We start from the raw sequence: 40,537 nt of genomic DNA, 5'->3' as shown, positions 1-40,537 counted from the left end.
GGCCGGATCAGCCTCGCGGACGACCTGGTGCTGTACCTGTTCGGGACGCCGGGCCAGCACCGGTTCTGGTTCATGTGGGACGACCTGATCCGCGGCGCCATCGGGGCGATCGTGCTGATCGACACCCGGCGCCTCGACGAGTCCTTCGCGGCCGTCGACTTCTTCGAGGCCCGCAATCTTCCGTTCCTGATTGCGGTGAACGAGTTCGACGACGCGCCGCGCTACGCGACGGAGGACATCCGGCAGGCGCTGGCGGTGTCCCCGGACGTGCCGATCGTCTCCCTCGACGCCCGGGACCGGGAGTCGGCGAAGTCGGGGCTGGTCGCGGTCACCGAGTACGCGTTGAGCCGGGTCGACGCGCTGCTCCGCTGACACTCACCCTGAGCCGTCTCGGGTTTGATGTCGCTTCCACTCTTGCGAAGGATGCAGAACCAAGCAGCGTGAGTGAGCTGTGGCGACGGTCCTGGACCACCTCGACGAGTACCGATCCCTCCACGCTGCCTGCCGGGCATCGCACCCAATGCTCGGCATCGGACCCGAGCGCCGGGCGGTGGGTTCGCCGCCGCGGCGGCGGTCGTGCCGAGGGTCGGTATCAGGGTGGCTGCGGACGCAATGGTTCCGGCGACGAGTAGGCCATGAATCGCGGTACGGCGCATGGCGTGCCCTCGAACGTGGGATCCGCCCCGACCCTGCTGTAGTGCCAGCGTAGGCGCCGAGTGCCGGCTGATCTGCCGAATACGGGAGGCGTCGGCGTTGCAATGCTCCATCAAATCCACCGCAGCTGAACATGGCCGCCCACCCCTGCCCGGGGTGGGCGGCCGCTCACGTCGACAGCGGCTGGTCGTCCGGACCCGACGCCTCGACCTCGTCGAGCCGTCGCCGCAGGTGCGCACGCTCCGGCGCGGTGCCGACCAGGTCGAGTGCCTGCCGGTAGGCCGCCGCGGCCTCCGGGAACCGGCCGAGCCGGCGCAGCAGGTCGGCGCGAGCGGCCGGGTACGGGTGATGCCCGCGCAGCCGCGGTTCGCCGGCCAGGTCGTCGAGCAGGGTCAGGCCGGCCTGCGGGCCGTCGCGCATCGCCACCGCCACGGCCCGGTTCAGCGCGACCACCGGGGACGGCGTCAGCGCGAGCAGCACGTCGTAGAGCGCCACCACCTGCGGCCAGTCGGTGCCCGCGACGCCGGCGGCCTCGTCGTGCAGCGCGGCGATCGCGGCCTGCGCCCCGTACGGGCCCGGCGGGCCGCCGGTCAGCGCGACCAGCACCAGGGCGGAGCCCTCGTCGATCATCGCGCGGTCCCAGCGATCCCGGTCCTGGTCGTCGAGCAGCACCAGCTCGCCCGCGGGGTCCGTCCGGGCGTCGCGCCTGGCGTGAACCAGCAGCATCAACGCGAGCAGACCGGCGACCTCCCGCTCGGTGGGCAGCAGCCGGCGCAGGATCCGCGCCAGCCGGATCGCCTCCTCTGCCAGGTCGAGCCGCTGCAGGTCCGGCCCCGAACTGGCCGCGTAGCCCTCGGTGAACACGGAGTAGACGACCTGGAGCACCCCCGGCAGTCGTCCGGGCAGCTCGTCCGCACCCGGCACCCGGAAGGGGATGCGGGCCTCGCGAATCTTCTTCTTGGCCCGGACGATCCGCTGGGCCATCGTCGCGGTCGGGACCAGGAACGCCCGCGCGACCTCCGGTGTGGTCAGGCCCGCCAGGCAGCGCAGGGTCAGCGCGACGCGGTCGTCGGGGGCGAGGGCGGGATGCGCACACGTGAAGAACAGTTGCAGTCGCTCGTCGGTGAGGTCGTTGTCCACGCCCGCCGCGGTGGCGGGTTCGGCGCGTTCGAGTTCCACCTGCAGTACGGCGAGCCGGGCCGCGTAGGTCTGGTCGCGCCGCAACCGGTCGACGGCCTTGCGGCGTGCCGTGGTCAGCAGCCAGGCCCCGGGCCTGGTCGGCACGCCGTGGACGGGCCAGTGCACCAGCGCCGCCTCGACTGCCTCGGAGGTGACCTCCTCGGCCAGGTCGAGGTCGCCGTACCGGTGGACGAGGGCCGCGAGGAGCCGCCCGCGTTCCTCGCGGAAGACCGACTCCACCGCGGCGTCCACCGGTCCGTCGGCGCCCTGCCCGTCCATCGAGGTCACACCCCGAAGTCGGCGATCGGTCGCACCACCACGGATCCGCCGCCGCGTGCGCCTGGGCAGCGGGCCGCCCAGTCCAGCGCGACGTCGAGGTTCGGCACGTCGATGACGTAGAAGCCGCCGAGCACCTCACGGGTCTCGGCGAACGGACCGTCGGTGACGGTCCGGGTGCCGTCCGCGTCGACCCGGACCGCGGTCGCGGTGGTCAGGTCCGCCAACGACTCGCCGCTGACGAAGATGCCGGCGTCCTGGACCGACTTGTCGTAGACCATCCAGTCCTCGACGGTGCACTGGTCGCCGGCGTCGGCGGACTCGGCGTTGATCAGCATCATGTACTTCATTTTGGACTCCTCGTGTGGTGGGTGTCTCGCGCGGCCGGGTTGCCGTACAGCATGACGACGAACGGGGCGCGGCCGAATCGACACGCCCCGGGCAGAATCTTCTGACCTCTGGTGTTCACCGCTGCGCCGGCGCGACCTCAGAGGTCGAATCCGGCTTCGAGGTAGGCCAGCGACCTGTCGACGAGGGCGAGCAGGTCGGCGGAGGGGTCGTCGGTCAGGGCGAAGGCAGTCGCCATCATGGCGCCGACCACGGCCCCGGCGAGGGTGCGCACGGCCAGGTCGCCGGGATCGCGCCCGGTACGAGCGGCGATCGCCTCGGTCAGCAGGTGCATGGCGTCCGCGAACTGGTCCAGCATGGCCGCACGCAGGTCGGGCACTGAGAAGACCAGGTGCATGCGCTCGCGCATCGCGAACACCTCCGGTTCCGACAGCCGCGCGAAGGCGGTCCGGAACGAGACCCGCAGGGCCTGGATCGAATTGAGTTCCGACGGCTGCGCGAGGAAGGCCTCGACGATCAGGGGGTCGAAGTCGTCCGAGAGCGCCACGTCGGCCTTGGTGGGGAAGTACCGGAAGAAGGTGCTCTCGGACACCTCGGCCTCGTCGATGATCTGCTGCACCGTGGTGGCGTCGTAGCCCTGCTCCTGGAACAGCCGGAAGGCGTGCGCCGCGATGGTCGCCCTGGTCCGCGCCTTCTTTCGCTCCCGCAGCCCGAGGGCGCGGTGGATCGACGGTTTCTCCTGCAGGTCAACGGGTTTCGACATGCTGACCCTCCTGTTCCTGGTCGCTCGGCGCGGCCACCCGGGGGAGGAAGAGGACGGTGAGCACCAGGCCGACCACCGCGATGCCCGCCGACACCAGCATCGAGCTGTCCATGCCGTGCACGAACGCCGCCCGCACGGAGTCGAGCAGGGCCGCGGATCCGGTCTCGTGCGCCACCGCCACGCCGCCGAAGATGCTCTGGCGCACGGCCGTCGCCGCCGGTTCCGGCAGTCCGGTCAGGTCGAGGCGGGACAGGTAGCCGGCCGTGAGCACGCTTCCGAGGATCGCCGTGCCGAACGGCCCGCCCACCTTGTTCACCGCCTGCAGCACGGCGGAGCCGACGCCGCTGCGATCCGGCGTCAGCTCGGCGAGCGCGGCGGCGGACGCGGTGGCCATGGCCAGGCCCAACCCCATCCCGACCACCGCCATCCAGGCCGCCACGAAGGCGCCGCTCGACGTCACGTCCGTCCTCGAGCCGAGCAGGAATCCGGTTGCGAGCAGCGCGAATCCGGCCGCGACGGTGACCTTCGCGCCCAGCAGGGCGGCGACCCGATCCGCGGGCAGGGCGCCGACCACCAGGCCGCCGATCAGCGGCAGCAGGCGAACACCCGAGCCCATAGCGTCGGTGCCGAGCACGCCCTGGAAGTACTGCGGCATGGTGAACAGTCCGCCGATCATCGCCATCACCGCGACCGCGGCCAGCACCACACCCCAGGTGAACGACGCGGACCGGAACAGCGTCAGGTCGAGCAGTGGCTGACCGTTCGGGCGCCGGGTCAGGCGGCGTTCCCAGCCGACGAACCCGACCAGGATCGCGACGCCGACGATCTGCGCGAGCAGCGCGCGGGTGTCGGTCCACCCCGCCTGGCCGGCCGTGATCAGGCCGTACGTCACGGCCACCAGCCCGGCGGACGACGCGGCGACCCCGACCGGGTCCAGGCCCGGAGCCTGAGCCGCCCGGGACTCCGGCACCAGGGCGGCGACGGCGACGCAGCCGACCGCGACCACCGGCAGGTTGAGCAGGAACACCCAGCCCCACCAGTAGTGGGTGAGCAGCCAGCCGCCGAGGATCGGCCCGAGTGGGAGGGCGAGGAAGTTGGCGGCCGCCCACACCCCCACCGCCTTGGGGCGCTCGGCCGGGGCGAAGAGCACGGTGAGCGCGGAGATCGCCATCACGATCACCCCGGCGCCGGCCAGGCCCAGCAGCACGCGGGAAGCGAGGAACTGCGGCACCGTCGTCGAGTACGCGGAGGCGACAGAGCCAACCCCGAACAGCGCCAGGGAGGTGAGCAGCACCCTCTTGTGGCCGTAGCGGTCGCCGAGCAGGCCGGCGGGCAGCATCGAGGCGGCGAGGACCAGGAAGTAGGCCGACGAGAACCACTGCAGGTCCGACTCCGAGGCGTGCAGGGCCCCTGCGAGGGTCGGGATCGCCACGGAGAGCACCGTGCCGTCGAGGCCGACCGCCAGTACCGCGAGGCTGACCGCGCCGAGGGCCCACCACCGCCGCGTCCCGAGATCCGTCATGACCGGGTCATTCATGACTGTCTCCTTCAACTGAAGGTAACTGTCTTATCAGCGTAACTCTCGGAATCGATGGCGGGAAGGGGGTGGAACCCGCGGGGATTCGGCCGCGTCAAACCTCGGTGAGAGCACGATTCGCCCACGGAGGGGAGTCCCACGATGACCGGGTGCACGGCGGCGCAGGGGTGGCGTCAGGGGATCGGCCGCAGCGGTGGGCGGCGACAGCCGGGGCCTCGGGGTGCCGGGTGCCGCGATGCGGGAGGTGTTCGCGGAAACCCGTGCGCCAACGGACATCCGGCGACCCGGTCGACAGTGGCGGACGACGAACAGACCGACGGCCCGACGCGGGAGTGAGTCACACGTCGGGCCGTCGGCCGGCTTTCGCGGTTCGCCGCGTCGGTTGCTACCTGTCCGCGGGCAGGTCGGCCGCTGCGGCCCGGTCCAGCATCCACACCGTGGACTCGGAACCCAGCGCGCCGGCGGCGGGGATGTCGGCGGGCTTCGCCCCGCCGATCGCGGCGGCCACCGCCTCGGCCTTGTCCGCGCCCGCGACCAGCAGCCACACCCGGCGGGCCCGACGGATCGCGGGCAGCGTCAGGGTGACCCGCTCGGCGGGCGGTTTGGGGGAGTCGGTGACGGCCACCACGTGGCGGGTCTTCTCCCGGACGGCGTCGGTGTCGGGGAACAGCGAGTTGACGTGTCCCTCGCCGCCCATGCCCAGCAGGTGCACGTCGAACTCGGGGGTCGGTCCGCCGTTCGCGTGCGCGGCGAGCACGTGCTCGTACGCCACCGCCGCGGCGTCCGGGTCGCCCGCGTACTGGCCGTCGCCGTAGGGCATCGGATGCAGTCGGGCCGGCGGCACCGGCACGTGGTCGAGCAGTGCCTCGTGCGCCTGGACCTCGTTGCGGTCGGGGTCGCCCGCGGGCAGGAACCGCTCGTCACCCCAGAACACGTCGACGGCGGACCAGTCGATCTTGCCCGGGTTCGCGCGGACCCTGCGCAACAGTCCGATTCCGTTGCCGCCGCCGGTGAGGACGATGGAGGCGGACCCGCGTTCGGCCTGCGCCGCCTCGATCACCGCGACCAGTTGGGCCGCGGCTGCTGTGGTCAATTCCTCGGCATCGTCGTACGTCTGAACTGCGATGTCAGTCATGAGCACCCATCACTCGTAGATGACCTTGGCCAGTCCGGCCAGGGCTGCGTGGTAGATCTCGTCGGGGTCGAGTCGGCGCAGGTCCTCGGCCAGGCAGTCCCGCGTCTCCCGGCGGGCCAGCGAGACCAGGGAGTCCGGCGCACCGGTGCGGCTGAGGGTTGCGGTCTTGCCGGTCTGCGGCCGGCTGAGCGACAGTGTGCTGGTCTCCCGGTGCAGGTCCGCCCGCAGCAGGCCGGTGCGCCGGTGGACCGGGCCCTCGATCCGGCTGGCCAGCCACCCGGCGATGAGGTCGACGGCGGGCTCCTCCGCGAGACCGGAGACCGTCGCCGAGAGGATCTGCTCGTGGGGCGGCTGGTCGAGCGCCGAGGTGAGCAGCGCGCGCCACGGCGTGATCCGCGCCCACGCGAGGTCGGTGTCGCCGTCGGTGTACGACGCCAGCCGCGAGATGATCGTGGCCCGCGGGTCCGGCGCGCCGGTGGCATCGGTGATCCGGCGGACTGCCAAGCGGCCCAAGGGGTCCTGGGCCGGGACCGGGGGTGACTTGTCGGGCCACCAGGCGACCACCGGGGTGTCCGGCAGCAGGAACGGGGTGACCACGGACGACTCGTGGCCGGCCAGCTCTCCGTACAGCCGCAGCACCACCACCTCGGACGCGCCCGCGTCGCCGCCCACCCGGATCTGGGCGTCGAGCCGGGACTCGACGGACCGGTTGCCGCGGGTGACCACGATGACCCGGCAGGGGTGCTCGCGGCTGGCCTCGTTGGCCGCGTCGATGACGGCCTCGGAGTGTTCGCTGTCGTCGGTGCTGACCACCAGTGTCAGCACCCGGCCCAGGGTCACGGCGCCGCCGGTCTCCCGGAGCTCGACGAGCTTCTTGTTGACGGTCCCGGTGGTGGTGGCGGGTAGGTCGATGATCACCGGCGGGTCCCCTCGGGCGTCGGTCCTGCGTGGAATGCGCTCACGGCCTTCTCCATTCGCGTCCGGTGCGGCGCAGCATGTCCTGTGCGGACTGCGGGCCCCAGGTGCCGGCCTCGTAGGGCTCGGGGGTGCCCTCGGCGGCCCAGCGCTCGAGCACCGGATCGAGGATCTTCCACGACAACTCCACCTCGGCGTTGACCGGGAACAGCGACGGCTCGCCCAGCAGCATGTCGAGGATCAGCCGCTCGTAGGCCTCGGGGGAGGACTCGGTGAACGCCTGGCCGTAGCTGAAGTCCATGTTGACGTCGCGGACCTCCATGGAGGACCCGGGCACCTTGGAGCCGAACCGCATGGTGACGCCCTCGTCCGGCTGGACGCGGATCACCAGGGCGTTCTGCCCCAGTTCCTCGGTCATGGTGGCGTCGAACGGCAGGTGCGGGGCGCGCTTGAACACCACCGCGATCTCGGTGACCCTGCGGCCCAGGCGCTTTCCGGTGCGGAGGTAGAACGGCACGCCCGCCCAGCGGCGGGTGTCCACCTCGAGGGTGATGGCCGCGTAGGTCTCGGTGACCGAGTCCTCGGAGAAGCCCTCCTCGTCGAGCAGGCCGACCACCTGCTGGCCGCCCTGCCACCCGGCCGCGTACTGGCCGCGGGCCGTCGTCTCGTCCAGCGGTTCGGCGAGCCGGGTCGCGGAGAGCACCTTGATCTTCTCCGCCTGCAGTTCCGACGGCTCGAAGCTGACCGGCTCCTCCATCGCGGTGAACGCCAGCAGTTGCAGCAGGTGGTTCTGGATGACGTCGCGGGCGGCGCCGATCCCGTCGTAGTAGCCGGCGCGACCGCCGAGACCGATGTCCTCGGCCATGGTGATCTGCACGTGGTCCACGTAGTGCGCGTTCCAGATCGGGTCGAACAGCTGGTTCGCGAAGCGCAACGCCAGGATGTTCTGCACAGTCTCCTTGCCGAGGTAGTGGTCGATGCGGAACACCGAGTCCTCGGGGAAGACGGTGTTGACCACCGCGTTGAGTTCCTTGGCGCTGTCGAGGTCGTGACCGAACGGCTTCTCGATCACCACTCGGCGCCACTGTTCCTCGGTCTGCTTCGCCAGCCCGGAGCGGGAGAGCTGCTCGCACACGGTGGGGAAGGCTGCCGGCGGGATGGCCAGGTAGAAGGCGTGGTTGCCGCCGGTGCCGCGTTCCTGGTCGAGCGACTCGAGCGTGCTGCTCAGCTCGGCGAAGGCCGCGGCGTCGTCGAAACTGCCCTGCACGAACCGGATTCCCTCGGCGAGACGCTCCCACACCTCCTCACGGAAGGGGGTGCGGGAATGCTGCTTGACCGCGTCGTGGACGACCTGGCCGAAGTCCTCGTCCGCCCAGTCCCGCCGCGCGAAGCCCACCAGGGCGAAGCCCGGCGGCAGCAGCCCGCGGTTGGCCAGGTCGTACACCGCCGGCATCAGCTTCTTGCGCGCCAGGTCGCCGGTGACCCCGAAGATCACCAGCGAGCACGGGCCCGCGATACGGGGCAGCCTCTTGTCCCGCTCGTCCCGCAGCGGATTGACCCACTGCGGCGCGGCGCCCGTGCTCGGCATCGATCAGCCCTTGTCGGCCGCGGCGGCGAGCTGGCCGGAGATGGCCTCGAGCAGCTCGTTCCAGGACGCCTCGAACTTCTCCACACCCTCGGACTCGAGCGTGTCGAAGACCTCGGGCAGCGCCACACCGACGCCGGTCAGCTGGTCGAAGACCTGCTGGGAGGCGGCCGCGGTGCCGGAGATGGTGTCCCCGGAGACGGTGCCGTGGTCGGCGACCGCGTCCATCGTCTTCTCCGGCATGGTGTTGACGGTGTCGGGCGCGACCAGTTCCGTGACGTAGAGCGTGTCCGGGTAGGCCGGGTTCTTCACACCCGTCGACGCCCACAGCGGACGCTGCAGCCGGGCGCCGGACTTGGCGAGTGCGGCGAACCGCTCACCCTGCTCGAACACCTCCTGGTAGGCGGCGTAGGCCAGGCGCGCGTTGGCGAGTCCGGCCTTGCCGCGCAGGGCGAGCGCGTCGTCCGTGCCCAGCGCGTCCAGGCGGGCGTCGATCTCCGAGTCCACGCGGGAGACGAAGAAGGAGGCGACCGAGTGGATCTTCGACAGGTCGTGCCCGGCGGCCTGAGCGGCCTCGAGGCCGGCCAGGTAGGCGTCGATGACGGCCTTGTGCCGCTCGACCGAGAAGATCAGCGTGACGTTGACGCTGATGCCCTCGGCGATGACCCGGGTGATCGCGGGCAGGCCCGCGAGGGTGGCCGGGATCTTGATCAGCAGGTTGGGCCGGTCGACGATCTTCCACAGCTCGACGGCCTGCGCGACCGTGGCGTCGGTCTCGTGCGCGAGACGCGGGTCGACCTCGATCGAGACCCGGCCGTCGACGCCGGCGGTGGCCTCGTACTGCGGGGCGAGCAGGTCGCAGGCGGCCCGGACGTCGTCGGTGGTCAGCGCGCGGACCGTGTCGTCGACGTTCGCGCCGTGGCCGGCGAGCTCGTGCAGCTGCGTCCGGTACTCGGGGCCCTTGAGCGCCGCCTGGAAGATCGACGGGTTCGTGGTGACACCGACGACGGACTTCTCCGCGACGAGCTGGGCGAGGTTGCCCGACTCGAGTCGTGCGCGGGAGAGGTCGTCGAGCCACACCGACACACCGGCGGCCGACAGGTCGGCGAGATTCTTGTTCTGTGGCATGGCGATCAGCCCTTCACTCGGTCCAGGGTGCGGCGAGCCGCGGCGGTCACGTTCTCGGCCGTGAAGCCGAACTCGCGGAACAACGTCTTGTGGTCGGCGGACGCGCCGAAGTGCTCGATGGAGACGGCCTCACCGGCGTCGCCGAGGATGCGCCACCACGGCATCGCGATGCCGGCCTCGACCGAGACACGGGCACGCACCGCGGGCGGCAGCACCTCGTCGCGGTAGGCCTGGTCCTGCTCCTCGAACCAGTCGAGGCAGGGGACCGAGACCACCCGGGTGCCGATGCCCTCGGCCTCGAGGGTCTCGCGGGCCTCGACGGCCAGGTACAGCTCCGAGCCGGAGGCCAGCAGGATCACCTGCGGGGTCCCGGTGGACGCCTCGGCCAGCACGTACGCGCCGCGGGCGACGCCGTCGACGGCCTTGTCCTTGGTGCCCTCGAGCACCGGGATGTCCTGACGGGTCAGGGCCAGGGCGGACGGGCCGGTCTTGTTCTCCAGGGCCGTCTTCCACGCGTGCGCGGTCTCGTTGGCGTCACCGGGACGGATCACGGCGACGTTCGGGATGGCGCGCAGTGCGGCGAGGTGCTCGATCGGCTGGTGGGTCGGGCCGTCCTCGCCGAGGCCGATGGAGTCGTGCGTCCACACGTAGATCGCCGGCGTCTTCATCAGCGCGGCGAGCCGCACGGCCGGGCGCATGTAGTCGCTGAACACCAGGAAGGTGCCGCCGTAGGGGCGGGTCGGCCCGTGCAGCGCGATGCCGTTGAGGATCGAGCCCATCGCGTGCTCGCGGATGCCGAAGTGCAGGGTGCGGCCGTACGGCTGCGCGGTCCAGTCCTTCGTCGAGATCGACGCGGGACCGAACGAGTCGGAGCCGTCGATCGTGGTGTTGTTGCTGCCGGCCAGGTCGGCGGAGCCGCCCCACAGCTCGGGCAGGATCGGGCCGAGCGCGTTGAGCACCTTCGCCGAGGCCTTGCGGGTGGCGGCGCCCTTGGCGTCGGCCTCCCACGTCGGCAGGGTGTCGGTCCAGCCGGCCGGGAACTCGCCGGACTCCAGGCGGTCGAAGAGCGCCTTGCGCTCCGGCTCGCGGGCGGCCCAGGCGTCGAACTCGCCCTGCCACTGCTGGTGCGCCGCCGCGCCGCGGGCGACGACCTCGCGGGCGTGCGCCAGGGCGGCCGCGTCGACGTCGAAGCTCTTGTCGGGGTCGAAGCCGAGCGTCTTCTTCACGCCGGCGACCTCGTCCGCGCCGAGCGCCGCGCCGTGCACGTCGCCGGTGTTCATCTTGGTCGGCGCCGGGTACCCGATGATGGTGCGCAGCACGATGATCGACGGCTTGTCGGTGACGGCCTTCGCGGCGGCGACGGCGTCGAGAATCGCGGAGACGTTCTCGCCGCCCTCGACGCGCTGCACGTGCCAGCCGTACGCCTCGTAACGCTTGCCGACGTCCTCGCCGAACGCGATCGCGGTGTCGTGCTCGATGGAGATCTCGTTGTCGTCGTAGAAGACGATCAGGTTGCCCAGCTGCTGCACACCGGCCAGCGACGACGCCTCGGAGGTGACGCCCTCCTGCAGGTCGCCGTCGGAGGCGATCACGTAGATGTGGTGGTCGAACGGGCTGGTGCCCTCGGTGGCGTCCGGGTCGAACAGTCCACGCTCGCGTCGGGCGGCCATCGCCATGCCGACCGCGGAGGACAGGCCCTGCCCGAGCGGGCCGGTGGTCATCTCGACGCCGACGGTGTGGCCGAACTCGGGGTGGCCCGGGGTCAGCGAACCCCAGGTGCGCAGCGCCTCCAGGTCGGCGAGCTCGAGGCCGTAGCCCGACAGGTACAGCTGCGTGTACAGGGTGAGGCTGCTGTGGCCGCAGGACAGCACGAAGCGGTCGCGGCCCACCCACCCGGCGTCGGCCGGATCGTGGCGCAGGACACGCTGGAACAGCGTGTAGGCCAGCGGGGCGAGGCTCATCGCGGTGCCGGGATGGCCGTTGCCGACCTTCTGCACGGCGTCGGCGGCCAGCACCCGGGCGGTGTCGACGGCCTTGGTGTCCAGCTCCGTCCAATCGGCGGGGTGGACCGGCTGGGTGAGGACACGGATCTCGTCAGTGATCGACACGAGCAGAAGTCTCCTGAGATAGATGTGAGCGCAACGCGGGTAGGACCCAGCGTAGTTCTCCACTTCTGGTACGCAGGGTTCGGACACAACAGTAGTGGTCGGGCGCGTCGAGGTCGATTTGGAGACGCCAACCGGTGACCTGCGGTTCGGTCCTGAAGCGGTGGCCGTCTACCATCGGTTGTAGTAGTGGCTGGGTCCGCGCCGAGTGGTGTGTCCGGGATCCGCCGTCGAATGTGTGTCGCAAGGAGAAATGGTGCGGATAGTGGAGCGTGGCGGACATGGTCTCGCTGGTGGCTCCGCCGCCACCCCGGCAGGGGGATCCGACACCCTCTGGGGCGCGGTCAGCGGCAAGGTGCTCGCCTACGTGGCGTTGACGAAGCCGCGGGTGATCGAGCTACTCCTGGTGGCGACAATCCCCGCGATGCTGCTGGCGTCGCGCGGCACCGTCGACTTCCCGCTGATCCTGAGCACGCTGTTCGGCGGCTGGCTCGGCGCGGCGAGCGCGAACACCCTCAACTGCGTGGTCGACGCGGACATCGACAAGGTGATGAAGCGCACCGCCCGGCGCCCGCTGGCGCGGATGGCGGTGCCCACGTCGCACGCGCTGGTCTTCGGCCTGGCCCTGGGTATCGCGTCGTTCGTGTGGCTGTGGTGGGCGACGTACCCGCTGGCCGCCATCCTGATCGCGTTGACCATTGCGTTCTACGTGCTGGTCTACACCATGGTGCTCAAGCGGCGGACCTGGCAGAACGTCATCTGGGGCGGCGCCGCCGGCTGCATGCCGGTGATGGTCGGCTGGGCCGCGGTCACGGGCAGCCTCAGCTGGGAACCGGTCGTGCTGTTCCTGGTCATCTTCTTCTGGACGCCGCCGCACACCTGGGCGATGGCCATGCGGTACAAGGAGGACTACAAAGCCGCGGGCGTGCCGATGCTGCCGGTGATCGCCAGCGAGGAGCGCGTCACCAAGCAGATCCTCGTCTACACCTGGCTGACCGTCCTGACCACACTGGTCCTGGTGCCCGCCGCGGGCGTCGTCTACGCCGCGGTCGCGCTGGTCGCCGGCGCCTGGTTCCTGCTGATGGCGCACCAGCTCTACGCCGGCGTGCGCCGCGGTGAGCCGGTCAAGCCGCTGCGGTTGTTCCTGCAGTCGAACAACTACCTCGCCGTCGTCTGCCTGGGCCTGGCGATCGACTCGGTGTTCATCACCAACACCATCGGGTCCTACTTCAGCTGACCCGTCACACGTAGAAAGGCTCGCCCCGGTCGCACAATGCGACCGCGGCGAGCCTTTCGTGGTTTCCGGGCCGGTGCGCGACTCCTCCCAATCTTTGAGAGGGTTCGTTGACAATGGGATTCGCGTGGCCGAATGTTTGCGCGGTAGTTGTTGCGCAGAACACACTCGGGAGGAAATGTGACGAACGCCAAGCCGCCGGACGACATGAGGATTCAGCGAACGAGCCGGGACATGAGCGTCGTTCCGGCTGCATTGGCCGGATGGCTCGCGACGAAGCTCCCCGCGGGCGCGGAGCCCACCGTCACCCTTCACTCCGGGATCGACGCCAACGGGATGTCCTCCGAGACCCTGGTGTTCGACGTGTCCTGGCGGGAAGGCGGCGAGGAGCGGACCGCCGAGTACATCGCTCGAGTTGTTCCCGCGGCCGAGGACTTCCCGGTTCTCGAGAGCTACGCCTTGCAGGGCCAGTACGACACGATGCGGATCATCGGCGAGTTGAGCGACGTCCCCGTGCCCAGCGTGGGTTTCATGGAGCCGTCGGGTGACGTGCTGGGGATGCCGTTCTTCCTCATGGACCGTCTCACCGGAGTCGTCCCGCCCGACATGATGCCGTACAACTTCGGCGGCAACTGGCTCTTCGACGCCTCGCCGGAGGACCGGCGGCGCCTGCAGGACAGCACGGTGAAGGCCCTCGCGGACCTGCATTCGATCCCGGGGGCGGACGAGGTGTTTGCCTTCCTCGACCCCGACCTGCCCGGTGCCACCGCGTTGCAGCGCAACCTCGCCCGCACGCGCGCCTGGTACGAGTTCGCCGTCCGTGACCTCGAGCGCTCACCGCTGATCGACCGCGCGCTGAGGTGGCTCGAGTCCAATCTGCCGGACACCACCGAGTCGGTGCTGGTCTGGGGGGACGCCCGCCTCGGCAACGTGATGTACGTCGACTTCGAGCCGGTCGGAGTCCTCGACTGGGAGATGGCGAGTGTCGGTCCGCGCGAGCTGGACCTGTCCTGGCTGATCTTCGCCCACCGGGTGTTCGAGTCGATGACGACCGGCTTCGATCTTCCCGGCATGCCGGACTTCATGCGGGAGGAGGACGTCGTGGCGAGGTACACCGAGCTCACCGGCGTGGAGATCGGCGACCTGACCTGGTACCACGTCCACAGCGCGGTCAACTGGGCCGTCCTGTTCATGCGCACCGGAGCGCGATCCATCCACTTCGGGGAGGTCGAACGCCCCGACGACATCGAGACGCTGATGTTCCACCGAGCGCTGTTCGAGAGCCTCCTCGACGGTCTGGACGTGGTGGCGCCGTGAGCGAGCAACTGAACGAACTCGGCTACTACGCCGTGACCCGGCACCCGGCGGACGCCCGGGTGGTCTTCTCGGAGGCTCGCGCGGCGGAGGAGCTCGGGCTGGGCTCCTGTCACGTCGGAGAGCGGTTCACCGTGAAGGACGCCGGGGTCCTGTCCGGTGCATTGGCCGGCTGCACGAGCACCCTGGGCATCGGCCCGTCGACCAACCCTCACACCCGGCACCCGACCGTCACGGCCACCGTGGGATCGACGATGCACGCGCTGACAGAGGGGCGCTTCTCCCTGGCGTTCGGCCGAGGCATGGGCGCCTATTGGAAGGCCGTCGGTCTCCCCGTGGTGACCGAGGCCCGGCTGCGTGACTACACCGACATCCTGCGGCGCCTGTGGGACGGGGAGACGATCCTGAACCACGACGGTCCGGCTGGGAAGTGGCCGATGTTGCGCCACGCGAACGGGCTGGACGACGCGCCCCCCATCGGGTTTGTGGCGGTCGGCCCCAAGACGATGGAGCTCGCGGGTGAGATCGGTGACTTCGTCGTGCTCCACACCTTCTTCTCCGACGAGGCGACGGTCGCGTCCGTCGAGGCGGTACGTCGTGGTGCCGAGCGGGCGGGCAAGGACCCCGACAGCGTCCGGATCTGGGCCTGTCTGGCGACGGTCGGCGACAACCTGCCGGAGGAGGACCGCCTGCGCCGCCGGGCGGGGCGGCTCGTGACCTACCTGCAGGCCTATCCGGACGTGCTGATCGGCGCCAACGGCTGGGACCCTGCCGTGTGGGAGCGGATTCGCCAGACCGAGCTCTTCATGAACGCGGCCGCCGTAGGGCCCATCGACGCCAGCGCCTCGGTCGAGACGCTGGAGCAGTTCGACGCGATGATGCCCGACGAGTGGCTGGCCTCGGCTGCGTCGGGATCGCCCGAGGAGTGCGCGAAGACCATCGCCCGGCAGTACGACCTGGGCGTGCACTCGGTCATCATGCACGGGGCGACCCCGCAGGAACTCGCGCCCGTCGTGGAGGCGTACCGCGCCGATCGACCGACGCTACGCAGGGCGGTCGCGGCGAATCCGGGAAGGTTTGCCTGATCGGTGTCCGGTAGGTTGTGCCCCATATGACGAGCCGCTTCCCTCAGGCCGCCCGTGCCCTGGAGCAGTGGCGCGTGGCGGTCCCGACCCCGGTCACGACGTCGGCCGCCGGGACCCGGCTGAACAAGCGTGGCCTCGAGACCCGGGCTCGGCTGCTCGACGTGGCCATCGCCTGCCTGGCCGACAGCGGCAGCGATCCGGTCTCCGCGAACCGCGTCGCCAAGGAGGCCGGCGTCACCTGGGGCACGGTCCAGCACCAGTTCGGTGACCTGGACGGCCTGTGGGTTGCCGTCGTCACCGAGATCCACGCCCGCAGCTGGGTCGAGATCCCGGGTCCGTGGCCCGCCCGGAACGGTTCGCTGCGCGAGCGAGTCGAGGGGGCCATCGACTCCGTGTGGACCTACCTCGACACGACCGAGGGACGGGCACTCACCGCGCTGCGCACCTGGCTGCCGCCGCGCCCCTCGGACCTGGCGGCCGAGTACCCGAGGACGGCCGGCGCCCTCGCCGCCCGCGAGCACGACTGGATTCAGGGCTTCGACTACCTGATGGACGGCCTCGACCTCGACCCGACCAAGCTGTACCAGGTGCGGTGCCTGCTCCCGGCCGCCGTGCGGGGCCTGAGCAACGAGCGCCAGCTCGGCTTCACTTCAGAGCTCGATGTCGCCCGTCGCACCCTTGCCGAAGCCCTCGTGGCCTTCCTGACCTGATCGGCGTTGTCGTCGTGCCCAGGGGATGTTGCTTCAGGGGATGAGCACGACCGACCCGGTGGTCTGACGGCCCTGAAGGTCGCGGTGCGCGTCGGCCGCCCGGTCCAACGGGTACTGCGCGCCGACCCGGATCCGCAGGCTGCCGTCGGCGATGGCGGCGAACACGTCGCCGGAACGCCACAGCAGTTCCGCGCGGTCGCGGGTGTAGTGCGCGAGCGTCGGACGCGTCAGGAACAACGAGCCCAGCGCGTTGAGCCGCTGCGGGTCGAACGGCGGCACCGGGCCGCTGGCCGCGCCGAACAGCGCCACCGTGCCGCGGATCCGCGTCGAGGCCAGGCTCGCCTCGAACGTGCTCGCGCCGACCCCGTCGTAGACGGCGGCGACGCCCTCTCCGCCGGTGAGGCCGCGGACCTGCTCGGCCAGGTCGTCGCCGTACCGCAGCACCTCGGCGGCCCCCGCCGCCCGCGACAACTCGGCCTTGGCGTCGGAGGAGACCGTGGTGATCACCCGGACCCCGCGGGCCGCGGCGAGCTGGGTGAGGATCAGCCCGACGCCGCCCGCTCCGGCATGCACCAGCACCGTGTCGCCGGGCTGCGCCGGGTACACCGAGTGCAACAGGTAGTGGGCCGTCATGCCCTGCAGCAGCGCGGATGCCGCCTGCGGGGCGGGCACGCCGTCCGGCACCGGCACCGCGGCGGACGCGGGCACCACGACCAGTTCCGCGTAGCTCCCGGGTGCCGACGACCACGCCACCCGGTCGCCGACGCGGACGTCGCGCACCTCGGCGCCCACCTGGGTCACCACGCCGGACCCCTCGGCACCGGCCACGTAGGGCAGGTCGACGGTGTAGGCGCCGGTTCGGAAGTAGGTGTCGATGAAGTTGACGCCGATCGCCTCGGTGCGGACGAGCAGGTCGTTCGGACCCGGTGTGGGGTCGGGTACGTCCGTGACCTCGAGGACGTCGGGACCGCCGAACCGGCTCACTGTGATTGCGCGCATGCCGCCATCTTTGCACTCCCGTATCCTCACTCCCATGAGTGTCGACACCCACGATTCGGGCGCGCCCGCCGCCACTGTCACCGTGCCGCAGCGCACCGTCGCCGCGGTCCAGAAGTTCGTCGCAGAGCACGGCGGTTCGGCAACTGCCGTCATCCAGCCGGTCGGCTACGCCGGCGTGCGGATCACCCTCGTCGGTGCCGACGGCATCCTCGGCGACCAGGTGGTCGAGGACGTCGCGACCGCCAACGCGGTGGTCGCCGCGGTGGCCGGGGTGACGGTCTCCGAGTGGGAGCGTGAACTCGTCAGCGTGGTCACCCCGCGCGTGGGCCACTGGCGCAAGATGGCCGGCTGGGTCGCGAACCAGACCCGGTTCCCGAAGGCGCGAAACGGGCTCTGACGGCCCGCACAGACAGCGAAGCCGGGTGGTCCCTGAGATGGGGCCACCCGGCTTCTGTGTATGCGCGGGCCTGTGTGTCGGGTGCGGTCAGGCCGCGCTGGTGGCGGGCGCGTCGACGCCGGTCGGTTGGAGTTCGCGGACCCGGCCGGCGGCGTACAGGGAGGCGGTGGCGGCCACGCACGCTCCGGCCAGCGCGACGTGCACGGTGACCAGGACGGCGGGCACGTGGGTCCAGAACTGGACCAGGCCGACGCCCGCCTGCGCCACCACCAGCGCCACGACCACCTTCAACCGCAGCGTGATCGCGGGCCGGGCCGCGATCGCGTACAGCGCGAATCCGAGGCCGACGAGCAGGGCCAGGTATGCGACCAGCAGTTCGGCGTGCAGGTGCACCAGGTTGGTGATGTCCAGGTCGAGCCGCTCCACCGTGCGCTCGGGATTCTTGTCACCGGCGTGCGGCCCGGCGCCTGTCACCATGGTGCCCGCGACCAGTGTCCCGGCCATTGCGACGCCGGACAGCGCGGTCAGCCAGCGCAGCTGCTTCGGCAGTGGGTACACCTCGACGCCGTCGTCGGGCTGGTCGATCTTGTGGAACAGGATCACCGACAGCCACACCATTGCCATCGACACCAGCAGGTGCACGGCCACGGTCCACCAGAGCAGGCCGGTGAGGACCGTGATCCCGCCGATCACCGCCTGCGCGACGGTGGACAGAGGCATCAGCCACGCGTAGAACAGCACCTCCCGGCGACGGGCCGCGCGGGTCACCGCCAGCACGATCGCGGCCGCCGTCGCCACCACCAGGAAGGTGAGCATCCGGTTGCCGAACTCGATGGCCTGGTGGAACCACGGCGCGGTCGACGCCGCGGTCGGCACGAAGCTGCCGGGGTGGCACTGCGGCCAGGTGGTGCAGCCCAGGCCCGACGCCGTCACGCGAACGACGGCGCCGGTGACGGCGATGCCGCCCTGGGTGAGGATCACGGCGACCGCGATCCACTTCTGCACCGCCAGCGAGGGCAGCGGGAGACGATTGACCAGGCTCACAAACCCGCGATACAGCACGTCCCCGATGGTAGTGGCCGATCAACTACAGCCTGTCGTTGGGGCTGTCAGCTGGCGGAACTCCCGAGGCCGCCCAGGCTGCCGAGGCTGCCGCTGCCCCCGCCTTCGCCGGCGCTCACGCGGACCATCCCGGTCACGGTGCCCTGGAGGTAGTCGCCCTTCGCGGTGATCAGCGCCGACATCTGCAGGGTGTCGTTCGCGGTGGTGCCGGGCATGCCGGTGGTGGAGAGCACCTGGCCGGTGGCCGGGTCGATCACCGTGAACTCGTACCCGTCCAGCGGCCCCCCGGTGCCCTTGCGCTGGACCGTGTACAGGTGGCCGTCGGCGGTCGAGAGGTGCGGTACCGCGGAGCTGCGCACCGTGTTGTCCCACACCTCGTGGCAGCCGGTGCCGTCCGCGTCCACGTCGACGCGGGTCATGCCGCCGGTGAAGGGGGCGGTGGCCGGGMCCGCGGGCCCGGCGCCCTCGGGCACCGCCGGGTAGGGGTAGCCGTAGGTGCTCGCGACGAACACGGAGTTCCCGACGCCGATCGGCGAGTTCTCGCTGCCCGGTCCACCGGATCCGAGCACCGGCACCTTGCAGACCTCCTGCCCGTTGTCGGTGCGGTGCACGAGCAGGTTCACCCGGGTGTCGGCGCTGTCGACGATGGTCACGTACTCGTAGCCGGTGTTCGGGCCGAAGAACGTGGGCGTCGATCCGGTGCCCCAGCTGAGCTGGCCGGGCTTGCGGGCGGACCCGCGGTCGTAGCCCTGGCGCCAGTCCACCCTCGGGGTGCCGTCGGCGGCCAGGCTCAGCTGGTAGAGCGCGTGGGTGGTCGCGACCGAGACACCGGCGGGGGAGCTGGAGATGCTGTTCTGCACCTGTTCGCCCTCCGGCACCCGCACGGTCCGGGCGACGCCCGCCGCGTCCACCGAACCGATCACTCCGGCGCCGGTGGCGAACCAGACGTTGCCCTGCCAGTCCGGCACCAGGCCGGTGACCGCGTCCCCGTCGGGAACCGCGCCGGTCAGGTCCACCGTCGAGTCGACGGCCAGGCTGTTGCCGGTGTGACCGATCCGCAGCAGTTTGCGGGACCCGTCCACCACCACCAGGCGGTTCTCGTTGTCGAGGAAGGCGTAGACACCGCCGAGCAGGCTGCCCTTGGCGAGTTCGAGCTTGGCGAGGGGGCTGGCCGGCGCGTCGGGGTTGATCAGGTGGACGGTCGGGATCCGGCTGACGATCGGGGTGCACAACGCGACGACCAGGCCGTCCGAGCCCTGCAGCAGCGTCGGGCAGGCGGCGAGCAGGGACTGTGCGGTGGCGGAGACCTCCGTGCCGGGGCCGGCCAGGGGTGTGACGTCCGACGAACCGGCGTCGCCGTGCATGGTCGAGGTGCCGTCAGGACCCAGGAACGGGTTCGGCGGTGCGAGCGGACCCCACGGTTGAGCCAAGGCGGTGCCCGACCCGAGAACGAGGGAAAACGAGAGGGCGGCGAAGGCGGATGCGGTCCGCAGCGAAGTTTTCGGCACGCTGTGCATGATGCCTGTTCGGGGCGAAAATGTGATTCGTTTCACCCCGTGACGTCAGGTGAACTTGAACAGCCTGGTCGCGAGCCACGCGGCAATCGAACCCCACAGCGCCAGCACCACGACGGCGAAGACGTCGACCGAGCCGGCGAGCGCGTGGTCGAGTGCCTCCGCGAGCGCGCCGGACGGGACGATCCGGGCCGCGGTGTGCAGTGCGCCGGGGATCGAGTCGCCCGCGAACACCACGCTGCCGATGCCGGCCATGACGAACCACAGCACGTTGGCCAGCGCCAGCACGATCTCCGCTCGCAGCGTTCCGCCGAGCAGCAGTCCGAGCGCGGCGAAGGTCGCGGTGCCGAGCGCGATGACAACCGCGCCGAGCATCAGTCCGGTCGCGTCCGGCCGCCAGCCGAGAGCAAACCCGATGGCGCCCAACAAGATCGACTGCAACGCGACCACGATCACCACCGCGGCGCTCTTGCCGGCGATGATGCCCCAGCGGGGGAGCGGGGTGGCGCCGAGCCGTTTCAGGGCGCCGTAGCGTCGGTCGAAGCCGACCGCGATGGCCTGCCCGGTGAAGGCGGTCGACATGATCGCGACCATCATCACGGCCGGGACGACGGTGTTCACCCGCGGGTCGCCGAGGTCGCCGAGGGGCAGCAGGCAGAGGCCGATCAGCAACGTGACCGGGATGAACATGGTGAGCAGGAGCTGCTCGCCGTTGCGCAGCAGCAGCGTCAGTTCGAGGCGGGTCTGCGCGGCGAGCATCGACAGCGGTGCGCTGGGCCGCGGGTCCGGGGTGAAGGTGCCGACCTCGAAGCGGTTGTCCGCGAGGCGTTCCGATCGGGTCATGCTCGTCCCCTCGTGCTTGTCGTCGTCATCCGCGCACTTCCCGACCGGTGAGGTCGAGGAAGACGTCCTCGAGACGGCGCTGGTCGACCTGCAGTTCGGTGGCGAGGACGTCCATCTCCGCGCACCAGGTGGTGACGGCGACCAGGGTGGCCGGCTCGATGGTGCCCTCGACGACGTAGGAGCCGGGGGAGACCTCGCGGGGGGTGTAGCCGGCGGGCAGCGCGGCGTGCAGTCCGCCGAGGTCCAGCCGTTCGGGCGCGGTGAAGCGCAGGTGCCCGTCGGCGCCGTGCCGGGTCAGTTCGCTGGGGGTGCCCTCCGCGACGATCCGGCCGTGGTCGACGATCACCAGCCGGTCTGCCAGCGCCTCGGCCTCGTCCATCAGGTGCGTCGTGAGCAGGACCGCGACGCCGTCGCGGCGCAGCGCGTCGATCAGTTCCCACACCATCAGCCGCGCCTGCGCGTCGAGGCCCGCGGTCGGCTCGTCCAGGAACACCAGTTCGGGGCGACTGACCAGCGCGCACGCCAGCGCGAGCCGCTGCTGCTGGCCGCCGGAGAGCCGCCGGTAGGGGGTGCGCGCGGCGTCGGTCAGCCCGAGGGTGCGCAGCAGCCAGTCCGGGTCGAGCGGATCGGCGGAGTAGGAGGCGACCAGTCGGAGCATCTCGCCGGCCTTCGACCCCGGGTACGCGCCGCCGCCCTGCAGCATGACGCCGATCCGGGCCCGGACCTGGCCGGAGTCGGCGACCGGGTCGAGGCCGAACACGCGGACGGTGCCGCGGTCGGGGGCGGTGAAGCCCTCGCACATCTCGACGGTGGTGGTCTTGCCCGCCCCGTTCGGGCCGAGCAGGGCCAGCACCTGGCCGCGGTCCAGGGACAGCGACAGGCCGTCGACGGCGGTCACGTCGCCGAAGGACTTCACCACGCCGTCGAGGCAGAGAACGGGTTGCGCCGTGCCGGACGCGGGAGAGCTCACGGGGTCCCAGCGTAGGCGGCAGCCGAACCGTCCTCGGCCGGTGCCCCGTCCCGGACCCGCCAGGGCAGGCGATGGCGGGTGAGGAAGATGAGCAGGCCGACCGCGAGAATGGTGGACACGGCGGCCTGCACGATGATGAACGGCTGGTACTCGCCGCCGTTGGGCATCACCATCAGGCTGACCACCGACGAGAACGCGATGGCCGGGATGCGGAACCCGGGACGGGTCGCCCACGCGGCCAGCGGGATCACCGCCCACAGCAGGTACCAGGGCTGCACGACCGGGAACAGCAGCACCAGCACACCGAGGGACACGCCGAGTGCGCCGACCGGATGCAGTCGGCCGACGAGTACCGCGACCAGCATCCGCAGCGCGACGAACGCCGCCGCCAGGGAGGCGATCGGGCGGGTCAGGCTCAGCACGGCGGTGGTGTGGTCGCCGAGGCCGAGCAGCACCCCGGCCAGGCCGGTCCCGAGGCCGAGCAGCGTGGGCAGCGACATCCAGCTCCGCACCTCGTTGGCGGTGCCGAGGGTGTCCAGGGAGAGCCAGCCGAAGCCGAGTCCGCTGGCCAGGCTCACGGCGAGGATGACCGCCACGGTGACCGCGAGGAGCAGCGCGGCCGACGCCAGGACCGCGCGGGCCGTGGCCCCCCAGCGGCGCGCCAGGGCCATGCCGACGAAGCCGAGGGCCAGCAGCGACGGGATCTTCACCGTCGCGGACACCCCGATGAGTGCGGTCCCCGCCAGCAGATACGTCAGGTTGCGGCCGCGGATCGGGTCGGCGGACTCGACCGCCCGAAGCGCGATCTCCATGCCCGCGAGCATCAGCCCGAGCATCAGGGCCTCGTTGTGGATGCCCGCGACCAGGTGGAACAGCAGCAGCGGGTTGGCGGCGCCGAGCCAGAGCGCGGTCACGCTGGCGACCCCGCAGCGGCGGGCCAGCCGGGGCAGCGCCCACACGATCAGCGCCACGCCCGCCAGTGCCAGGAGCCGGTGCAGGAAGATGCCGGCGACGATGTTCTCGCCGGTCAGCCAGGTGATGCCCTTGCCGATCCACAGGAACAGCGGGCCGTACGGGGCGGGGGTGTCTCGCCAGATGTTGGGCACCGTGCGGGTCAGGACGTGGTCGACGCCCAGGGCCTGTGCCGGTCCGATCGCGTACGGGTCGAGGCCGCGGGCGGCGATCTCGCTCTGCGCGAGGTAGGAGTAGACGTCCTTGCTGAACATCGGCGGCGCGACTGTGAGGGGAATCACCCACATCAGCAGCGTCCGGTCGAGTTGGGAGCGGGTCAGCCGACGCGGGACGGCGCCGCCGCGGAAGCGGCCGACGGCGAAACGGCCGAGCAGCAGCCAGGCCAGCACCACCATGACGCTGCCGGTGATGGTGATGGTGAGGGCGACGCTGGGCATCCGGGCGGGCAGGCCGAGGATGCGCAGGCCCTGGACGGGGTTCTGCAGGACCGGTTGGGCGCCCGCGCCGAGCGCGCCGAGCGCCATGAGCAGGGCGCCCGTCGCGCCGAAGCGCCGGACGCCCGTCAGCTGGGCGGTCTCGCGGGCGTCGAGCCCCGGGGCCTCGGACTCGTCGCCGTGCAGGTGAGAGACGACAAATCGGTCACTCGGGCCGTCCAGGCCCACCGCCCGTCGTGCCAGTGCCACGGCGCGGTGGGCCCGGCTCGGGCCGTCCGGGCGCGCGACGAGGCCGCCGTTGCTGGTGGCACCGGAGTCCGGTGCGTCGTCGGTCTGTGGCACGGGGGCAGCCTAGCGGTGCATTTGGCGTGCGGAATCAGGCGCGGCGGTGTAATGCAGGGCACCCTTGGTGGACCGTGCCCGGCAATTCCGTCACACTGGTGTTGTGAAATCGGCAGCGGCTCAGGTCTCTCGTGGCGAAGGCGCAGGTCATGTACCTGTTCCCGCATCGCCCGGTGCCGTCACGTCCGCTGCCGCGCCGCGCGCGGCGACGCTGAACCCCACGGCCGGTGCCCACGAGGGTCACACCCGCGCCGCGGTGGTGCAACTGCTGTTGCAGCGGGGCCCGATCACCGCGACGGAGATCGGCGCGGAACTGGGTCTGAGTGCGGCCGGGGTGCGTCGGCACCTCGAGGCACTGATCGAGACCGGTGAGGCGCGTTCGGCCCGGGCGGCGAGCTGGCAGCACAAGGGACGCGGACGCCCGGCGAAGCAGTTCCAGCTCACGGCCGCGGGCCGGTCCCGGCTGGGGCACTCGTACGACGACCTGGCCGGCGCCGCGATGCGTCAGCTCCGGGAGGTCGGCGGCGAGGCCGCGATCGTGGAGTTCGCCCGTCGCCGCGTGCAGACCATCGTCGCCGACATCGACCCGGCAGCGCACGACAGCGCCGAGGAGGTCGAGCAGACCGCGGACGCCATCGCGGACGCGTTCACCTCGGCCGGGTTCGCGGCCACCACCAGGCCGGTGGGCAACGGCGTGCAGATCTGCCAGCACCACTGCCCGGTCTCGCACGTCGCGTCCGAGTTCCCCGAACTGTGCGAGGCGGAGACGCAGGCGTTCGCCGAGCTGCTCGGCACCCACGTGCAACGGCTCGCGACCATCGCGAACGGGGACTGCGCCTGCACCACACACGTGCCGCTGGTGCCTCCGGCCGCGCTGCACCAGGAAGCGACATGACCCCACCGACGTTGATCTCGACCAGTTCGACCCCCGAAACCTCACCTCCGCCGGTACCCAGCCCGTACCGGTACGTACCAAGACTCCGGAAGGAGCTCGCATGACCGTCACACCAGACCAGGTGGCACCCGAGGCGCCGCTCACGCAGGACGAGACGATCGCCTCGCTGGGCCATTACGGCTACGGCTGGTCGGACTCCGACGTCGCCGGTGCCAGCGCGCAGCGCGGGTTGTCCGAGGCCGTCGTGCGGGACATCTCCGCGAAGAAGAGCGAGCCCGAGTGGATGCTCGACATCCGGCTCAAGGCGCTCAAGACGTTCGACAAGAAGCCGATGCCGCACTGGGGTTCCAACCTCGAGGGCATCCACTTCGACAACATCAAGTACTTCGTGCGGTCCAGCGAGAAGCAGGCGGAGTCCTGGGAGGACCTGCCCGAGGACATCAAGAACACGTACGACCGGCTCGGCATCCCCGAGGCGGAGAAGCAGCGCCTGGTCGCCGGTGTCGCCGCGCAGTACGAGTCCGAGGTCGTCTACCACTCGATCCGTGAGGATCTCGAGCAGCAGGGCGTGATTTTCCTCGACACGGACACCGGGCTCAAGCAGCACCCGGAGCTGTTCAAGGAGTACTTCGGCTCCGTGATCCCCGCGGGCGACAACAAGTTCTCCGCGCTCAACACCGCGGTGTGGTCGGGCGGCTCCTTCATCTACGTGCCGCCGGGCGTGCACGTCGACATCCCGCTGCAGGCCTACTTCCGGATCAACACCGAGAACATGGGCCAGTTCGAGCGGACCCTGATCATCGTCGACGAGGGCGCCTCGGTGCACTACGTCGAGGGCTGCACCGCGCCGATCTACAAGTCCGACTCGCTGCACTCCGCGGTCGTCGAGATCATCGTCAAGAAGGGCGGCCACTGCCGCTACACGACCATCCAGAACTGGTCGAACAACGTCTACAACCTGGTGACCAAGCGCACCAAGGTGGACGCCGGCGGCTCGATGGAGTGGGTCGACGGCAACATCGGCTCGAAGGTCACCATGAAGTACCCGGCCGTGTGGATGATGGGCGAGCACGCCCGCGGCGAGGTCCTCTCGGTCGCCTTCGCGGGCGAGGGCCAGCACCAGGACACCGGCGCGAAGATGCTGCACCTGGCGCCGCACACTTCCTCGACGATCGTCAGCAAGTCGGTGGCCCGCGGCGGCGGACGCGCGTCCTACCGCGGCCTGGTCCAGGTCAACAAGGGTGCGCACGGGTCGAAGTCGACCGTCAAGTGCGACGCCCTGCTGGTCGACCAGATCAGCCGCTCCGACACCTACCCCTACGTGGACATCCGCGAGGACGACGTGTCGATGGGTCACGAGGCGACCGTCTCGAAGGTCAGCGAAGACCAGATGTTCTACCTGATGAGCCGCGGCCTCACCGAGGACGAGGCGATGGCCATGGTGGTGCGCGGGTTCGTCGAGCCCATCGCCAAGGAGCTGCCGATGGAATACGCCCTCGAGCTCAACCGCCTGATCGAACTGCAGATGGAAGGGGCCGTGGGTTAGTGGCCAACGCAAACGAGGCGACGACCGGGGTCAAGGCCGCCGTCGCCGGTGAGAACATCGTGCCCGCCACCAACAAGGGCGAGGTGTTCACGTCCTACGACGTCAACGCCTTCGAGGTCCCGGCCGGACGCGACGAGGTGTGGCGCTTCACGCCGCTGCGCCGGCTGCGCGGCCTGCACGACGGCACCGCGGTCCGCTCCGGCGCCGCGACCGTCGAGGTCCAGGCGGGCGACGGCGTCACCGTCGAGACCGTCGGACGCGACGACGCGCGGCTCGGCCAGGCCGGTGTGCCCGCCGACCGCGTCGCGGCGCAGGCCTACTCGGGCTTCGAGTCGGCGACCGTCGTGACCGTCGGCAAGGAGCACGAGGTCGCCGACGCGGTCAACATCGTGGTGACCGGCCCGGGCGTGGACAAGGTGGCATTCGGCCACATCCAGGTGCGGCTCGAGGCGTTCTCGAAGGCCACCGTCGTGCTGGACCAGCGCGGCAGCGGCACCTACGCGGAGAACGTCGAGTTCATCGTCGGCGACAGCGCCAAGCTGACCGTGGTCGCGGTGCAGGACTGGGCGGACGACACCGTGCACGTGGCGGCGCACCACTCCCGCCTCGGCCGGGACTCGGTGCTGCGGTACACCTCGGTGTCCCTCGGCGGCGACCTGGTCCGGCTCACCCCGACCGTCAAGTACGACGGTCCCGGCGGCGACGCCGAACTGCTCGGCCTGTACTTCGCCGACGCCGGCCAGTTCTTCGAGCAGCGGCTGCTGGTGGACCACTCGGCGCCGCACTGCAAGTCGAACGTCGTCTACAAGGGCGCGCTGCAGGGCGACCCGCACTCCGGCAAGCCGGACGCGCACACCGTGTGGGTCGGCGACGTGCTGATCCGCGCGTCGGCCGAGGGCACCGACACCTTCGAGCTGAACCGGAACCTGGTGCTCACCGACGGCGCCCGCGCCGACTCGGTGCCGAACCTGGAGATCGAGACCGGCGAGATCGTCGGCGCCGGACACGCCAGTGCCACCGGACGTTTCGACGACGAGCAGCTGTTCTACCTGCGGTCGCGGGGTATCCCGGAGGACCAGGCCCGGCGCCTGGTGGTCCGTGGCTTCTTCCACGAGATCATCGACCGCATCGCCGTCCCCGAGGTGCGCGAGCGCCTCGAAGCCGCCATCGAGGTCGAGCTCGCCGCGGTCGGCGTCTGAGACCGCCGCCACCACACTTCTCAAAGGACTTTATTCAATGACTGAAACGACCAACGTCGAAGCGGCCACCACCGGAACCTCGGTTCTGGAAATCAAGGACCTGCACGTCAACGTCGCCACCACCGACGAGAACGCCGAGCCGATCAACATCCTCAAGGGCGTGAACCTCACGATCCGCTCGGGTGAGACGCACGCCATCATGGGCCCCAACGGCTCCGGCAAGTCCACCCTCTCGTACGCGATCGCCGGCCACCCCAAGTACGTGGTGACCTCGGGTTCGATCACGCTCGACGGCGAGGACGTCCTCTCGATGAGCGTCGACGAGCGGGCCCGCGCCGGCCTGTTCCTGGCCATGCAGTACCCCGTCGAGGTGCCCGGCGTCTCGATGTCGAACTTCCTGCGCAGCGCCGCCACCGCGGTCCGCGGCGAGGCCCCGAAGCTGCGGCACTGGGTCAAGGAGGTCAAGGGCGCGCTGACCGAGCTCGAGATCGACCCGTCGTTCAGCGAGCGCAGCGTCAACGAGGGCTTCTCCGGCGGCGAGAAGAAGCGTCACGAGATCCTGCAGCTGGGCCTGCTCAAGCCGAAGATCGCGATCCTCGACGAGACCGACTCGGGCCTCGACGTCGACGCGCTGCGCGTCGTCTCCGAGGGCGTCAACCGCTACAAGGAGCGCGAGCACGGCGGCGTGCTGCTGATCACGCACTACACCCGCATCCTGCGCTACATCACCCCCGAGTTCGTGCACGTCTTCGTGGGTGGCCAGATCGTCGAGTCCGGCGGCGCCGAGCTCGCCGACGAGCTCGAGGAGAACGGCTACGTGCGGTTCACCCAGGCAGCAGCGGGAGCGTAACGACCATGACCGCGACGGTGGGGCAACTCGACATCACCAGGATCCGGGCCGACTTCCCGATCCTGGCCCGCACGGTGCGGGACGGGAAACCGTTGGTGTACCTGGATTCCGGCGCGACCTCGCAGCGGCCGGTCCAGGTGCTCGACGCCGAGCGTGAGTTCCTCACCACCTGCAACGCGGCGGTCCACCGGGGCGCGCACCAGCTGGCCGAGGAGGCGACCGACGCCTACGAGGACGCCCGGACCGCCATCGCGGCGTTCGTGGGGGCGTATGCCGACGAGCTCGCGTTCACCAAGAACGCGACCGAGGCCCTGAACCTGGTCACCTATGTCTTCGGCGACGAGCGCTTCGATCGGCACGTCGGGCCGGGCGACGAGATCGTGATCACCGAGCTCGAGCACCACGCGAACCTGGTGCCGTGGCAGGAGCTGGCCCGGCGTACCGGTGCCACCCTGCGCTGGTACGGGGTGACCGACGACGGCCGCATCGACCTGGACTCGCTCGAGCTGACCGACAAGGTGAAGGTCGTCGCGTTCACCCACCAGTCGAACGTGACCGGGGCGGTGGCGCCGGTGGCGGAGCTGGTGCGGCGGGCGCGGGCCGTCGGCGCACTGGTGGTGCTCGACGCGTGCCAGTCGGTGCCGCACATGCCGGTCGACTTCCACGCGCTCGACGTCGACTTCGCGGCGTTCTCCGGGCACAAGATGCTCGGGCCGTCCGGCGTCGGCGTGCTCTACGGCAAGCGGGCGGTACTCGCCGACATGCCGCCGTTCATCACCGGCGGGTCGATGATCGAGACGGTGACCATGGAGGCGACCACGTACGCGGCGCCGCCGCAGCGGTTCGAGGCCGGCGTGCCGATGACCTCGCAGGTGGTGGCGCTCGGCGCGGCCGTGCACTACCTGAACGAGCTGGGCATGGACGCGGTCGCGGCGCACGAGCACGAGCTCACGGTGCTGGCGCTCGAGCAGCTGTCGGCGATCGACGGTGTCCGGATCGTCGGGCCGGCGACGGGCGAGGACCGGGGCGGCGCGGTGTCGTTCCTGGTCGACGGGATCCATGCCCACGACCTCGGGCAGATCCTCGACGACGAGGGCATCGCGATCCGCGTCGGCCACCACTGCGCGTGGCCGCTGCACCGCCGGCTCGGGATCGCCGCCACCGCCCGCGCGTCGTTTGCGGTCTACAACACCGCCGACGAGGTGTACGCACTGGCCGCGGGCATCCGGCGTGCGCAGGAGTTCTTCGGTGTCAGTGTGGCGGCGCAGCCCGTCGTCGACGAGCCGGAGACCACACCGATCGACGGGGCGTCCTAGTCATGCGGATGGAACAGATGTACCAGGAAGTGATCCTGGACCACTACAAGCACCCGCACGGGCGCGGACTGCGTGAGCCGTTCGGCGCCGAGGTGCACCACGTCAACCCGACCTGTGGTGACGAGATCACCCTGCGGGTGGCACTGACCGACGACGGCCGGGTGGCCGACGTGTCGTACGACGGTCAGGGCTGCTCGATCAGCCAGGCCTCGACCTCGGTGCTCACCGACCAGGTGGTGGGCATGGCGGTCGGCGACGCGCTGACCACCGTCGACGCGTTCGGCGAGATGATCACCAGCCGCGGTGCGATCGAGGGCGACGAGGACGTGCTCGGCGACGGCATCGCGTTCGCGGGCGTCTCGAAGTACCCGGCCCGGGTGAAGTGCGCGTTGCTCGGTTGGATGGCGTTCAAGGACGCCGTGGTTCAGATTGTCGACAGCAGCGAAAATTTTGCCGGTACCGCGGTGCCGGCTCAGACCGGAGGACACGCATCATGACCGAAACCCAGGCTTCCGAGGCGCAGGCCTCCGAGACGCCGGCCGCGGAGGAGCTGACCCCGCCGACCCCCGAGCAGCAGCTGTTCCTCGACGACCTCGAGGAGGCCATGCGCGATGTCGTCGACCCCGAACTGGGCATCAACGTCGTGGACCTCGGCCTGGTCTACGGCATCTCGGTCGACGACGACAACGTGGCGACGGTCGACATGACGCTGACCTCGGCGGCCTGCCCGCTGACCGACGTCATCGAGGAGCAGGCCCGCGGCGCACTGGTCAAGAGCGGCCTCGTCGAGGACCTCAAGCTCAACTGGGTGTGGCTGCCGCCGTGGGGCCCGGACAAGATCACCGAGGACGGCCGCGAGCAGCTGCGCGCGCTGGGCTTCACCGTCTGACCTTCAGACTTACCGACGCAAGCGCCGGAACCGGGTAGTCGGTTCCGGCGCTTGTTCGTAGGGTCAGCCGGTCTTGCGGGCCGGAGCCCGCTTGCTCGCCTTCTGGGACTTCGTGTCCGACCCGCCGGGCTTGCCCGACTTCGCCGCGTCCACGCTGCGCTGCAGGGCCGCGACCAGGTCCACCACCTCGGCGTCCGCCTCGTGCGAGGCCGCCGCCGGGTGCGTGACCTTCTGGCCCCCGTTTGCGATCGCCTCGTCGAGCATCTTCTGCAGCTGGATCTGGTAGTCGTCGGTGTAGGTCTCCGGGGCGAAGTCCTCCGACATCGACTCCACCAGCGACTTCGCCATCGTCAGCTCCTTGCCGGACGGCTCCGACGCGTCCTCGAGCGACCCGAACTCCGCCTCCCGCACCTCGTCAGGCCACAGCAGCGTCTGGATCAGCAGCACCCCGTCGCGCACCCGCAGCGCGGCCAACCGGGTGCGCTGGCGCAGGGTGAAGTGCACCAGGGCGGTGCGGTCGCTCTCCTCGAGCGTCGACGCCAGCAGCACGTAGGCCTTCGGCGAGGCCGAGTCCGGTTCGAGGAAGTAGCTCTTCTCGAACAGGATCGGGTCGATCTGCTCGGACGGCACGAACTGCAGCACCGGGATCTCGTGCTTCTCCGCGGCGGGCAGCTTGTCGAAGTCGTCGTCGGTGAGGATCACCTGGGCGCCGTCCTCGGATGTGTACGCCTTGTCGATGTCGGCGAACTGGATCACCTGGCCGCACTCGGAGCAGACGCGGTTGTACTTGATCCGGCCGCCGTCCTTGCCGTGGACCTGGTGAAACCTGATGTCGTGGTCCTCGGTCGCGGTGTAGACCTTCACCGGGACGTTCACCAGACCGAACGCGATGGAGCCTTTCCAAATTGACCGCATGGAACCATGATGGTCCACACTGTGGGATCAGGCCAGGCGAACGGACCAGGGCGGCGGTAGATGGAGCACGACGTCGAGGTGGTGGTCGAGGGCCGACGCGTGTCCCTGACCAACCTGGACAAGGTGCTCTACCCGGAGGCCGGGACCACCAAGGCGGAGGTGCTGCAGTACTTCACCACGGTCGGACCGCTCATGCTGCCGCTGCTCGCCGGCCGGCCGGTGACCCGCAAACGCTGGCCCGACGGCACCTCGGCGACCCCGTTCTTCCAGAAGAACGTCGACAGCGCGACGCCGTCGTGGGTGCCGCGGACGGTGATGCGGCACTCGTCGAAGACGATCACCTACCCGGTTGTCGACGAACTGGCGTCGCTGGTCTACTTCGCCCAGTCCGGGGCGCTCGAGTTCCACGTCCCGCAGTGGCGCTTCGACGCGGCCGGGCAGCCGCGGGACCCGGACCGGTTGGTGATCGACCTGGACCCGGGACCCGGTGTGGGCCTCGACGAGTGCGCCGAGGTGGCACTGCGGGTGCGCGAACGCCTCGGCGCCCGGGGGCTGGACGCCCTGCCGGTGACCAGCGGCAGCAAGGGAATTCACCTGTACGCCGGGCTGGGGCGCGGCTGGCCGGCGACGCGCTGCGTGGAGGTCGCCAAGCAGATCGCCGTCGAGTTGGAGCGGGAGACGCCGAAATCGGTGACCGCCACCATGACCCGGGCCGAACGGGCGGGCAAGGTGTTCGTCGACTGGAGCCAGAACTCGGCATCCAAGACGACGGTGTCGCCGTACTCGCTGCGCGGGACGGCGTTGCCGACGGTGGCCGCGCCCCGGACCTGGGACGAGTTGACGCGGGCCGGGCTGCGTCAGCTGGACTTCCGGGAGCTGCTCGAGCGCGTCGAGGCGGGCGAGGCCGACGCGACGGTGCCGCAGCCGAGCGCGCCCGACGCGCCCGCGCGGCGCCGGGGTTCCGCGGCGGACGTGACGCCGATGCTGGCGTCGGCCACCACACCGGAGGAGTTCGGGCCCCGCGCGGACCCGGACCAGTGGGCGTTCGAGTTCAAGCTCGACGGCATCCGGGCGCTGGTCGAATTCGACCACGACACCCGGTCGGGCGAGTCGACCGTGCGACTGGTCAGCCGCAACGGGGTGGACCTGACGCCCGGCTACCCCGAACTGCTCGCCGTACCCGAAGGGCTGCACGGGCATTCGGGGATGCTGGACGGGGAGATCGTGGCGTTCGGCGACGACGGCGCGCCGAGCTTCGGACACCTGCAGCGGCGGATGGGTCTGACGAAGCCGGGGGAGGTGCGCGCCGCCGCGCAGCGGGACGCGGTGGTGCTGCTGGTCTTCGACGTGCTGCAGCTCGACGGCACCTCGTTGCGGGCCAAGACCTACCGGGACCGGCGCACCGTCCTCGACGCGATCCGCCTCGCCGGCGGCGACCGGTGGCGGGTGCCGCCGCTGGCGCCGCCGGACCTCGGCGAGGCGCTGGCGAGCAGCCGGGAGCAGCGGATGGAGGGCGTGGTGGCCAAGCGCTGGGACTCCACCTACCGCTCCGGGCGGTCGTCGTCGTGGCTCAAGCTCAAGCACGTTCACGAGCGGGAGGTGGTGATCGGCGGCTGGCAGCCGGGGGAGGGCGGCCGGTCCGGCGGCATCGGCTCGCTGCTGCTGGGCGTGCCCGACGGCACCGGCGCGCTGCGCTACCTCGGAAGGGTGGGCAGCGGGCTCACCGGCGCGGCGCTGGCGCGGCTGACGGAGGCGTTCGGCGAGCTGGCCGCGCCGGCGTCGCCGTTCGGGGAGTCCGTGCCCGCGGCCGACGCGCGGACCGCGCGCTGGGTCCGACCGGAGCTCGTTGCGGAGGTGCGGTACTCGGAGCTGACCGAGGACGGCCGGTTGCGGCACCCGGTGTGGCGTGGGCTGCGGCCGGACAAGAGCCCCGACGAGGTCGCGGAGCAGTGGTGACGCCGCATTCGGCCCTCCTTGAACCGCGCGGTCGGTGGCAGGTGAGCTGTGTCGACAGCCGGTCGAGTCGGTGGGCAGTAAATGGGTTGGACGAGATTCGGGAGCTTGATAGTGTGGGCGAGACCGTGACATCACGCGAGGAGGTGAGACCCATGAACGCAACAACCATATGGGTGCTCCCACTCGTGTCCACGGTTCGGCGATTGACGTAGGTGTCGCCGGGAGCGCCTCGCCAACAAGGCAATCCCGAAAGGCAACACCATGCATTTCACCTCTGAGACATCGTCGAACGGTGTCGTCGAACGTAATTTCACCCTGGACGAGATCACCGGCGTGCTCTGGTCGCCCACATCCGGAACCGTCGGAGCACCGCTGCTGCTGTCGGGGCACTCCGGCGGCATGCACAAGAAGGCGCCGGGGCTGGTAGCCAGTGCACTCCACGGCGTGGCCACCTATGGGTTCACCGTCGCCGCCATCGACGCGCCCGGTCATGGTGACCGGCCGCGAAACCCTCAGGATCAACGGTGGGCCGAGGCGATCCATCAGGCCCGGGCGGCGCGCGAGCCGATCGCCCCGATCGTCATCGACTACAACTGGTCGCTGGCGGAGCGTGCGGTGCTGGAATGGCAGGCGACCCTGGACGCCCTGCAGGCGCTGCCCGAGATCGGCGCCGAAGCGCCGATCGGCTACGGCGGCGTGTCGTTGGGTGTCGTGACCGGGCTGATGTTGACGGCGGTCGAATCCCGGATCGCTGCCGTGAGCTTCGGTGGGGTTTTCGTGAACGACGCTCTGATCGAGGCGGCAGGAAAGCTCACCGTCCCGGTCGAGTACCGGATTCCGTGGGACGACGATGAAATCGACCGCGCATCCGGGGTCGCGTTGTTCGAGGCCTTCGCTTCGAAGGAGAAGACATTGCACGCCTACTCGGGCAGGCACTACCCGGTGCCCGAGTACGAGCGCGACAGCTCGGCTCGGTTCTTCGCCCGCCACCTCGGTCGGGCCGCCGACACGGCTTCGGACTGACGTGAACAGGTATCGGTGTCCGGCCCCGTGCCGGACGCCGATACCGCCACTTCCACCTGCCGGTCCGTCCGCTGTCAGTCGACCGTGATCGGCCGGGCTCCGGTGGCGAGGAAGACGATCCGTTCGGCGACGTCGACGGTGTGCTGCGCGAACCGCTGGTAGAGGCCGGCGAGCAGTGCGAGGTCCACCGTGCCGGTGGCGCCCTGCCAGGACTCGCCGGTGACCGCCCCGGTCGACTGCGCGCGCAGTTCGTCCATCCTGTCGTTGTCACCGCGGGTCCGGGTGAGCAGCGACAGGTCGGGTTCGGTCAGGGCGTGGCGAACCCGGTCGGCCATGGCGCTCGAGAGCGCCCCCATCTCGGCGAAGTGGCTGCCCGTTTCGGGAGGGACGCGGTCGGGGAACCGTCGGCGGCCGGCGTCGGCCACCTGTCCGGCCAGCCCGCCCATTCCGGCCAGGTCGCCGCTGATCCGGATGGCGGACACGAGCATTCGACGGTTGGCCGCCGCGGGCGCGTGCAGCGCGAGCATGGAATGCGCCCGGTCCTCGCAACCGCGGCGGAGCGCCCGGACCTGTGCGCCGAGGGCGATGGTCTGGTCGGCTGCGATCGGTGCCACCTCGAGCAGTGCCGTGGTGGCGTCGGCCATCGACCGGCCCGCGAGTCCGGCGAGCTCGCCGAGCATGACCGTCAGATCGGCGAGTTGACCGTGAAAACCGCTCCTCACGCGCGCTGCCAGGTCCCGGCCGCGGCGCTCACTGCGCCGGCCGGGTCCCGCTCCGTGCCTCGGGTCCGGTGTCCTCGCGGTCGAACATGGCCGCGATCCGAAACTTGATCTCCGCGGTGCTGATCGCCGTGCCGGACGTTGTCGTTCGGCCGGAGGCCGGCGCTGTCACGGATGTAGGCATTGTGACCTTCCTGTTCGGGCGAGAGATTGTCGGTCCTGAGTGTGTCACGCCGTCACAGTCTGTTGTGAGCGGGATCACAAACTGTGTCGGCCGTACCGTTGTACACCATCTTGCATCGCTGATGCCAGTTTGGTCCGCAGTGTGGGATGGGCGCGCGGCGGCGACCTCGACTGATCCTGGGGGAGTGGCCATTTCGGGGCGGGCGAGTGTGTGACTCGCGGCGTCACGTGGCGGTGTTCTCGCGTGGTTCCTTGGCGTTCCAGAGGGGGATGACTCGACGGATCTCCCCGATCCGCCGTGCAAGGGGAGTCGAGCTCCGGGGCTCGCGGCGCGGGCCGCAGGCCAACGCCGACTGCTATCGGTAGCAGTACGAATCGGAGGACGCGTCGCCGCCCTGGAGGCGAACCTGGTGTACCCGCAGACCCCGGAAGTCCTCGTCGTGGGGGAAGAAGGTCTCGTCGACGGTCATTCCTCCGCGAGGATCGGTGTGGATCGCAGCCATCCAGGCCCCGACGCCGTCCGGGTAGAACTGGTCGTCCCAGGCGCCGTAGAGGGAGTTGGTGAGGTAGACCCGCCGACCGTCACGGCTGATCTCGACCATCTGTGGGCCGCCGGACAGCGGCCGGTTCGGTGCCGCCGGATGCGCGTTGCGGCCGACGATCCCGCCGAGCCGGATGGACCCGGTCTCCGTCGGGTTGGCAGGGTCGTGCACGTCGAACTGCTTGAGCTCCCCGATGCCCCAGCACGAGACGTAGAGGAACTGGTCGTCGACGGACAGGTCGATGTCGGTGACCAGCGGTGGCACCGCACCGAACGGTTTCAGCGCCGGCGGCAGCAGGTCCGGATCGGCCGGCTCGGCCGGGACGGTGATCACCTTGTCCACCGCCCAGCTGCCGCCGTCACGGTGCCAACGCCACACCGAGGCCGACAGATCCTCGGTCGAGACCACTACACCAACGAACCCCCAGGTGGCATCCGGGTCATGCGACGGGCGCAGCTCGAGCGGCATCTGGTACTGCTCGCCGAGATCCACCCGCTGCCGGTGCCGGCCGGTGGCGAGGTCCCAGAAGTGGATGGCGTGGCCGTACTTGTTCGCCAGCAACAGCTCCGGCACCAGCCCGTCCTCGATCATCGAAGGCGTGCCCCACTCGCTGCTGATCAGCGTGTTCTGGTTGAGATGCCACCACGCGTCGTAGGCGAGGTATTGCGGTCCCCGGTCGGTCTCCCATTGCCGGAGCACGTCGAACGTGTCGTGATCGAGCAGTGCGATCCCGCCCGGCCCGTCCGATCCATTCACGCCGCCGAGGCAGGTCATGAAGACGCCGTCTGGCCCGCAGTGCAACGTGTGTGGTCGGGAGTATCCGGCCTGGGCTGCGAGCACGGCGCTGTCCACGGTCTTGACCAGGGTGGGTTGACGTGGGTCGGGCTGGGTGTCGAACACATACAGGTGGGACGAGCGCAGACCCGGCACGATCAGGTACCGGCGGGCCAACCCTTCCATGTGGTGACCCTCGTGTTTCAGTGCGCTGCTACAGGCGTTCCAGCCGAAGTGGTGCAGCTCGCCGCCCCGGTGGGGTACCTCGGTCCAGCCCACCACCCGGCCGTATGTTTCCGAGCCGGGATCCACGTCGATCACGCTCAGCGCATCGGGCTTCGCCGCCGCGCGATCGAACGCGACCACATAGGCCAGTGTCTCGGGCGGAGCGGCGGCCGCCTCGGCTGCGCTGCGATAGAAGGTCGGGTCCATGGTTGGCTGACTCATCGTCGTCCCCTTCGTATCGATACGACGAGACCCGCCAACACCGCCTGTTACACCTACCGCAACCCGCGCCCACGGGTTCGCAGTGATGAGGAAGACGTACGGGCTCTCGGTGAACACCAAACTTGTCTGCGCGGACAAACACCCGGCCTGCCATCTGGACATGGATACCCAATAAGGATAGGAGAAGCGGACGACGGGCGGAACCGTCTCGACCCGCCGACTGAAGCTCTTGTAGGAAGCTGACAACAAACCATCCGGGGACCCGACCAGTTGTACGGCCGAGAGTTTCGAGTTCAGGTTGAAAGATTGGTCGGCGACAGGTTGAAGAGCCTGCAACAGGGCGGCCCCGCGTTGTTCGACATTGAACGGTAGTTCCGGATTGAGCGCCGGCGAGATCCTGTTCGACGAAAGCTGTAGGGCATTGGCCGCGACGAGACACTCGGTGTGAACCTGCTGCCGCTGAGCCCGCCAGAACTCGTTGTCTGACCGGTCCATCTCGGCCTCTGCTTGTTCAGACGAGTTGAGGAGACTGAACACTCCAGCACTGACGGAGCCGACGGGCGTACCGGCGAGGCCATGCTCGCAACCAATATGCTGAGCCGGAACTCACGGCGCTATGGCGGACGATGAAGGTCAAGTCCTTCGTTCACGAAGACCCCACACAAGGGTTGAGATGGTGGTCTTGAACCGCACGCTCCGACTCCGCGCCCCGAGTGCGCAGCGGGTCGCACCACGGGTCCGCACCCCGGATTTCGTCCGCAAAGACGATCGTCTTACAGGACCCACAAACCTGTGCATGGTCGGATTGAGACGAGCCGTCACGGCCAATCCCCCTGAACGCCAAGAGGCGACGCGAAAACACCGCAACATATCGCCGCGAGTCACAGGCGAGTGTGCGTCCGGGGTGGTTTGCGATGTCCATTCCGGCCGTCGGCGACCCGTCCGACCTATTGACAGGTTCCTGTCAAAATGACAGCATGTTGTCATGACAACTCGTGAGGTTCTTGTAGCTGTGTACGACGGTCTCGCCGACTGGGAGATCGGGTACGTCACCGCGGGCCTGAACAACCCGGCCTTCCAACGCGCGCCGGGCACCTTCCGCGTCCGCACCGTCGCCGACACGGCGGGCGAGGTGACCACCATGGGCGGCCTGCGGGTCACGCCCGAACTCACCCTCGACCAGGCCGACGTCCAGGGGGCCGCGCTGCTGGTGCTCCCCGGCGCCGACTCCTGGCTCGAGGGCGGCCATCCGGGATTCGCGGACGCCGCGACCGCGAGGCTGGCGGCCGGCGGCGCCGTCGCCGCGATCTGCGGCGCGACGGTGGGCCTGGCCGGCGCCGGCCTGCTCGACGACCGCGACCACACCGGAAACGCGCCCGAGCAGCTCGCGATGGCCACCGGCTACGCCGGGCAGGGCCGCTTCCGGCCCGACCGCGCGGTCCTCGACCGCGGCCTGGTCACGGCCGGTGGGGCAAGCCCGCTCGAGTTCGCGCGCGAGGTGTTCAGGGTGCTCGACGTCTACGAGCCCGACGTCCTCGAGGCCTGGTACCAGCTCTACGCCACCGGCGACCCGCAGTGGTTCGGCGCGCTCATGGCGGCGGTGGGGGAGTGAGCACCGCGCCGGCGCGCACGCCCGCCGGCGACGCGCTCACCGACATCATCATGCGGACGTTCGCGCTCAACGGGGCATTCCTGCGGGCGTCGGAGCACATCGCGCGGCCCGCGGGCCTGACGCCCACCCGGTGGCAGGTGCTCGGGGCGGTGCTCCGCGACCCACTCACGGTGTCCGGGATCGCCCGGGCGATGGGGATCACGCGGCAGAGCGTCCAGCGCACCGCCGACGTGCTCGTCGAGGAGGGGCTGGCGGAGTACCTGCCCAACCCCGCGCACCAGCGCGCCAAGCTCGTCCGGCCCAGCGAGACGGGCTGGGCGGCGATCCGGGAGATGACCGCGGCGCAGCACGTATTCACCAACCGCGTCTCGGCGCACTTCACGGAGGAGGAGCTGCGGCAGACACTCGAGGTGATGAACAGGCTTGTCTCGGTGCTGGACTCGGACGAACGGGCCTGACGCCGCGAACGTGCTTGGCGCAAACCGTCGTTCGACCGCATCCGAACGCATGTGCGTGCGGTGGTGTCGGTGCGGGTTGCTAGGTTGGGGTCCTCTCCGCGCGGCCCGCCCCGGGCGTGGTCCGCTGGTCGACTTCCCCGAAAGGCCTTCGCTTCTATGGTGATGGGTGCTACCCATGCAGTCTCCGGTGCCGTCCTCGGCCTTGCCGTCGCGCAGGTGCTGCCGCCCGACTGGGGTGGCCCGACGTCCACGGCCGAGGCGTTCACGTTCGCGGGGGTGTGCGCGGGGGCCGCACTGCTGCCGGACCTCGACACCAACCAGTCGACGGTGGCCCGGTCGTTCGGCCCCGCCAGCAAGGCGCTCGCCGGGGGCATCGACGAGGCCTCGCTGTGGTTCTACCGGCTCACCCGCGGTCGCAAGGACCCCAAGCGCCGGGGCGGGCACCGAACGCTCACGCACACAGCGCTGTTCGCGATCAGCCTGGCCTTCGGTGTCTCGGCCCTGGTCGTCAAGTTCGGCCAGCCGGCGATCGTCGGGACCCTGTTCGTCACCCTCGGGCTGGCCCTGCGCGGGCTCGCCGGCGGCTGGGCGGCGAAGTACGGCTGGCTGGCGGTCACCGCGGTCGCGGCGGGACTGTCGATGCTGGTCTGGAACTGGTACCCCGACGAGGTCGGGTCCCGGGCGCTCGGCGTCGCGGTGGGCCTCGGCTGCGCGGTGCACTGCCTCGGCGACGCCATCACGAAGGAGGGCGTGCCGTTCCTGGCGCCGTTCGTGCCGTGGCGCGGCCGGCGCTGGTGGGAACTGCGGCTGCCGTCGATGCTCTCCATCCGGGCGGGTGGCACCTTCGAGCGTGCGGTGCTCGGCCCGGTGCTCACCCTGGCCGCGGTGGGCCTGGTGCTGTGGGCACTCCAGGGCGTCCCGGAGGCACTCACCGATGCGCTGGGGGAGATCCGCGGCAAGAGCTGAAACGCACCCTGGTGTCGATGACGGCGGTGGCGGCTCGGGCTCAGAGTTTTTCGGCGAGGACGTCGAGGTAGCTGACCTCCGGTGTCGTGGCGAAGAGTTCGTCGGCGCGAGCGCCGAGCGCCTGCGCGACCGGCCCTTCCAGATGCGCCTCGCGGGCGGACTCGTCCGGGAATGCGTCGATGATGCCGAACGACGACGGCCCGAACCGGACGGCGAACCAGGGTTTCGTGCCGGGCTCCTGCTCGACGAGCGGCAGGGCCGACAGCAGGAACTCCTCGACCGAGCCTTCCTTGCCGGGCCTGGCCTCTAGTCGGACCAGCAACGCCTTGGTGGCCATGGGGTGATCCCCTCTTCGGTGGAGTGGGCAGGCTCCAGCATCACACCTTCGGACGGTCGAGGGAAGAAGTCGTCGGAGTCCGCGCGGTGTGGTGTGGGCCGGCAGCCGAGGGTCCCGCGACGCTCAGTCCCGTCGCATCTCAGTCCTTCCGCACCGACCGGACCAGGGTCCGCCGGACCGGCCGCGGCGCCCGCCGGAACAGCGCCCACATGGCGCCGGCCACCGCCAGCGGGTCGTCGCGTCCGGACAGGTAGGCGTGCTGGCGGCCGGGGTCCAGGGCGAAGAACGCCTCGAAGAACCCGGCGGTCGCCTCCGGCTCGAGCCGCAGCAGCGACCGCAGTCCCACCTCGCGCAGCGCCCGGACGGCGCGGGCGCGGGCCGGCCACAGCGCCGCGTCGGGGTCCCGGCC

At 70.4% G+C, this 40,537-nt stretch carries 38 protein-coding genes and 1 pseudogene; 18 read left to right on the top strand and 21 right to left on the bottom strand.

What is annotated here, in order from left to right; genetic code table 11:
* Positions 1-372, top strand: a 372-nt coding sequence (locus AC1DWC_RS19250) for a GTP-binding protein (RefSeq protein ID WP_477910574.1), incomplete at its 5' end; no start/stop codon positions are given.
* A 450-nt stretch (positions 373-822) separates the two neighbouring features.
* Here AC1DWC_RS19250 and AC1DWC_RS19245 read toward each other — a convergent pair.
* The 9 genes from AC1DWC_RS19245 to tkt all read right to left on the bottom strand — a co-directional run bounded on the left by AC1DWC_RS19245 (position 823) and on the right by tkt (position 11,628).
* On the bottom strand, positions 823-2,112 hold the full coding sequence (locus AC1DWC_RS19245) for an RNA polymerase sigma factor (protein ID WP_477910579.1): 1,290 nt from the start codon (positions 2,110-2,112) through the stop codon (positions 823-825).
* A gap of 5 nt (positions 2,113-2,117) precedes the next feature.
* Positions 2,118-2,459: a YciI family protein gene (locus tag AC1DWC_RS19240; RefSeq protein WP_072847141.1), complete on the bottom strand. Its 342-nt coding sequence runs from the start codon at positions 2,457-2,459 to the stop codon at positions 2,118-2,120.
* Positions 2,460-2,596: 137 nt separating this feature from the next.
* Entirely contained in the window at positions 2,597-3,220 is a 624-nt protein-coding gene (locus AC1DWC_RS19235) for an acyl-CoA-like ligand-binding transcription factor (RefSeq protein ID WP_477910571.1), read from the bottom strand.
* Positions 3,204-4,757 carry an MFS transporter gene (locus AC1DWC_RS19230; RefSeq protein ID WP_477910569.1) on the bottom strand — a complete coding sequence of 518 codons (1,554 nt, stop codon included), beginning with the start codon at positions 4,755-4,757 and terminating at the stop codon, positions 3,204-3,206. Before AC1DWC_RS19230 ends, AC1DWC_RS19235 begins: the two co-directional genes overlap by 17 nt.
* Before the next feature lie 385 nt (positions 4,758-5,142).
* Complete coding sequence (pgl, locus tag AC1DWC_RS19225) at positions 5,143-5,892, bottom strand: 6-phosphogluconolactonase (RefSeq protein WP_477910567.1); 750 nt, start codon at positions 5,890-5,892, stop codon at positions 5,143-5,145.
* Between the two features lie 9 nt (positions 5,893-5,901).
* The gene (opcA, locus tag AC1DWC_RS19220) at positions 5,902-6,810 is read right to left on the bottom strand and encodes a glucose-6-phosphate dehydrogenase assembly protein OpcA (RefSeq protein WP_477910565.1); all 909 of its coding nucleotides are present in this window, start codon (positions 6,808-6,810) and stop codon (positions 5,902-5,904) included.
* Positions 6,811-6,850: 40 nt separating this feature from the next.
* A complete protein-coding gene (gene zwf / locus AC1DWC_RS19215; protein WP_477910563.1) occupies positions 6,851-8,395 on the bottom strand; it encodes a glucose-6-phosphate dehydrogenase in 1,545 nt (514 codons plus the stop codon).
* Positions 8,396-8,398: 3 nt separating this feature from the next.
* Positions 8,399-9,520, bottom strand: a complete 1,122-nt coding sequence (gene tal, locus AC1DWC_RS19210) for a transaldolase (RefSeq protein WP_477910561.1) — start codon at positions 9,518-9,520, stop codon at positions 8,399-8,401.
* A 5-nt stretch (positions 9,521-9,525) separates the two neighbouring features.
* Positions 9,526-11,628, bottom strand: a complete 2,103-nt coding sequence (gene tkt / locus AC1DWC_RS19205; protein ID WP_477910559.1) for a transketolase — start codon at positions 11,626-11,628, stop codon at positions 9,526-9,528.
* 250 nt (positions 11,629-11,878) lie between these two features.
* Here tkt and AC1DWC_RS19200 point away from each other — a divergent pair, with 250 nt between their 5' ends.
* From AC1DWC_RS19200 to AC1DWC_RS19185, 4 genes are all read left to right on the top strand, one after another.
* Positions 11,879-12,862: a heme o synthase gene (locus AC1DWC_RS19200; RefSeq protein WP_477910557.1), complete on the top strand. Its 984-nt coding sequence runs from the start codon at positions 11,879-11,881 to the stop codon at positions 12,860-12,862.
* Positions 12,863-13,093: 231 nt separating this feature from the next.
* Positions 13,094-14,176, top strand: coding sequence for a phosphotransferase family protein (locus AC1DWC_RS19195; RefSeq protein ID WP_477910555.1), 1,083 nt, complete (start codon positions 13,094-13,096; stop codon positions 14,174-14,176).
* Positions 14,173-15,258, top strand: coding sequence for a TIGR03857 family LLM class F420-dependent oxidoreductase (locus AC1DWC_RS19190; RefSeq protein WP_477910553.1), 1,086 nt, complete (start codon positions 14,173-14,175; stop codon positions 15,256-15,258). Before AC1DWC_RS19195 ends, AC1DWC_RS19190 begins: the two co-directional genes overlap by 4 nt.
* Positions 15,259-15,284: 26 nt before the next feature.
* Positions 15,285-15,968 carry a TetR/AcrR family transcriptional regulator gene (locus AC1DWC_RS19185; protein ID WP_477910551.1) on the top strand — a complete coding sequence of 228 codons (684 nt, stop codon included), beginning with the start codon at positions 15,285-15,287 and terminating at the stop codon, positions 15,966-15,968.
* Positions 15,969-16,001: 33 nt separating this feature from the next.
* Here AC1DWC_RS19185 and AC1DWC_RS19180 read toward each other — a convergent pair whose 3' ends face one another.
* Positions 16,002-16,967, bottom strand: coding sequence for a quinone oxidoreductase family protein (locus tag AC1DWC_RS19180; protein WP_477910548.1), 966 nt, complete (start codon positions 16,965-16,967; stop codon positions 16,002-16,004).
* A 34-nt stretch (positions 16,968-17,001) separates the two neighbouring features.
* Here AC1DWC_RS19180 and AC1DWC_RS19175 point away from each other — a divergent pair, with 34 nt between their 5' ends.
* Positions 17,002-17,364, top strand: coding sequence for a hypothetical protein (locus AC1DWC_RS19175; protein WP_072847131.1), 363 nt, complete (start codon positions 17,002-17,004; stop codon positions 17,362-17,364).
* Positions 17,365-17,451: 87 nt separating this feature from the next.
* On the opposite strand, the gene AC1DWC_RS19170 is transcribed toward AC1DWC_RS19175, so the two are convergent.
* From AC1DWC_RS19170 to mptB, 5 genes are read right to left on the bottom strand one after another with little or no spacing between them, the layout of a single operon-like run.
* Entirely contained in the window at positions 17,452-18,426 is a 975-nt protein-coding gene (locus AC1DWC_RS19170; protein ID WP_477910545.1) for a COX15/CtaA family protein, read from the bottom strand.
* Positions 18,427-18,473: 47 nt separating this feature from the next.
* Positions 18,474-19,943, bottom strand: coding sequence for a hypothetical protein (locus tag AC1DWC_RS19165; protein ID WP_477910543.1), 1,470 nt, complete (start codon positions 19,941-19,943; stop codon positions 18,474-18,476).
* Between the two features lie 45 nt (positions 19,944-19,988).
* The gene (locus tag AC1DWC_RS19160; RefSeq protein WP_477910541.1) at positions 19,989-20,783 is read right to left on the bottom strand and encodes an ABC transporter permease; all 795 of its coding nucleotides are present in this window, start codon (positions 20,781-20,783) and stop codon (positions 19,989-19,991) included.
* A gap of 25 nt (positions 20,784-20,808) precedes the next feature.
* A complete protein-coding gene (locus AC1DWC_RS19155; RefSeq protein WP_477837812.1) occupies positions 20,809-21,753 on the bottom strand; it encodes an ABC transporter ATP-binding protein in 945 nt (314 codons plus the stop codon).
* Positions 21,750-23,501 (bottom strand): polyprenol phosphomannose-dependent alpha 1,6 mannosyltransferase MptB, encoded by a 1,752-nt coding sequence (gene mptB, locus AC1DWC_RS19150; protein WP_477910540.1) that lies wholly within the window; start codon positions 23,499-23,501, stop codon positions 21,750-21,752. Before mptB ends, AC1DWC_RS19155 begins: the two co-directional genes overlap by 4 nt.
* A 103-nt stretch (positions 23,502-23,604) precedes the next feature.
* Here mptB and AC1DWC_RS19145 point away from each other — a divergent pair, with 103 nt between their 5' ends.
* The 7 genes from AC1DWC_RS19145 to AC1DWC_RS19115 all read left to right on the top strand — a co-directional run bounded on the left by AC1DWC_RS19145 (position 23,605) and on the right by AC1DWC_RS19115 (position 30,196).
* Positions 23,605-24,396 (top strand): helix-turn-helix transcriptional regulator, encoded by a 792-nt coding sequence (locus AC1DWC_RS19145; protein ID WP_092776491.1) that lies wholly within the window; start codon positions 23,605-23,607, stop codon positions 24,394-24,396.
* Positions 24,397-24,496: 100 nt separating this feature from the next.
* Positions 24,497-25,942 (top strand): Fe-S cluster assembly protein SufB, encoded by a 1,446-nt coding sequence (gene sufB, locus AC1DWC_RS19140; protein WP_477910538.1) that lies wholly within the window; start codon positions 24,497-24,499, stop codon positions 25,940-25,942.
* Positions 25,942-27,141, top strand: coding sequence for a Fe-S cluster assembly protein SufD (gene sufD / locus AC1DWC_RS19135; RefSeq protein ID WP_477910536.1), 1,200 nt, complete (start codon positions 25,942-25,944; stop codon positions 27,139-27,141). Before sufB ends, sufD begins: the two co-directional genes overlap by 1 nt.
* A 37-nt stretch (positions 27,142-27,178) precedes the next feature.
* Entirely contained in the window at positions 27,179-27,991 is an 813-nt protein-coding gene (gene sufC, locus AC1DWC_RS19130) for a Fe-S cluster assembly ATPase SufC (RefSeq protein ID WP_072847123.1), read from the top strand.
* A 5-nt stretch (positions 27,992-27,996) separates the two neighbouring features.
* The gene (locus AC1DWC_RS19125) at positions 27,997-29,307 is read left to right on the top strand and encodes a cysteine desulfurase (RefSeq protein ID WP_477837808.1); all 1,311 of its coding nucleotides are present in this window, start codon (positions 27,997-27,999) and stop codon (positions 29,305-29,307) included.
* A 2-nt stretch (positions 29,308-29,309) separates the two neighbouring features.
* Positions 29,310-29,804 (top strand): Fe-S cluster assembly sulfur transfer protein SufU, encoded by a 495-nt coding sequence (gene sufU, locus AC1DWC_RS19120; protein ID WP_477837807.1) that lies wholly within the window; start codon positions 29,310-29,312, stop codon positions 29,802-29,804.
* On the top strand, positions 29,801-30,196 hold the full coding sequence (locus AC1DWC_RS19115) for a metal-sulfur cluster assembly factor (protein ID WP_477837806.1): 396 nt from the start codon (positions 29,801-29,803) through the stop codon (positions 30,194-30,196). Before sufU ends, AC1DWC_RS19115 begins: the two co-directional genes overlap by 4 nt.
* A 63-nt stretch (positions 30,197-30,259) precedes the next feature.
* On the opposite strand, the gene ku is transcribed toward AC1DWC_RS19115, so the two are convergent.
* On the bottom strand, positions 30,260-31,111 hold the full coding sequence (gene ku, locus AC1DWC_RS19110) for a non-homologous end joining protein Ku (protein WP_477910534.1): 852 nt from the start codon (positions 31,109-31,111) through the stop codon (positions 30,260-30,262).
* A 60-nt stretch (positions 31,112-31,171) separates the two neighbouring features.
* On the opposite strand from ku, the gene ligD reads away from it, so the two are divergent.
* Both ligD and AC1DWC_RS19100 read left to right on the top strand, forming a co-directional pair.
* Entirely contained in the window at positions 31,172-33,067 is a 1,896-nt protein-coding gene (ligD, locus tag AC1DWC_RS19105; RefSeq protein WP_477910532.1) for a non-homologous end-joining DNA ligase, read from the top strand.
* A 261-nt stretch (positions 33,068-33,328) separates the two neighbouring features.
* Positions 33,329-34,090 (top strand): dienelactone hydrolase family protein, encoded by a 762-nt coding sequence (locus AC1DWC_RS19100; RefSeq protein ID WP_477910530.1) that lies wholly within the window; start codon positions 33,329-33,331, stop codon positions 34,088-34,090.
* 74 nt (positions 34,091-34,164) lie between these two features.
* Here the strand turns inward: AC1DWC_RS19100 and AC1DWC_RS19095 are convergent, their stop codons facing one another.
* The 3 genes from AC1DWC_RS19095 to AC1DWC_RS19085 form a co-directional block, all read right to left on the bottom strand.
* Entirely contained in the window at positions 34,165-34,812 is a 648-nt protein-coding gene (locus tag AC1DWC_RS19095) for a phosphate signaling complex PhoU family protein (RefSeq protein WP_477910528.1), read from the bottom strand.
* 28 nt (positions 34,813-34,840) lie between these two features.
* A complete protein-coding gene (locus AC1DWC_RS19090; RefSeq protein WP_477910526.1) occupies positions 34,841-34,993 on the bottom strand; it encodes a hypothetical protein in 153 nt (50 codons plus the stop codon).
* 355 nt (positions 34,994-35,348) lie between these two features.
* Entirely contained in the window at positions 35,349-36,755 is a 1,407-nt protein-coding gene (locus AC1DWC_RS19085; protein ID WP_477910577.1) for a selenium-binding protein SBP56-related protein, read from the bottom strand.
* Between the two features lie 985 nt (positions 36,756-37,740).
* Between AC1DWC_RS19085 and AC1DWC_RS19080 the strand changes: the two genes are divergently transcribed.
* From AC1DWC_RS19080 to AC1DWC_RS19070, 3 genes are all read left to right on the top strand, one after another.
* Positions 37,741-38,367: a DJ-1/PfpI family protein gene (locus AC1DWC_RS19080; RefSeq protein ID WP_477910524.1), complete on the top strand. Its 627-nt coding sequence runs from the start codon at positions 37,741-37,743 to the stop codon at positions 38,365-38,367.
* 50 nt (positions 38,368-38,417) lie between these two features.
* The gene (locus tag AC1DWC_RS19075) at positions 38,418-38,825 is read left to right on the top strand and encodes a MarR family winged helix-turn-helix transcriptional regulator (protein ID WP_477910575.1); all 408 of its coding nucleotides are present in this window, start codon (positions 38,418-38,420) and stop codon (positions 38,823-38,825) included.
* Positions 38,826-38,981: 156 nt separating this feature from the next.
* Complete coding sequence (locus AC1DWC_RS19070; protein WP_072847113.1) at positions 38,982-39,791, top strand: metal-dependent hydrolase; 810 nt, start codon at positions 38,982-38,984, stop codon at positions 39,789-39,791.
* 40 nt (positions 39,792-39,831) lie between these two features.
* Here AC1DWC_RS19070 and AC1DWC_RS19065 read toward each other — a convergent pair whose 3' ends face one another.
* Both AC1DWC_RS19065 and AC1DWC_RS19060 read right to left on the bottom strand, forming a co-directional pair.
* Positions 39,832-40,128: a putative quinol monooxygenase gene (locus AC1DWC_RS19065; protein ID WP_477910522.1), complete on the bottom strand. Its 297-nt coding sequence runs from the start codon at positions 40,126-40,128 to the stop codon at positions 39,832-39,834.
* Between the two features lie 139 nt (positions 40,129-40,267).
* Positions 40,268-40,537: pseudogene (locus tag AC1DWC_RS19060) on the bottom strand (lycopene cyclase family protein); the annotation flags it as partial.

Source organism: Rhodococcus sp. P4_C10 (genome assembly GCF_056402135.1).
The sequence above is the reverse complement of the archived record's forward strand: the minus strand, read 5'-3'. Positions and strand labels throughout refer to the sequence as shown.

Bases quoted from the DNA above. Each gene is read 5' to 3' on its own strand.
- ligD (WP_477910532.1), top strand. From the start codon at position 31,172: ATGGAGCACGACGTCGAGGTGGTGGTCGAGGGCCGACGCGTGTCCCTG.
- AC1DWC_RS19175 (WP_072847131.1), top strand. From the start codon at position 17,002: ATGAGTGTCGACACCCACGATTCGGGCGCGCCCGCCGCCACTGTCACC.
- AC1DWC_RS19070 (WP_072847113.1), top strand. From the start codon at position 38,982: ATGGTGATGGGTGCTACCCATGCAGTCTCCGGTGCCGTCCTCGGCCTT.
- AC1DWC_RS19245 (WP_477910579.1), bottom strand. From the start codon at position 2,112: ATGGACGGGCAGGGCGCCGACGGACCGGTGGACGCCGCGGTGGAGTCG.
- AC1DWC_RS19090 (WP_477910526.1), bottom strand. From the start codon at position 34,993: ATGCCTACATCCGTGACAGCGCCGGCCTCCGGCCGAACGACAACGTCC.
- AC1DWC_RS19180 (WP_477910548.1), bottom strand. From the start codon at position 16,967: ATGCGCGCAATCACAGTGAGCCGGTTCGGCGGTCCCGACGTCCTCGAG.
- ku (WP_477910534.1), bottom strand. From the start codon at position 31,111: ATGCGGTCAATTTGGAAAGGCTCCATCGCGTTCGGTCTGGTGAACGTC.
- AC1DWC_RS19080 (WP_477910524.1), top strand. From the start codon at position 37,741: ATGACAACTCGTGAGGTTCTTGTAGCTGTGTACGACGGTCTCGCCGAC.
- AC1DWC_RS19085 (WP_477910577.1), bottom strand. From the start codon at position 36,755: ATGAGTCAGCCAACCATGGACCCGACCTTCTATCGCAGCGCAGCCGAG.
- zwf (WP_477910563.1), bottom strand. From the start codon at position 8,395: ATGCCGAGCACGGGCGCCGCGCCGCAGTGGGTCAATCCGCTGCGGGAC.
- AC1DWC_RS19230 (WP_477910569.1), bottom strand. From the start codon at position 4,757: ATGAATGACCCGGTCATGACGGATCTCGGGACGCGGCGGTGGTGGGCC.
- AC1DWC_RS19235 (WP_477910571.1), bottom strand. From the start codon at position 3,220: ATGTCGAAACCCGTTGACCTGCAGGAGAAACCGTCGATCCACCGCGCC.
- AC1DWC_RS19195 (WP_477910555.1), top strand. From the start codon at position 13,094: ATGAGCGTCGTTCCGGCTGCATTGGCCGGATGGCTCGCGACGAAGCTC.
- AC1DWC_RS19240 (WP_072847141.1), bottom strand. From the start codon at position 2,459: ATGAAGTACATGATGCTGATCAACGCCGAGTCCGCCGACGCCGGCGAC.
- tal (WP_477910561.1), bottom strand. From the start codon at position 9,520: ATGCCACAGAACAAGAATCTCGCCGACCTGTCGGCCGCCGGTGTGTCG.
- AC1DWC_RS19185 (WP_477910551.1), top strand. From the start codon at position 15,285: ATGACGAGCCGCTTCCCTCAGGCCGCCCGTGCCCTGGAGCAGTGGCGC.
- AC1DWC_RS19200 (WP_477910557.1), top strand. From the start codon at position 11,879: ATGGTGCGGATAGTGGAGCGTGGCGGACATGGTCTCGCTGGTGGCTCC.
- AC1DWC_RS19075 (WP_477910575.1), top strand. From the start codon at position 38,418: ATGCGGACGTTCGCGCTCAACGGGGCATTCCTGCGGGCGTCGGAGCAC.
- sufC (WP_072847123.1), top strand. From the start codon at position 27,179: ATGACTGAAACGACCAACGTCGAAGCGGCCACCACCGGAACCTCGGTT.
- AC1DWC_RS19100 (WP_477910530.1), top strand. From the start codon at position 33,329: ATGCATTTCACCTCTGAGACATCGTCGAACGGTGTCGTCGAACGTAAT.
- pgl (WP_477910567.1), bottom strand. From the start codon at position 5,892: ATGACTGACATCGCAGTTCAGACGTACGACGATGCCGAGGAATTGACC.
- sufU (WP_477837807.1), top strand. From the start codon at position 29,310: ATGCGGATGGAACAGATGTACCAGGAAGTGATCCTGGACCACTACAAG.
- AC1DWC_RS19065 (WP_477910522.1), bottom strand. From the start codon at position 40,128: ATGGCCACCAAGGCGTTGCTGGTCCGACTAGAGGCCAGGCCCGGCAAG.
- AC1DWC_RS19160 (WP_477910541.1), bottom strand. From the start codon at position 20,783: ATGACCCGATCGGAACGCCTCGCGGACAACCGCTTCGAGGTCGGCACC.
- AC1DWC_RS19125 (WP_477837808.1), top strand. From the start codon at position 27,997: ATGACCGCGACGGTGGGGCAACTCGACATCACCAGGATCCGGGCCGAC.
- AC1DWC_RS19115 (WP_477837806.1), top strand. From the start codon at position 29,801: ATGACCGAAACCCAGGCTTCCGAGGCGCAGGCCTCCGAGACGCCGGCC.
- sufB (WP_477910538.1), top strand. From the start codon at position 24,497: ATGACCGTCACACCAGACCAGGTGGCACCCGAGGCGCCGCTCACGCAG.